The 57671-nt window shown below is 27.6% G+C and carries 39 protein-coding genes (1 of these 39 running past the window's edge); 4 read left to right on the forward strand and 35 right to left on the reverse strand.

All coding sequences use genetic code 11. The annotated features are described in order from the left end of the window. Both AYC61_RS21560 and AYC61_RS07640 read left to right on the forward strand, forming a co-directional pair. On the forward strand, positions 1–292 hold a 292-nt coding region (locus tag AYC61_RS21560), incomplete at its 5' end, for a helix-turn-helix domain-containing protein (RefSeq protein ID WP_162265450.1). Beyond that, positions 210–1139 (forward strand): IS3 family transposase, encoded by a 930-nt coding sequence (locus tag AYC61_RS07640; protein WP_156456386.1) that lies wholly within the window; start codon positions 210–212, stop codon positions 1137–1139. The genes AYC61_RS21560 and AYC61_RS07640, both read left to right, overlap by 83 nt. A gap of 238 nt (positions 1140–1377) precedes the next feature. Here the strand turns inward: AYC61_RS07640 and AYC61_RS07645 are convergent, their stop codons facing one another. The 30 genes from AYC61_RS07645 to AYC61_RS07780 all read right to left on the reverse strand — a co-directional run bounded on the left by AYC61_RS07645 (position 1378) and on the right by AYC61_RS07780 (position 39356). Next, positions 1378–1977 (reverse strand): hypothetical protein, encoded by a 600-nt coding sequence (locus AYC61_RS07645; RefSeq protein WP_066499103.1) that lies wholly within the window; start codon positions 1975–1977, stop codon positions 1378–1380. Positions 1978–2179: 202 nt separating this feature from the next. Continuing rightward, on the reverse strand, positions 2180–3478 hold the full coding sequence (locus AYC61_RS07650) for an efflux RND transporter periplasmic adaptor subunit (RefSeq protein WP_066499104.1): 1299 nt from the start codon (positions 3476–3478) through the stop codon (positions 2180–2182). A gap of 391 nt (positions 3479–3869) precedes the next feature. Further along, complete coding sequence (locus AYC61_RS07655) at positions 3870–5273, reverse strand: type 2 periplasmic-binding domain-containing protein (RefSeq protein ID WP_066499107.1); 1404 nt, start codon at positions 5271–5273, stop codon at positions 3870–3872. A 501-nt stretch (positions 5274–5774) separates the two neighbouring features. Continuing rightward, a complete protein-coding gene (locus tag AYC61_RS07660) occupies positions 5775–6818 on the reverse strand; it encodes an ABC transporter permease (protein WP_066499109.1) in 1044 nt (347 codons plus the stop codon). After that, complete coding sequence (locus AYC61_RS07665; RefSeq protein WP_066499110.1) at positions 6809–8101, reverse strand: efflux RND transporter periplasmic adaptor subunit; 1293 nt, start codon at positions 8099–8101, stop codon at positions 6809–6811. Before AYC61_RS07665 ends, AYC61_RS07660 begins: the two co-directional genes overlap by 10 nt. Then, entirely contained in the window at positions 8101–8916 is an 816-nt protein-coding gene (locus tag AYC61_RS07670) for a carbohydrate ABC transporter permease (RefSeq protein ID WP_066499113.1), read from the reverse strand. Before AYC61_RS07670 ends, AYC61_RS07665 begins: the two co-directional genes overlap by 1 nt. A 1-nt stretch (position 8917) precedes the next feature. Beyond that, a complete protein-coding gene (locus tag AYC61_RS07675) occupies positions 8918–9742 on the reverse strand; it encodes a carbohydrate ABC transporter permease (RefSeq protein WP_066499117.1) in 825 nt (274 codons plus the stop codon). A 445-nt stretch (positions 9743–10187) separates the two neighbouring features. Continuing rightward, complete coding sequence (locus tag AYC61_RS07680) at positions 10188–11585, reverse strand: type 2 periplasmic-binding domain-containing protein (protein WP_066499128.1); 1398 nt, start codon at positions 11583–11585, stop codon at positions 10188–10190. Between the two features lie 160 nt (positions 11586–11745). Further along, positions 11746–13137, reverse strand: coding sequence for an extracellular solute-binding protein (locus AYC61_RS07685; protein ID WP_066499132.1), 1392 nt, complete (start codon positions 13135–13137; stop codon positions 11746–11748). Between the two features lie 334 nt (positions 13138–13471). Beyond that, complete coding sequence (locus AYC61_RS07690; RefSeq protein WP_162265451.1) at positions 13472–14800, reverse strand: ABC transporter substrate-binding protein; 1329 nt, start codon at positions 14798–14800, stop codon at positions 13472–13474. 335 nt (positions 14801–15135) lie between these two features. Then, complete coding sequence (locus tag AYC61_RS07695; protein ID WP_066499148.1) at positions 15136–16545, reverse strand: extracellular solute-binding protein; 1410 nt, start codon at positions 16543–16545, stop codon at positions 15136–15138. A 79-nt stretch (positions 16546–16624) separates the two neighbouring features. After that, positions 16625–18031, reverse strand: coding sequence for an extracellular solute-binding protein (locus AYC61_RS07700; RefSeq protein ID WP_162265452.1), 1407 nt, complete (start codon positions 18029–18031; stop codon positions 16625–16627). 640 nt (positions 18032–18671) lie between these two features. Further along, the gene (locus tag AYC61_RS07705; protein WP_066499160.1) at positions 18672–20003 is read right to left on the reverse strand and encodes an extracellular solute-binding protein; all 1332 of its coding nucleotides are present in this window, start codon (positions 20001–20003) and stop codon (positions 18672–18674) included. Positions 20004–20150: 147 nt separating this feature from the next. Beyond that, complete coding sequence (locus tag AYC61_RS07710) at positions 20151–21512, reverse strand: extracellular solute-binding protein (RefSeq protein ID WP_066499172.1); 1362 nt, start codon at positions 21510–21512, stop codon at positions 20151–20153. Between the two features lie 671 nt (positions 21513–22183). Then, positions 22184–23548 carry a type 2 periplasmic-binding domain-containing protein gene (locus AYC61_RS07715; RefSeq protein ID WP_066499177.1) on the reverse strand — a complete coding sequence of 455 codons (1365 nt, stop codon included), beginning with the start codon at positions 23546–23548 and terminating at the stop codon, positions 22184–22186. A gap of 315 nt (positions 23549–23863) precedes the next feature. Then, complete coding sequence (locus AYC61_RS07720; protein ID WP_066499180.1) at positions 23864–25201, reverse strand: extracellular solute-binding protein; 1338 nt, start codon at positions 25199–25201, stop codon at positions 23864–23866. 417 nt (positions 25202–25618) lie between these two features. Next, positions 25619–26968 (reverse strand): extracellular solute-binding protein, encoded by a 1350-nt coding sequence (locus tag AYC61_RS07725; RefSeq protein WP_066499183.1) that lies wholly within the window; start codon positions 26966–26968, stop codon positions 25619–25621. A 12-nt stretch (positions 26969–26980) separates the two neighbouring features. Beyond that, entirely contained in the window at positions 26981–27211 is a 231-nt protein-coding gene (locus tag AYC61_RS07730; protein ID WP_066499186.1) for a hypothetical protein, read from the reverse strand. Between the two features lie 39 nt (positions 27212–27250). Then, entirely contained in the window at positions 27251–28369 is a 1119-nt protein-coding gene (locus tag AYC61_RS07735; RefSeq protein ID WP_066499189.1) for a P-loop NTPase family protein, read from the reverse strand. 14 nt (positions 28370–28383) lie between these two features. Next, a complete protein-coding gene (locus tag AYC61_RS07740) occupies positions 28384–29859 on the reverse strand; it encodes a radical SAM protein (RefSeq protein WP_066499194.1) in 1476 nt (491 codons plus the stop codon). A 154-nt stretch (positions 29860–30013) separates the two neighbouring features. Next, positions 30014–30160 (reverse strand): hypothetical protein, encoded by a 147-nt coding sequence (locus AYC61_RS21145; RefSeq protein ID WP_156456388.1) that lies wholly within the window; start codon positions 30158–30160, stop codon positions 30014–30016. 91 nt (positions 30161–30251) lie between these two features. Further along, positions 30252–31952, reverse strand: coding sequence for an ABC transporter ATP-binding protein (locus tag AYC61_RS07745; protein ID WP_156456389.1), 1701 nt, complete (start codon positions 31950–31952; stop codon positions 30252–30254). Positions 31953–32817: 865 nt separating this feature from the next. Next, entirely contained in the window at positions 32818–33582 is a 765-nt protein-coding gene (locus AYC61_RS07750) for an aminoglycoside adenylyltransferase domain-containing protein (protein WP_066499199.1), read from the reverse strand. A 136-nt stretch (positions 33583–33718) separates the two neighbouring features. Then, positions 33719–34474, reverse strand: a complete 756-nt coding sequence (locus AYC61_RS07755; protein ID WP_066499210.1) for a SagB/ThcOx family dehydrogenase — start codon at positions 34472–34474, stop codon at positions 33719–33721. Between the two features lie 118 nt (positions 34475–34592). Next, entirely contained in the window at positions 34593–34733 is a 141-nt protein-coding gene (locus AYC61_RS21150; protein ID WP_156456390.1) for a hypothetical protein, read from the reverse strand. Positions 34734–34987: 254 nt separating this feature from the next. After that, entirely contained in the window at positions 34988–35785 is a 798-nt protein-coding gene (locus AYC61_RS07760) for an ABC transporter permease (protein WP_066499212.1), read from the reverse strand. Beyond that, positions 35782–36681, reverse strand: a complete 900-nt coding sequence (locus tag AYC61_RS07765) for an ABC transporter ATP-binding protein (protein ID WP_082759855.1) — start codon at positions 36679–36681, stop codon at positions 35782–35784. Before AYC61_RS07765 ends, AYC61_RS07760 begins: the two co-directional genes overlap by 4 nt. A 44-nt stretch (positions 36682–36725) precedes the next feature. Beyond that, the gene (locus AYC61_RS07770; RefSeq protein ID WP_066499222.1) at positions 36726–37148 is read right to left on the reverse strand and encodes a hypothetical protein; all 423 of its coding nucleotides are present in this window, start codon (positions 37146–37148) and stop codon (positions 36726–36728) included. A gap of 184 nt (positions 37149–37332) precedes the next feature. Beyond that, a complete protein-coding gene (locus AYC61_RS07775; protein WP_066499224.1) occupies positions 37333–38622 on the reverse strand; it encodes a sensor histidine kinase in 1290 nt (429 codons plus the stop codon). After that, positions 38619–39356 (reverse strand): LytR/AlgR family response regulator transcription factor, encoded by a 738-nt coding sequence (locus AYC61_RS07780; protein ID WP_066499225.1) that lies wholly within the window; start codon positions 39354–39356, stop codon positions 38619–38621. The genes AYC61_RS07775 and AYC61_RS07780 overlap by 4 nt, the downstream gene beginning before the upstream one ends. 629 nt (positions 39357–39985) lie before the next feature. On the opposite strand from AYC61_RS07780, the gene AYC61_RS07785 reads away from it, so the two are divergent. After that, positions 39986–40216, forward strand: a complete 231-nt coding sequence (locus tag AYC61_RS07785; protein ID WP_066499229.1) for a hypothetical protein — start codon at positions 39986–39988, stop codon at positions 40214–40216. Positions 40217–40693: 477 nt separating this feature from the next. Here the strand turns inward: AYC61_RS07785 and AYC61_RS07790 are convergent, their stop codons facing one another. After that, complete coding sequence (locus AYC61_RS07790) at positions 40694–41830, reverse strand: hypothetical protein (RefSeq protein WP_066499234.1); 1137 nt, start codon at positions 41828–41830, stop codon at positions 40694–40696. Between the two features lie 996 nt (positions 41831–42826). Here AYC61_RS07790 and AYC61_RS07795 point away from each other — a divergent pair. After that, entirely contained in the window at positions 42827–44059 is a 1233-nt protein-coding gene (locus AYC61_RS07795) for an MFS transporter (RefSeq protein WP_066499241.1), read from the forward strand. 79 nt (positions 44060–44138) lie between these two features. Here the strand turns inward: AYC61_RS07795 and AYC61_RS22340 are convergent, their stop codons facing one another. From AYC61_RS22340 to AYC61_RS07810, 4 genes are all read right to left on the reverse strand, one after another. After that, complete coding sequence (locus AYC61_RS22340) at positions 44139–44390, reverse strand: hypothetical protein (protein ID WP_476691451.1); 252 nt, start codon at positions 44388–44390, stop codon at positions 44139–44141. 15 nt (positions 44391–44405) lie between these two features. After that, positions 44406–46775, reverse strand: coding sequence for an S-layer homology domain-containing protein (locus AYC61_RS07800; protein WP_066499247.1), 2370 nt, complete (start codon positions 46773–46775; stop codon positions 44406–44408). Between the two features lie 454 nt (positions 46776–47229). After that, complete coding sequence (locus AYC61_RS07805; protein WP_066499259.1) at positions 47230–48024, reverse strand: hypothetical protein; 795 nt, start codon at positions 48022–48024, stop codon at positions 47230–47232. 419 nt (positions 48025–48443) lie between these two features. Then, positions 48444–57671, reverse strand: partial view of an S-layer homology domain-containing protein gene (locus AYC61_RS07810; RefSeq protein WP_066499262.1) — the 3' portion only. The gene runs 207 nt beyond the window's last position; only the last 9228 of its 9435 coding nucleotides appear in the window; its start codon lies off the right edge, out of view; its stop codon occupies positions 48444–48446.

Genomic DNA, 57671 nt, shown 5'->3' on the forward strand with positions numbered 1-57671 from the left:
AGGTGCTGCTGATAAATATCATATTAAATACGCTCTTGTTTATCAATGGGTACAAAAATACAAGAAGGATAGTGTTAAAGGGCTAGAGCATAAAAAACGTGGACCAAAAACCAAATCTATAGTTGATGAAAACTCTTTAAGTGAAATAGAGAAACTTAAGTTAGAATTAGAGAAAGAAAGAAAACTTCGAGAGCATGCGGAATTAACAGTTGAAATCCTTAAAAAAAAGAAGAATTGGAAAAGAAACTTCGCTCACGAAAGTAAGACAAGAAGCGGAATATCTTACTGTTGATTTTTATCAAGAAAAAGAATATTCGATAGAAATGCTTTGCAAAGTTTTAAAGATTTCAAGAAGTTCATACTACAAATATAAAAATCGAACTCAACCTGAAAAGGAAAAGCAAGATGAAGTCCTATGTGCTTTAATACTTGAATATCATGCAATGTATGATGGTATACTTGGTTACCGTAGAATGACCATGTTTATAAATCGCTTAAACCAAACTTCTTATTCAGAAGGATACATTCATAGGCTCATGAATTATCTCGGAATAACAGCAAGAATTAGACGAAAAAAAGTTAATCGTAAAAGAGTAAAACCTGATTATGTGAAGGAAAATATCTTAGCGAGAGATTTTAGTTCTGATATGCCTAATCAAAAATGGCTTACCGATGTAACAGAATTTAAAATACCAAATGACACAAGAAAACTGTATCTAAGTCCAATATTAGATTTATTCGATAACAGTATAATAGAGTATGAATTATCATACAGAAATACTAATCAGCTTGTATTTAAAATGTTTGATAGAGCTGTAAAAAATAACCCCGATGCAAAGCCAATATTCCATAGTGACAGAGGTTTTTCGTACACTAATAGTGTCTTTAAAAGCAAAATTGATTTTGCAGAAATGACACAAAATATGTCAATAATTGGTAAATGTATAGATAATGGTCCAATGGAAGGTTTTTTTGGAATACTAAAATCTGAAATGTTCTATGGCAAGCAATTTGAATCTATGGATAAACTAATTCAAGATATTCATAAGTATATAAAATTCTATAACGAGGAAAGATTTCAAAAGCGATTAGGGTGTTTATCTCCAATTGAATATCGGACTCAAGCACAGTGTACATAAATAAAAACGGTGCTTCATACAGAAACACCGAAAAATATTAATATTCATTTTTATTAAATTAATTGTCTACTTGACATAGGTCAGTTCATTTAAAGGAGGCTACTTTTTTATCTTTGATTTGATATTCAAGATGAAATAAATGCAATAAATAAATTAGTTAAAGCAAAGTTTATTTTTTTCACCTACAATCTGGACTAAATAACAAAATATATTTAAATCGGTCAGTTAATAATTTCAATTATTTTGTTACTAACCATATTAATAAAATCAAAAACCAGCTAGATGTCTCAAAGTTAATCATTATAGTATTAATAGGAATTATTTTAAATATATTTGTTTCTTTAATTAAACTTGTATCTAACAGCTTAAACAAATACATGATAGTAAACAAGCTATAAATAATACCTAAAATTGATAGCAATATCTGTCCGTCCAGACAAAAAGCTATTGTTAAAAATATACTCCATACACCTTTAAGGAAACCTGCAAGCAACTCAGCTTGGCTTCCTAATAAACCATTTAACATCCAATCATCATTCTTTCTCCACAATTCTTTATTTTCATTTGACGTTCTAGACGTTCTAGCAGAATACGATAGATGACTAGCTTGTAATACCATTGTTATAACATAAATAATTAAAGAAACTGTTCCAAACAGTGCTCCTATAAACAAAAAGCTGTATGTTTTCAATTCTAAGTAAATCACAAAAGGTATCGGCATCCAACATATAAACATAAAACTCATTAGTAAATGAAGAAAACCACTTTCATTATTTTTCAGTAATTTCTTAAAAGAAGTAACTATAATAATAAATATTATAATCCCTAAAATCCCCATAAAAAAAGTTGCAGTAATCGTGAAAATCCCTTCTTCCTATTAATATTTAAATACATAGGCACTATAGTATTTATACTTTTTCTCGTAACCTATTATAAATCAAATTTCTCTATATTTAAACAGATGTCTTTAATAATTACACTGTCATCAGCAAATTTCACATGAATCATACAACTAATAAAAATAAATATTTTCCTGTATGCTATTTCCACATTTTTACCTTCATTCCACTTCTTATCTTATAAGATATATTTGTAATCACCTTTGGATTAGTAAATCTACTTAAATCATTTTCATCAAGGCTAATACTATTATCTCCTATTTCAGCCATAGTAACCTGAACTCTACTTACAACATATTCTGTACCTAAAACACCTTCTTCTGCTAATACCACATAAACATATCCTGGTGCTCCAAGTTCATATTTGTCAAATGGCACAACAGCAACTTTGGGCACAGTCCACAACCTGGTATAATTTTTTTCAACTATTCCTTTGATTTTTTTATTAATTACTGGATATCCATCCACTGATTCGCTGAAATCGCCTTCTACTTCAACTATATTTTCATTAGCGATTTTATTGACATTTGTTATCTTAACCCTATTATAAACATTCTTCTTCTCAGTTTCGACATTTAGCGTACTAACCCTATTAACGAAATAATAATATTCCTCTGGCACCTGTGCAACAAATTTAACTGAATCATAACCCTTAACTACCCCTACTTCTATAAGTATGACATCTTTATATAACATAATATCAGTTTTGTTTATAGTTAAAACAATACCATCTGCTTCTGAGTAATATATTCCATCATCAGCTACCTGTGAATAAAAACTATTTATATTCTCAATATCATTTATTTCTTTCTTCAATTTTTCAATATTATTCAACGTATCCTTTATGTCTATAGATTTTTCCTCTCTTTTTTCATCCAACAGCAACTTCTCTATCTCAAAATTCGCTTCGGCTTCCTTAAGACTTTGTTTATTATCTTCAAGCTTTGATGCTGTAACTGCTCCAGCATTATAAAGTTCTTCAAGTTTTTTTATCTTTTCTTTCATGTTTTTTATGTTTGTTTCTAATAATGAAATATTTTTTTCATCTATTTCATATGATGTGTCTTGCAGTTTGTTTAGTTTCGATTTTTCTTTTTCAATATCTAATTTTAATTCATCTATATTTTTATTAGCCGATTTCACTCCATAGTTTTTATTTATCTTAAATAATGGATCACCTTTTTTCACCTCATCTCCTGCTTTAACATAATATTCTTCTACTATAACATTCCCAGCTAATCTTACCTTTACAATTTCTTTTGGAACTACTTTCCCTTCTATATTTAAGGTTTTGGGGAAAGTAGATTTTAAAGGAATTGCTGTACATACTTTGGGTAAAAAAAGATCTGTTACTGATTTAGAAAAGACACCTAATATAAATACAAGGGCAAAAAAAACTATTACCGTTTTCTTAGTTATGTTAAATATTTTGCTCTCCATTATTTTAATCCCCCCATAACAAAACTTTCACTTAAATATTTCTTTAACTTTATGAATAGTATTAAAACAGGAATTATATATAAAACTCCTCCCCATTAAATAAGCAGGTGTTCTTTAAAACTAGTAATAAAGACATCACTATTAAACACATCCTTATAGCTTTTAAAAGCTACAAAGGCACTATTAAAAGATATAGTCTTATTAATACTTTTTTCCCTTTTTAACACTTGCTATATATACCTCAATAATGATAAATTGATTGAGTAACGATAAATACCTCTGTTTTTACTTATTATTGTATTTTAAAAAATATCAGTGAAGTTAATAAGAAACTTATAAAATAATTCTATAATCCATTGTTTAATATTCTTCAATATCTAATTTAATTCTTCTATTCATTAAGGTACATATTATATTTATATTTTATTTTCTGTAATTCTCTACTTAACTCTTTATCTGTATAAATTTCATCTGCAAATATAAATTTCGCAAGATCTATATACATCATATCCTTTATTTCAGTGATTCTCTTACTCTTCATGCAACGCTTGTAATTACCAGTTTTTACTTGTTGCAAAATATATTTTCTTAGAGCTGTAGCTTTTTCATTAACATCTTTTCTTACATAATGTTTAATACCCTCTTTCTTTTCTTTTGCAACTTTTTCGTTTATTTCTATTTCTATTTCATCAATTTCACTCTCTATTTCCTTATTGACAGGGTATAAATTATCTTTTCTTGATATAAACATTTCTAACTGAATCTTATCACTAAGCAAACCATTTAAAAACTCCATACCTAACTCTGTGTTTTTCCCGTTTTTATTCACTACAAATCCAAATGTGCGAAGTAGTTCACTATCCCCATATAACGTATTAGGTAAAATAATATCATTTCTCACATTAATAAATTTAGATATGGGTAAAGACTTCAAAGCATTAATTCGAAAATCATTATTTCTAAGATTTTCATATTTATATCTCATATGTAATTTTAATGCTTCATTACTTTCATATGAACCATTTACAAAAATCATATTATAAAAATTTTTATAAGTATATTCTTTATCTAAAATGTATTTACCTGAAAATATATCTTCTCTTACATCATTTATATATTGAATAACTCTTGAATTATTTAGACTAACCTGTTTAAGTGATTCATTTATAATTCCTAAATCATCAACCATAAATTCAAAATAATTAGAATATTCATGCTGGTTGAAATATTCTGGTTCAAATTTTAACCATTTTTCTCTTATTTTTAAGTACTCTTCTTTAGTCCAGTCAAATTTAGGATCTTCTATCCCCATTTTGTCAAATGCGCTTCTATTAAGTTGTATTGGCCAATGAATCATACCCACTGGAACAAAGTAAAATTCACCATCATCTAATAAACTATTATATACATTTTCAAGATTTGGAATCTTCCCTTCAGTATTCAATGCAACTCCCTGGTCAATATACTTTCTGTATGTATTACAATCTGAAATATATATTAAAGTTGGTCCTTCTTCTAAATATAATTTTTCATTCATTTTCCTTTCATAATCAATTTCATTTTTTCCATTAATTACTTCAAAATTTACCTTTATTCCTGTTTCAATTTCAAATCTTTCTGTGTACCCATATATAGTACAATATCTACGTAGTAAGCCAGAAAGATCATAATCTTTAATTAAAATTGTTATCTCTTTCTGTTCATTATTTGTTGCAATATCATTATAATCATTTGAGCAAGCGATAGTTAACAACACTAATATAATGCATAAAATTAAAACCGTAATTTTTTTCATTACCACACCTCTTTATTCTTCAAGAAACATTTTATTAATTGTCCTAAAAATTAATCTAAATCATTAAAATTCTCTAGTTTAATTTTTTACTGTTAGAATAACATCTCAAATAGCTTCTTTAAGGGCACATATAAACTCCGTTAAGTCTAAAATAATATACAAACCACAAAAAGAGTACCAGTTAATGCAGCTTCCAAAAATTTTGTTTAAACTGATAATAAAGTACTCCTTCATATCAATAATTGAGATAAAGAAATTACAGGAAAATTGTATGAAGGAGTATATTCGAACAAGATTTTAATCTACAAATGATGCGTTATTGACTATAAAAAATATGATTAAAGATACGTTACAAGAAACCCACGCAGAAAAAGATAAATAGTTAAGTTATGAAAATAAAATCCGACTAAAAAAGAAACTTGTCACTTGCCCCTTTCTTTTAAGCATTTAGTTCTAAACCTACTCTATATGCTTTATTAAATATTCTTGAATAACCCTTAATTACCCTTTAGTTTTTTCACTTTTAACCTTCATAGCCACAGCTGATATTATAAGAACTAAAATAAAAAGAAAATTCATGAAAATTATATCTATTGCTATATTACTAAATCCATCTTTAAGATGTAAGCAAAATTCACTATATTTTAATTTAAATACATCTATATAACTCATCAAAGAAAATAAGTTACTTGGCACAGCTGATGAAGGAATCCATAGGTATGACATAAGCTTAAATATACTAAATATTAACATAATTATAGCTATAGCTATAGTAATAATAATTACTAAACATACTTTTTTCTCTAATAGATATTCATACCATTCAAGAACTCTACTTACTTCTTTATATTTGTGCCACAAATCTAAAACTTTATTTATTAGTATTTTTATAAGTTTAACTAAATACTTAATCAAAATAATGACAGCTAATATTATTATTAGATTCAAATATCCATAGATTTTTTCTTTATATATAACTTTATCAATAACATTTATACCCATTGAACTAAGTTGATTTTCAACCCTTTCTATGGTAACATAAAATCTTCTTTTTGGAGAAATTATAAAATTCACACTTTTTTTGATCCAATTTTGTGATATTAGTTCTTCACTAAAAGGAATATATATAGCATCACTATTTTTTTCTATTCCCATTATTTTATATTTCTTACCCAAAATACTAAACTCTCTTCCAATCGGAGCTTCTGTATCAAAATATCGATCAGCTATCTTATCCCCAATAACTATTTCAGTTTTTTCAACATCAAAAATATATTCTCCATGTATAATATTGATATCTCTAATCTGATTATCAAGCCCTGTAGTCATTATGAGCGTATGTCCTTTGTAAGGCATTTCATAATTTATTGAATAACCATCTAATTTATGCTTTTCTTTTAAGTTTTGAAAATCATCTCTCGATAAATTTCCACTAAAACACATTTCTACTACCATAGGGTTATATTTGTACTTTAAATATAAATGTCCACTTAACAAAAATGAAATAATTATAATAATAAATATTACTCTCTTTTTTATTTCCATATCTGTACCTTCACTCCATCTCTTATTTTATAAGACAGATTTGTTATAACCCTTGGATTTTCGAACATTGATAATCCTTCTACACTAACACTATTATCTCCTATTCCTGTCATAGTAATCTCAGCTCTTTTTACAATATATTCTGAACCTAAAATACCTTTTTCTTCTACTATTACATATACATATCCTGCTGCTCCAAGTTCATACTCATCATATGGTATAACTGCAACTTTTGGCACAGTACCATCTCTAGTATAGTTTTTTTCAACTATTCCTTTAATTTTTTCATTAATTACTGGAAGTTTATCTGTAACATCATAAAAGTCTCCTTCTACTTCAACCATATTTTGATTAACTACTTTACTTACATTTGTTATTTTAACCTTATTTTGCACATATTTTTTTTCGGATTCGACATTGATTGTACTAACCCTATTAACAAAATAATAATATTTCTCTGGAACCTGTGCAACAAATTTTACTGAATCATAACCCTTTACTAACCCTAGTTCAATAAGCACAGTATCATGAGATAACATAACATCAGTTCTATTTAAAGTTAAAACTATTCCATCTGCTTCTGAGTAATATACTGCATCATCCGCTACCTGTGAATATAAACTATTCATAACTTCAATGTCATTTATCTCTTTGTTCAATTTTTGAATATTATTTAATGTATCCTTTATATTTAGGGAATTTTCCTGTCTTTTTTCGTCTAATAGCAACTTCTCTATCTGGAAATTCACTTCAGCTTCCTCAAAACTTTGTTTCTTATCATCAAGCTTTGATTCTGTGATCGCTCCAGCATTATATAGTTCTTCAAGTTTTTGTATCTCTTCTTTCATGTTTTTTATGTTTTCTTCTAACAATAATATGTTTTTTTCATCTATTTCATATGATGTGTCTTGTAGTTTATTTAGTTTCAATTTTTCCTTTTCAACATCTAATTTTAACTCGTCTATGTTTTTAATAGACGATTTCACGCCATAGTTTTTATTTATCTTAAATAACGGATCACCTTTTTTTACCTTATCTCCTACCTTAACATAATATTCCTCTACTATAACATTCCTAGCTAATCTTACCTTTACAGTTTCTTTAGGAACTACTTTCCCTTCTATGCTTAAAGTTTTTGCAAATGTAGTTTTTATTGGTAGTGCTACACATACTTTAGGTAATAAAAAATTCGCTGCTGATTTTGAAAAGAAACCTAATATAAACACAAGTGTAAAAAATCCTATTACTGTTTTCTTAGTTATCTTAAATGTTTTGCTATCCATTATTTTAATCCTCCCATAACAAAACTTTCACTTAAATATTTCTCAGATTTTATAAATAATATGAAGGCAGGAATTATGTATAAAACTGATCCCCCATAAAATACATTATAATCATTGTAATATATGTTTTCTAAAAATACAGATAACGGTAGCTTAATAGGGCTGTCCAAGAAAATAACAGCTTGCTCTATAAGATTCCAATTATCTATAAAAGTAAGAATAACTAATGCAAAAATAGCTGGTTTCAACATAGGCAACACTACTCTATATAATATCTTAATATATCCTGCTCCATCTATTCTTGCTGCTTCTATAACTTCATTCGGAATATTTCTAATGAATTGTCTTAATAAAAACACCCCAAATGATGTAAATATACCTGGTAATATTATTGCCATATGAGTATCTAATATCTTTATATTGATTAATCTCTGCATCTTATCAAATATTAGATAATTGGGAACTAATGTTACTTGGAAAGGAAGTAATACTGCTATTATATAAAATATAAATATGAAATTATTACCTGGGAAATCCATCTTAGCAAAAGCAAATGCAGCAAGTATTCCTATAATTATCTGACCTGCTATTATTATAAGAGTTAATTTGATCGAATTTAAAAAATATTTGAAATACTGAGCTTTAGATACAATTATAGAATAATATTGTTGTAGATTGAATTCTTCTGGTATGATATTCACTTCATCAGATGCAATCTGTTGTGGTGTCATAAATGAATTTGTAAAAGTAAATACTATAGGATAAATAAATAAGAGTGATACTAATAGTAATAGTATTAATAATAACCTCTTCATGTTAGTTTTCACCTACTTTCCTTGAATGCTTTCTATCTATGATAAATAATATTAAAGCAAATGCAAATATAACCATAGCAAATACATATGCAGCAGATGTAAGTTTCTCATACTGTAAATCTCTAAATTTATTATTCATATAATGCTGAAGCATATATATCTTTGGATTTGGATAACTACCCTGCAACACATATATGTCCTTGAATACTTTAAAAGAATTAATAATTGAAACAATTGAAACAAATACAGTGATAGGTGTACACAATGGAATAATTATATAACGAAGCCTTTGAAAATAATTTGCTCCATCAATCATTGATGCCTCAATGGCTCCTTTATTTATATCTGATAATCCTGCTAAATAAATGATAAGATTGTACCCTGTATTTCTCCATATAAAGATAAGTATAACTACCAGCATTGCATATTCAGAATCTATAAGGTTAAATCCATTTAACCCAAATACTTTTCTAAAAAAACCTGCTACTGTTCCTGAAGGTATTGCCATAGGTAATATAATGAAAAGTTTTATGATTCTTGGAGCTTTCAATTCGTGAATTAAAAGTGCAATAATAAATGAAATCACTATTATTAATGGTATAGATACCCCCATAAATAAGCAGGTGTTTTTTAAAGCTAACATAAAAACATCACTGTTAAATACATCATTATAGTTCTTAAAGGCCACAAAGGTACTATCAAAACCGCTTTTACTTACTGAATATTTTATTCCTCCAAAAAAAGGTATAATATAAAGTATAGCAAATCCAATAAGGCTTGGTAATATGAATAAATATCCTTTGTATTTTTTTAGTTTTGCCCTCATTTCATATCAATCCCTCTCATATGTAAGACATGTGTTTCTTCTAATTGAATCAAAGTATCATTGCCACTCTCAAGGTCAGGCTCTTCAATCTTCAGTTCTTTTAGAGTTTCTTTGTCTAACTTTGTAGTAAAATTTCATGTCAATTGTCACATGCTGTCTTTTTTCATTACTCCTTTCTCTTCTATATTTATCTTTATATATACTCAATAATAGATTGATTGAACCCTAAGTTTTATATAATCTTGTATTCATGACTTTTTCGTTAGTACTATGACATTATTACTTAATTTTAATAAATATGTTACCTTTATATAATTATATTAATAGTTGGTAAATATTTTCCCTTTATTATTACATTTTTTTAATATTAAACAAATATTGCATTATAAAGAAATTCTATAATCCAGTATTTGATAATTTTCCTTGGAAACTTAATTTGCTTCTTTTATTCATTGAGCCATATATTGTAGTTATGTTCTAGCTTCTGTAATTCCCTACTTAACTCATCATCTGTATAAGCTTCATCTGCAAAGATAAATTTGACGAAGTCTTTTTTTATCATTTCTTCTAATTTCATTGTCATTTTGTTATTGCAGCAGCGCTTATATTTCCCAGCTTTAACTTGACTTAAAATATATTTTCTTAATGCTATAGCTTTTTCATTAACGTCTTTTCTTACTAAATGTTTGATGCCCTCTTTTTTTTCTTTTGCAATTTTTTCATTTATTTCTTGTTCTATTTTATCAATTTCATCCTCTATTTCTTTGTTTACTGGATATGAATAATCTGTAGATTTAAACATTTCCAATTGAGTCTTATCGCTAAGTAATCCATTTATAAATTCCATGCCTAATTCAATATTTTCACCATTTCTATTTACTATAAATCCACATATATTAAGCAGTTCATCATTCCCATTTATTATATTAGGTAAAACAACATTATTATTTCCATTGATATGATTAGATACTTCTAATGATTTTAAACCATTCATAAAAACTAAAAGTTTTTTGATAGATTTATTTTCATTTTTCCATTCTAATTTGATTACCTCCTTGCACTGTGGTGAATTATATTTAAAAATCATATTGCAAAAGTCTTTATAAGTATAATATTTGTTTATAATATATTTACCTGAAAATATTTCATCTCTTATGTTGTTTATATAATTAATAACTTTTGAATTATTTAAATCCACTCTTTTTATTGATTCATTTAATATCTCTAAATCATTAATCATAGATGTTATAAGCTCATTATAATCAATTACGCTAAAATACTCTGGTTCTACTTCTAGCCATTTGTCCTTTATATTTAGGTAGTCTTCTTTTGTCCAGTTAAGTTTGGGATCATCAATTTTTAATTTGTCAATCGCTCGTCGATTAAGTACCACTGGATGATGAATCATACCTACTGGTATAAAATAATGTCCATCAGCAAGTAAACTGTCATATATTTTTGTAAGATTTGGTATCTTTCCCTGTGTGTCTACTGCAATCCCACGTTCTATATATTTTCTATATGCACTGTCATCCGAAATAAATATTAAAGTTGGACCTTCGTTTAGATACAATTTTGTATTCATTTTCTTTTCATAATCATCTTCATTATTTCCACTGATTATATCAAATTTAACTTTCACACCTGTTTCTAATTCAAATCTTTCTGTATAACCATATATACTACAATAGAAAAATTCCATATCACCAAACTCATCATCTTTTATTAAAATAGTTATCTCTTTCTGTTCATTATTTGTTGCAATATCATTTGAATTATTTGAGCAACCGATAGTTAACAATCCTAATATAATGTATAAGATTAAAACTGTCTTGTTTTTCATCATACTAACCTCCACTTCAAGAAATAGTTACACATTTATCTAAAAGATCTCAAATAATAGCTAAATATCCAGCATTGCTGTTTAATTTTTAAAACTATTTAAGCAGAAAAACAAAACTTAAGTTTTATTTTTCTGCTTTATAACATCATGCCATCATTTTCTATTCATTCAGCCACATATTATATTCATTCTCTAGTTTCTGTAATTCTCTGCTTAGCTCATCATCTGTATAGGCTTCATCTGCAAATATAAATTTTGCAAAATCTTTATATATCATATTTTTTATTTTTATAGCTGTTTTGTTATTATTACAACGCTTATAATTTCCAGATTTTACTTGACTTATAATATATTTTCTTAAAGCTATAGCTTTTTCATTAACATCTTTTCTCACATAATGTTTAATGCCCTCTTTTTTTTCTTTTGCAGCTTTTTCGTTTATTTCTTTCTCTATTTTATCAATTTCTTCCTCTATATCTTTATTTACCGGATATGATCTATTAGATTTAAACATTTCTAATTGAATTTTATCGCTAAGCAATCCATTTATGAATTCCATGCCTAACTCAACATTTTTGCCGTTTCTATTTACTATAAATCCACATATTTTAAGAAGATTATCATCTCCTCTTATGATATTAGGTAAAAAAACATCACCAGTTATAATCTCTTTAGACACCAACAATGAACTTAAACCATTTGTAAAAACCCATAATTTTTTGATGGATTTATCTGCATTCTTTAATTTTAAACCAATTGCATCTTTATACTGTAATGATTCATGTTCAAAGATCATATTGTAAAAGTCATTATAAGTATAGTATTTGTTTATAATATATTTACCTGAAAATATTTCATCTCTTCTATTGTTTATATAATTAATAACTTTTGAATTGTTTAAATCTACTTTTTTGTTTGATTCATCTAATATATCTAAATCATTAATCATTGATATTATAAGCTCATTATAATCATACTCGCAAAAATATTCTGGTTCTAAATTTAACCATTTGTCCCTTATCCTTAGATAGTCTTTTCTTGTCCAGTTAATTTTTGGTTCATCAATTTTTAATTTATCAATTACTCGTCTATTAAGTACAACTGGATAATGTATCATGCTTACTGGTATAAAATAATGTCCATCAGTAAGTAAACTATCATATATTTTTGAAATATTTGGTATCTTTCCTTGTGTATCTAGAGCAATCCCCCGCTCAATATATTTTTGATATTCACTGTCATCCGAAACAAATATTAAAGTCGGACCTTCGTTTAGGTACAATTTTGTATTAATTTTATTTTCATAATCTTCTTCATTACATCCACTAATTATATCAAATTTAACTTTTACCCCTGTTTCTAATTCAAATCTATCTGTATAACCATATATTTTACGATATTCCATTTCCATTTTTGACAAATCATTATCTTTTATTAAAATAGTTATTTCATTATCATCAGCATTTGTTTTAATATCTTTTGAATTATTTGAACAACCCATAGTTAACAATCCTATTATAATACATAAGAATAAAATTAACTTTTTTTTCATCATACAAACCTCCACTTCAAAAATAGTTTTATTTAAGGCTTTGTAATATGATAAATGATTCTTTTACTTTATACCCTTTCTCATATAGTTAAGCTTTATATACTTCGATTGATTAAGCCCTAGTTATAATGAATTTTATATTTTTGTAATTATTTTCATTAATGTTTAACTTTAATTAATTTGTATTATTTGTATATTTATATTAACAAATGTAAAATTCCTCTATTTCATGTTTTCATTACATTTTTTTAATATTCTGAATAAAGCTAATACTGGATTATAAGAAAATTTTATAATCCAGTATTTTAAAGTGTCTAATATTAATTTATTTAATCTATTCATTTAGCCACATATTATACTTATTCTCCATCTTCTGTAATTCTCTACCTAACTCTTCATCTGTATAGGCTTTATCTGCAAATATAAATTTTGCAAGATCTTTGGATATCATATCTTTTACTTCCTGAATTTTCTTGCTATTAGAATTACGTTTATAGTTACCTGTTTTTATTTGCTGTAAAATATATTTTCTTAGATTTACAGCTTTTTCATTAATGTTTTTTTCTTTCTCTATTTTCTCAATTTCACTTTCTATATCCTTATTTACTGGATATAAATCGAATTTTTTTTGATACATTTCTAATTGTATCTCATCACTGAGCAATCCATTTAAAAACTTCCTTCCTAACTCAATATTTTTTCCATTTCTATTTACAATAAATCCACACGTATAAAGTAATGCATCCTCTCCATCCATGATACGAGGTAAAACAATATCATCATTTATATTAATATATTCAGATGTTTCTATAGATTTTAAACCCCTCTGCACATACCAGTACTTCCTTAAAACATTTTCTTTTTTCAATTCTAAGTCTCTTGATTCTATATGTTCTACTGACTTTTCATTAAACAACATATTAAAATAGTTTTCATAAGTATAATCTTTATTCATGATATATTTACCTGAAAATATTTCTTCTCTTACATAATTAATATATTGAATAACTTTATCATTACAAAGATTCACCTTCTTTTTGGACTCATCAAATATATCTAAATCATCTAACAATGCAAGATATTCTTGATATATCCAATTATGTAAATATTGAGGTTCAATTTTTAGCCATTTTTCTTTAATATTGATATAATCTTCTCTAGTCCAATTAAGTTTAGGAGCATCTATTTCTAATTTGTCAAATGTAGGTCTATTAAGTGCAACTGCCCAATGAATCATACCTACTGGAACAAAACCATACCCCTCATCTAGTAAACTATCATATACTTTTGTAATATTTGGAATCTCACCTTCATTTTTTACTGCAATCTCTTGTTTTATATAATTTTGATATGTACCATATAACGAAATAAATATTAAAGTTGGTCCTTCTTTTAGATATAATTTTGTATTAATTTTTTTATCATAATCATCATCATTATTCCCATTAATCACATCAAAGTTCACTTTAACACCATTTTCTCTTTCAAATCTTTCTATATAAATTTTTATAGTATCACCTATACCCATATGAGAACGCTCATAATCTTTTACTAAAATAGTTATCTCTTTCTGGTCAGAATTTGTTTTAATATCATTTGAACAACCCATAGTTAACAACCCTAATATTATGCATGAGATTAAAACTACCTTTTTTTTCATCATACAAACCTCCACTTCAAGAATAGTTTTATTTAAAACTTTGTAATATGAATAAATGATTATTTTACTTAATACCATTTCCCTTTTATAGTTAAGCTTTATATACTTCGATTGATTAAGCCCTAGTTATAAAGAATCTTCTATTTTTTATATTTATTTTCATTGATGTTTAACTTTAATTAATGTGTATTATTTGTATCTTTATATTAATAAATGGTAAATGCCTCTATTTCTTGTTTTCATTACATTTTTTTAATATTTTGAATAAAGGTAATACTGGATTATAAAAATTTATAATCCAGTATTTTAATGTGTTTCTAGTCTATAATTTATTTATTCTATTCATTCAACCACATATTATATTTATTCTCTAGCTTCTGTAATTCTCTACCTAATTCTTCTTCTGTATAAGGTTCATCTGCAAATATAAATTTTGCAAAGTCTTTGTGTATCATTTTTTTTACTTCATTAATTATCTTACTATTAGAGCAATGCTTATAATTTCCAGTTTTTACTTGACTTAGAATGTATTTTCTTAATGCTATCGCTTTTTTATTAATATCTTTTCTTACATAATGTTTAACACCTTCTTTTTTTTCTTTTACAATTTTATCATTTATTTCTTTCTCTATTCTTTCAATTTCATTCTCTATTTCCTTATTTACTGGATATAAATCTCCCCATTTTGATTTAAACATTTCTAATTGAATCTCATCGCTAAGTAATCCATTTAGAAACTCCATACCCAAATCAATGTTTTTCCCATTTTTATTTACAATAAATCCATATGTACGAAGTAAGTCATTTTTCTCATATATAGTATTAGGTAAAAAAATATCATCCTTCGCATTAATATACTTAGATATTTCTAAGGATTTTAAACCATTGGTCCAACATTTTTTTCTCAGATTTTCATTGTTATATCTACGAAATAAGTTCTTTGATTCTTTACTTTCTTTTGAACCTCCTTCAAAAATCATATTATAATAATTTTTAAAGGTATAATCTTTATTTATAATATATTTACCTGAAAATATCTCTTCTCTTACATCATTTATATATTGAATAACTCTTGAATTATTTAGACTTACTCCCTTGTTTGATTCATCTAAAATCTCTAAATCATCAATCATAAATGTAAAAAGTTCATCATATTCATATTGACTGAAATATTCCGGTTCAATTTTTAACCATTTTTCTTTAATTTTTAAATATTCTTCTCTAGTCCAGTCAAGTTTAGGGTCATCTATTTCTAATTTGTCAAATGCACATCTATTAAGTTGAACTGGATAATGACTCATACCTACTGGAACAAAATAATGTCCATCATCTAATAAACTATCATATATTCTAATAAGATTTGGAATCTTTCCTTCAGTATTTACTGCAATCCCCTGTTCTATATAATTTTTGTATGAGCTATCGCCTGATATATATATTAAAGTTGGTCCTTCTTCTAAATATAATTTTGCATTCATTTTCTTATCATAATCATCAGACTTATTTCCATTAATTACATCAAAATTCACTCTTACCCCAGTTTCTATTTCAAATCTTTCTGTGTACCCACGTATAGCACAACAATCATACTCCATATCTAAAAAATCATAACCTGTTATTAAAATAGTTATCTCTTGCTTTTCATCTTTACTACCAGCTTCTGTTGTAATATCATTTGAATTATTTGAGCAGCTAATAGTTAATAACAACAATATAATACATAAGACTAAAACTCCAATTTTTCTCATTATCACACCTCTTTCTTCTTATAAAAAGCACTTGCTTTATAAAAAGTCATGCAACTTTAAATGCTCTAAACCTGTTAATCTATTCATTCAACCATATATTATAATTGTACTCTAGCTTCTGTAATTCTCTTCCTAACTCTTCATCTGTATAAGCTTCATCTGCAAATATAAATTTAACAAAGTCTTTTTGTATCATTTCTTCTATTTGCATTACTATTTTGTTATTACAACGGCGCTTATAATTTCCAGTTTTTACTTGACTTATAATATATTTTCTTAATACTATAGCTTTTTCATTAACATCTTTTCTCACTAAATGTTTAACGCCTTCTCTTTTTTCTTTTGCAACTTTTTCGTTTATTTGTTTCTCTATTTTATCAATTTCATCCTCTATATCTTTATTTACAGGATATGATTCCCCTGTATTCGATTTAAACATTTCTAATTGTATCTCATCACTAAGTAATCCATTTAAAAACTCCAAACCTAACTCAATATTTTTACCATTTCTATTTACTAAAAATCCACATACATTAAGCACGTTATCATCACCATTTATGACATTAGGTAAATAAATATTATAACTTGCATTGATCCATTTAGATACTTTTAATGATTTTAAACCATTATCAAAAACCCAAAGTTTTTTCATATCTTTATAATTATTTTTATATTTTAAATCGTAGGTCTCCTTACACTGTGGTGAAGTATAATTTAAAATCATATTGTAAAAGTCTTTATAAGTATATTCTTTGTTTATAATATACTTACCTGAAAATATTTCATCTCTTATGTTATTTATATAATCAATAATTTTTGAATTATTTAAATCCACTCTTTTTATTGATTCATTTAGTATCTCTAAATTATTAATCATAGATGTTATAAGCTCATTGTAATCAGTAAAACAAAAATACTCTGGTTGTAATTTTAACCATTTATCTTTTATGCTTAGATAGTCTTCTTTAGTCCAATTAAGTTTAGGTTCATCTATTTTTAATTTGTTAAATTCTCGTCTATGAAGTATAACTGGATAATGAATCATGCCTACTGGTATAAAATAACCTCCATCAGTAAGTAAACTATCATATACTTTTGTAAGATTTGGTATCTTTCCTTGTGTGTCTACAGCAATCCCACGTTCTATATATTTTTTATATGTACTGTCATCCGAAATAAATATTAAAGTTGGACCTTCGTTTAGATACAATTTTGTATTCATTTTCTTTTCATAATCATCTTCATTATTTCCATTAATTACATCAAAGTTCACTTTTATCCCTGTCTCTAATTCAAACCTTTCTGCATAACCGTATATTTTAAAATATTTCCATGTAATATCATATGCAAAATCATCTTTTTCTACTAAAATAGTTATTTCATTATCATCAACATTCGTTTTAATTTCATTTGAATTATTTGAACAACCCATAATTAACAACCCTAATATAATGCATAAGATTAAAACTACCTTTTTTTTCATCATACAAATCTCCGTTTCAATAAATAAAATAATCTTTATCCTTAAAATTTTGTATCCTAATTCTTTCTGTTGGAATAATCTTTCCAGTAATTTTTTTAATTGCATATATGAATTCTATTAAGCCTAAGGAATATATGTCCTTTAAATCAGCTTGTCTGCTTGTAATCGTTTTTGTTTTTAATTTATATATTATTTTATCTTATTAGTTTTTACTTAAAAAAATTATAGATATACTTGTCAGTTTTCTGGAATCTATATTCTATTTTATTATATTATATCATTATATTTTATTTTTTGTAAATTATTATTAATAATTGTATTTTATCCTTTATTTCCTATTCTTTATTTTGTCCTCTGCTTCTATGATAATATGTAATAAAATCCCATTGTATTTATAATCAATTTCATTATCTTCAAAACTGTTAACTCCATAGGAATTTGATATTCCAGTAAATTAGGTTTTTCTCATTCTACTATATTATTTACGAAAGTTCTAATAATCTTAGTCTTTTCAATTTCACTCGTATCATTTTGATAAAGTACCTTAGGATATATATTTACTCCTAATAGCTCTATTTAAAATAATTCAAGCAGAAAAACTTAGGTTTTGTTTTTCTGCTTGATAACATCAATCTATTGTTTCTTATTCATTCAGCCACATATTGTACTTATACTCCAGTTTCTCTAATTCTCTACTTAACTCTTCATCTGTATAAGCTTCATCTGCAAATATAAATTTTGCAAAATCTTTGTATATCATATTTTTTATTTCCTGGATTATCCTACTATTAGTACAATCCTTATAATTTCCATTATTAATTTGTTGTAAAATATATTTTCTTAAAGCTACAGCTTTTTCATTAATATTTTTTTCTTTCTCTATTTTCTCAATTTCATCTTCAATATCCTTATTCACTGGATATAAAGTATCCATATCTGATAGATACATTTCTAATTGGGTTTCATTACTAAGTAATCCATTTACAAATTGCATACCTAAATCGGTATTTTTTCCATTTTTATTTACTATGACTCCAAATTTTTCAATTAACCTTTCTTTTTCAAACATCATACAAGGTACTACTATCTTATCTTTAATATCAATATACTCACCTACATCTAATGATTTTAAACCATTTTTGGCACTACTCTTCCATAATCTTCTGTAATCATTAGTTTTTGATTCATTGTACTCTTTTGAATTTGTATCAAAAATCATATTATAGTAGTTTTCATATTTATAGTTTTTATTCAAAATGTATTTGCCTGAAAATATTTCTTTCCTTACATCTTTTATATACTGAATAACTCTTGAATTATTTAGATTGATTTTTTTGTTTCTTTCATCTAATATCTCTAAATCATAAATCATAGGTAATATAAATTCATAATATTCTTCATCATTAAAATATTCTGGTTTGATTCTAAAGTACTCTTTTTTTATTTTCAAATAATCTTCTCTAGTCAAATCAGGCTTTAAATCGTCTATTCCTAATTTTGCAGTTGCATTTCTATTAAATGCAACTGCCCAATGAAGTATACCTATTGGAGTAAAATAACATCCATCATCCAACAGTTCATTATATATTTTTTTTGCATTTGGTATTTTCCCTTCAGTATTTAATGCAACCCCCTGTTGTATATATTCTTCATATCTACTATAGTCTGATATAAATATTAAAGTTGGTCCTTCTTTTAAATATAACTTTGCATTTGCTTTTTTGGCATAATCATCCTCGTTATTTCCCTTTACTACATCGAATTTCACTTTTATACCAGTTTCTAATTCAAATTTTTGTGCGTACATATATACAGTCGTAAAAATAATTTTTATCTCAGTATACTCAATATCTCTAATTAAGATAGTTATTTCTTTTTGATCATCATCTGTAATATCATTTGAATCATTTGAGCAACCAATAGATAATACCATCAATATAATACATATGATTAGAACAGTTGCAATTTTTTTCATTATCACACCTCTTTAATCCTTCAATATGCAGTTTTACTAATTAATCTATAAATTGAATCTAAATTCAAATTCTTTGTATGTAATATAATTCAAGCAGAAAAACTTAGGTTTTTGTTTTTCTGCTTTATAACATCAATTTATTGTTTCCTATTCATTCAGCCACATATTATACTTATTCTCTAACTTCTGTAATTCACTACCTAACTCTTCATCTGTATAGGCTTCATCTGCAAAGATAAATTTTGCAAAATCTTTGTATATCATATTTTTTATTTCCTGATTTACTCTACTATTAGAACAACGCCTATAATTACCAGTCTTGATTTGTTGTAAAATATATTTTCTTAGATCTACAGCTTTTTCATTAGTGCTTTTATCTTTCTCTATTTTCTCAATTTCATTCACTATTTCCTTATTCACCGGATATAAAGCATCCGCTTCTGTTTTATACATTTCTAATTGAATCTCATCACTAAGTAATCCATTTATAAACTCCATAGCTAACTCAATATTTTTTCCATTTTTATTTACAATAAAACCACATGTATAAAGTAGGTCATCTTTTCCATATATAATATTAGGTAAAACAATATCATCTCTCAAATCAATAAAATCAGCTATTTCTAAGGATTTCAAACCATTAATACCGAACAGATCTTTTCTGAGATTTTCATTGTCATGTCTACGTTTTAAGTCTCTTGATTCTTTATGTTCTTCTGAATCTTTTTCAAAAATCATATTATAATAGTTTTCATAAGTATAATCTTTATTTATAATATATTTACCTGAAAATATTTCTTCTCTTACATCATTTATATATTGAATAACTCTTGTATTATTTAGACTCGCTTCCTTGTTTGATTCATCTAAAATCTCTAAATCATTAATCATAAATATCAAAAGATTCCAATATTCCTGTGCACAAAAATATTCTGGTTCAAGTTTTAACCATTTTTCTTTAATCTTTAAATAATCTTCTCTAGTCCAGTCAAATTTAGGGTCATCTATTTCTAATTTGTCAACTGCACATCTATTAAGTGCAGTTGCCCAATGAAGCATACCTACTGGAACAAAATAATGTCCATCATCCAACAAACTATCATATACTTTTATAAGATTTGGAATCCTTCCTTCAGTATTTACTGCAATCCCCTGTTCTATATAATCTCTGTATGTACTATAGTCTGAAATATATATTAAAGTTGGTCCTTCTTTTAAATATAATTTTGTATTTATTTTCTTATCATAATCATCCTCATTATTTCCATTAATTATGTCAAAGTTTACTTTCATTCCATTTTCTGTTTCGAATTTTTTTGAGTACCTATATATAGTACTATAATTAGCTTTTATATTTGATAAATCATAATCTTTTATTACAATAGTTATCTCTCTCTGCTTTTCATCTTTGCTATCAGCATCTATTGTAATGTCATCTGAATTATTTGAGCAACCGATAGTCAGCAACGCCAATACAATACATAATATTAAACATAAAATTTTTTTCATTATCACACCTCTTCCTTCCTTAATAAACAGCTTCATTAATTATCTTATTAATTGAATATAAATCCATAAAATTCTCTGGTCTAATTTTTTCTGTTAGAATAACCTTTCCAATAGTTTCTTCAACCATACACATAAATTCTATTAAGTCTAAAGGATATCAGTCTTTAATATCAGCTTGTCTAAGTAGTTTTTGTTTTAATTTGTATATATTTTATCTTATTAGTTTTTACTAAAAAAAATTATAGATATACTTGTCAGTTTTCTTGAATCTATATTCTATTTTATTATATTATATCATTATATTTTATTTTTTGTAAATTATTATTATTAATTATATTTTATACCTTATTTTCTATTGTTTTATTCTGACCTCTAGATATAGTGCTTCTATGATAATATGTTATAAAATCCCATTATATTTATAATCAATTTCATCATCTCCAAAACTGTTAATTCCATAGGGACTTGATATAATTAGTAAGTTAGGTTTTTCACTCTCTACAATATTGTTTACAAAAGTTCTGATAGCCTTAATCTTTTCAATTTCTCCAACATCATTTTGATAAAGTACCTTAGGATATATATTTACTCCTAATAGCTCTATTTAAAATAATACAAGCAGAAAAACTTATATTTTATTTTTCTGCTTTATAACATCAAGTTATTGTTTTCTATTCATTCAGCCACATATTATATTTATTTTCTAGCTTCTGTAATTCTCTACCTAACTGTTCATCTGTATAAGCTTGATCTGCAAATATAAATTTTGCAAAATCTTTCTGTATCATAGTTTTTATTTCCTTAATTATCCTACTATCATAAGAACGCTTGTAGTTACCAATTTTAACCTGTTGTAAAATATATTTTCTTAGCTTTATAGCTTTTTCATTAATTTCTTTTTCTTTCTCTATTTTCTCAATGTCATTCTCTATTTCCCTATTTACTGGATAAGCAGTTTCAAATTCTATGCTTTTAAACATCTCTAATTGAATTTCATCACTAAGTAATCCATTTATAAATTCCATACCTAAATCAATATTTTTCCCATTTCTGTTTACAATAAATCCACATGTAGCAAGTAAATCATCATTTTCTTTAATAATATTAGGTAAAGCAACATCGTTTCTCATATTAATAAAATGAGCTATTTCTAAGGATTTTAAACCATTAGTAAGCAAGCTATATTTTTTCAAACTATCATTTTCATTTACATATTTTAATTTACTTGCTTGTTTATATTCTTTTGAATTTCTTTCAATAACCATATTATAAAAGTTTTCACAAGTATAATCGTTATTTATAATATATTTACCTGAAAATATCTCTTCTCTAACATCATTTAAATATTGAATAACTTTTGAATTATTTAGATTCACTTTTTTATTTGCTTCATCAATAATTTCTATATTATTAATCATAAATGTTAAAAGTTCCTCATAATCACTTTCACAAAAATATTCTTTTTCTATCTCTAACCATTTTTCTTTAATCTCTAAATACTCTTCTCTAGTCCAGTCAAATTTAGGGTCATCTATTTCTAATTTATCAATTGCACATCTATTAAGTACAACTGCCCAATGAGTCATACCAACTGGAATAAAATAATGTCCATCATCGCATAAACTATCATATACTTTTAAGAAATTTGGAATCTTCCCTTCAGTGTTTACTGCAATCCTCTGTTCTGTATAATTCCTATATGTACCATATCCTGCAATATATATTAAGGTTGGTCCCTCTTTTAAATATAATTTTGTATTTATTTTCTTATTATAATCATCAGCATTATTTCCTTTAATTACATCTAAATTCACTTTTACCCCATTTTCTATTTCGAATCTTTTAAAATATGCATATATAACACTATTATAGTTTTTCATATCCCAAAGCTCATAATCTTTTATTAAAATAGTTATCTCTTTCTGATTATCATCTTTGCTATCAACTTCTGTTGTAATATCATTTGTATTATTTGAGCAGCTAATAGTTAATAACAACAATATAATGCATAAGACTAAAACTCCAATTTTTCTCATTATCACACCTCTTTAATCTTCAAGAAACATTTTAATTAATTAATCTATAAATTGAATCTAAATTCTTAAAATTTTCTGGGCTAATTTTTTCTATTGGAATAACTTTCTCAGTAGTTTCTTCAACTACACATATACTCTATTAAATCTAGTGGATATATATTCTTTAAAATCAGCTTGTCTGATTGTATCTGTTGTTCTTTAAAACACTTTTTCATAATTACAAATAATTATTTTTTTATCATTTCAGTATCCCATTCCCAATAATTATTGTTTCTTTTGATATACTTCTTTAAAGTCTTCTACATAAACTAATCTTTATTCATTAAGCCACAAATTATATTTATTTTCTACTTTCTGCAATTCTCTGCTCAACTCTTCATCTGTATATAGTTCATCTGAAAAAATAAACTTTACTATTTGTTTATTCCACATACTTTCAATTTCTTTAAATACTTTGCTTCCATCATTCATTGATTTGTATTTACCTTCTTCAATTTGTGATAATAAATATTTCATCAATTCTGTAAGTTTTGCATTAATATTATTTTCTTTTTCTATAGTCTCAATTTCCTTTTCTATTTTTTTGTTTACTGGATAATAAGGAAACCTTTTGTCATTATATATTTGTAATTGAACATCATCACTTAACAAACCGCTTATAAACTCTAATCCAATATCTATATTTTCACCATTTTTATTCACGATAAAACCCCATGAGCTCAAAGAACCATTATATATCACATTTGGTAGAATAACTAATTCATTTAAAAAAATATTGTCTCTTAATGTTATTGTTTTAAGTGGATTTTTCCTGAAATAAACCTTTCTTAGAGATTGATTTGATGTCTTTTCAATTGTATCAACATTTTCTTTATACTCATCAGAATTCATATTAAAAAACATATTATAATAGTTTTCATAATTGTAATTTTCATTTAACATATACTTGCCCGAAAATATTTCATTTCTACTATTTTTTATAAAATCCTTAACTTTATCATTATTTAAGCTAACTGTTTTATTTGATTCATCTAATATTTCTAAATTATAAAATTTGTTTCCTGCAAGTTCCCAAAATTCTTGAGTCGTAAAGTATCTAGGTGTATAATCTAACCATCTTTTCTTTATGTCAAAATAATCTTTAGTACTCCAATCTAAACCTGGTTTAGGTATGCACATTTCATCTAATATTTTTTTATTTAAAACTAATGGTATATAATTCATTCCAATTGATACAAAATATCCTTCTTTTCTTATTCCAGAATATATTTTATTATAATTTTTTATTTTATCAGCTATTTTCAATGCTATACCTTGATCAATATATTCTTTATAACTCTCTCCGTCTGAAATAAATATTAATGTTGGTCCATTTTTTATATAAAGTTTTGCATTTATTTTCTTTTGACATTCATCATCAGTTGCTGCATCTATAATATCAATATTTACATTAATCCCTTTATCTTTTTCAAATTTAGCTTTGTATTCTTTTAAAATAGTACCCATATTATCATAATCAAATTTCTTCATTAATATAATAATTTGTTTTGAATCTTCATCCATTTTTTTATTTTTATATACATTATTTTCATTTGTGCAGCCAAACATAGATACCAGCATAATACAAATTATTATAATCAAAATCTTTTGCATTATTACACTCCTCTTACAAAGTTGTAATTGACATTCTGCTGTTGACAATTCTTGCTTTCATTTGTTCTTTTCGCACATAATGTTATTGTTGGAGCACACGATAATAACTCTAATGTTTCTATATTCCTTTTATTCCACCTTAAATCTCTAACTCCATTTAGAAAAATATATTAGTATCAGGAAGTAGTGCTTCTATTATGATATGTGATAAAATTCCGTTAAATCTATAATCAATTTCAACAATTTTATATTATTACAAATGTTCTAATTAAGTAGCTTAATCTTTTCTATTTTGATGACATTATTTAGATAAAATTCTTTCGATATATATACTCTCTTAATAACTCTATTTAAAATAATTCAAGCAGAAAAACTTAGGTTTTGTTTTTCTGCTTTATAACATCAAGCCATCATTTTCTATTCATTCAGCCACATATTATATTTATACTCTAGTTTCTCTAATTCTCTACTTAACTCTTCGTCTGTATATGCTTTATCTGCAAATATATATTTTGCAAAATCTTTGTATATCATATCTTTTACTTCTTCAATTATTCTGCTATTAGAATTATGTTTATAGTTACCATTTTTAATTTGCTGTAAAATATATTTTCTTAAAGCGATAGCTTTTTCATTGCTGTTTTTTTCTTTCTCTATTGTCTCAATTTCATTCTCTATATCCTTATTTACTGGATATAAAGAATTTTTTTCTGTTAGATACATTTCTAATTGAATCTCATCACTAAGTAATTCATTTATAAACTTCATACCTAAATCAATATTTTTTCCATTTTTATTTATAATAAATCCAAATGTATCAAGTTGATTAGTTTCGAAATTTATTACATTCGGTAAAACAATTATATCTTTTAAATTTAGACATTCAGTCATTTCTAAAGATTTTAAACCATTTTTACCAATCCAAAATTTTCTGAGATTTTCATTATCACAGCTTCGATGTAAATCTCTTGATGCATTATATTCTGCAGAATCTTTTTTAAAAATCACATTATAATAGTTTTCATAAGTATATTCTTTATTTATAATATATTTACCTGAAAATAATATTTCTTCTCTTATATCATTTATATATTGAATAACTTTTGAATTATTCAAACTGACTTTTTTGTTTGATTTATCTAAAATTTTTAAATCTTCAACTAAAAATGAAACTTTTTCTATATATACCCATTTGTTAAAATGTTCCAATTTTCCTTTTAGCCATTTTTCATTAATCTTTATATAATCTTCTCTAGTCCAGTTGAGTTTAGGTTCATCTATCTCTAATTTATCAAATGCACATCTGTTAAGTGCAGCTACCCAATGAATCATACCTATCGGAACAAAATAATTTCCATCGTCTAATAAACTATCATATACTTTTGTAAAATTTGTAATCTTACCTTTAGCATTTAATGCAATCCCCTGATCTATATATTCTTTGTATGTGCTAATATATGAAATATATATTAAAGTTGGTCCCTCTTCTAAATATAATTTTGTGTTCATCTTCTTATAATAATCATCAGCATTATTTCCACTAATTACATCAAAATTTACTTTTATGCCCGTTTCTTTTTCAAATCTTTCTGAGTAGTTATATATAGTTTTAAATATAGTTTTTATATCTAAAAAATCAAAATCTTTAATCAAGATAGTTATCTCATCTTGCTTTATATCTGTTGTATGGTCATTTAAATTACTTGAGCAGCTGATAGTTAATAACACCAATGTAATACATAAACTTAAAGCTATAATTCTTTTCATTATTACACCTCTTTATTCATCAAGAAACGTTTTATTTATAATTCTATAAATTGAATCTAAATCCTTAAAATTCTCTGGTCTGATTTTTTCTATTGGAATAACCTCCCCAGTATTTTCTTCAACTGCACAAATAAACTCTATTAAATCTAAAGGATATATCTCTTTTAAAATCAACCTGTCTAATTGTATTTGTTTTTCTTTAAAACACTTTGTCCTAAGTTTAAACAGTTGTTCTTTCGTCATTTCAAAATTCACTCCTTAGAAAAACTTCAACTTTTCAAATTAAATTATATTAAGTAATTTGTTTTTAACACGAAAAGTATTCTCTATTAAATCAACAATTTCATCATCTGAAACATAATCTTGATCTGCTAGTTTCATGTCAAATAATTCTTCACAATTTCTTTTTAATTCTGCAAATATTTCATCATTAAATATCCCTTTCTTTAATTCTATATTTAGTTTTGTTGATGCAATCTCAGGTATTTTATTTAATCTTTTTGTAAATACAGAAATTGTTGGAGCACACGATAGTAACTCTAATGTTTCGATACTCCTCTTATTCCACCTTAAATCTCTCCCTCCATTAGCGCAAAATATATTTGCATCTGGATGTAGTGCTTCGATAATGATATGCGATAAAATTCCATTATATTTATAATCAATTTCATCATCTCCAAAACTGTTGACTCCATAGGGACTTGATATAATTAATAAATGAGGCTTTTCTCTCTCTACAATATCATTTACGAAAGTTCTGATAGTCTTAATCTTTTTAATTTCACTGATATCATCTCCATAAAGTGCTTTTGGATATATATTTCCTCCTAACAGTTCTATTTGTGTATTAGATCCAATGACTGAAACTTTGTAACCTTTCTTCTTCAAAGCTCTAGCTATAAGTAACTGCATTTCAGTCTTTCCACAATCTTCTTCCATTCCAAAAACTCCAATAACTGGTATACTAATTTGATTTAATAATAATGCATTCCTAACCTCTGGAGCAAAATAATAAAATTTCAAACCCATTTCTTCAAACTTCTTTATATATTGCTCTAAATCTACATTTTGATGATTCTCAAGCAAAATCACATTTTTCTTTGCTTTTAAAATCTTATCTAGATATCTATCTACAATATCTGTATCTCCATAATACTTTCTAAACGAACCAAGTATCACTGTATCAATTTTATCTAATTCTCTATCAAAATCACTTTTCACTATATATCCTGATATACTTCCACCATCTATTGTTCCTGCGTCTTTTCCTATATATCCCCATGATTTAAAAGACACTACTGAATTTATTTTAAACTCTAACGATTCTCTAAACTTAAATACATTCAACATATCTTCACTATATGGAAATAGCATAACCGCTTGTACATCCTTTAATTGCATATCTGCACCCCTTTCTATTTATCAAAAGCATATGGATTTTTCTCTAGTATTGTTAAATAGTATGCTAAATTCTTCTTTATACTTGCTTTTACCTTTTTACAATGTTTCAATTTTTCTTCTCTTGATAGTTCTTCTTTTTTTTCTATTTGTACAGGACAATTATAACACCACAAATGTGCCCAACATTTCAAACATTCTGCTTCTGTAGAAGTGTAAAAATCCTTAATAATCTTTTCTGCTTTCTCTATCTCAATACCTTTTTCAATATCTCCTAACTTTAATGTATCAAAGTTTTCATTACATTTTTCACATATATAAAAACCTCCATCAACAGATACATAAAGTTTGTTTGCACCTGGAATACAACACCCTGCTGGCAAAATTTTGTCTGAATAACATCTAATAACTCTTTGATTATGGAATTTATCTATAAAATCATTAGATTCTAGCGGAATTTTTGATTTTTCTAAGTAGTTATTATTCTGATGAATTTTACTATGAATGTATCTTACATCAACGAAACGTTCTTCTATAATATTATTAGCTATATTTTCTTCTACCTTTTTTTTGCTATATATATTAAGACTATTCCCTTGATATACCCTTGATACTCTTGTATAATTATTACTACCTACAATACAATCCTCTGATAAGAAATCTTCTATTTTTTGAATCTTTCTGTATGGAGATAATGTAACACCAAAGCTTACACTCTCTTCATAGTACTTAGGATACCTCTTTTTTATATCAAGTATATTTTTCTCAATCGTTTTAAAACTACCTTTGTGTGAAACTGCAAATTTTCTGTATTCATCATGATATTCTTGAGGTCCATCTAAGCTGATATAAATCAATACATTATGTTTTGCTAAATAATCTACATATTCTTTATTTAATAAAGTTCCATTTGTTATTACACTAAAAAGAATTCTTTTTCCATGGTATTCATCTAACATATACTCTATACATTGTTTAATAAAATCAAATCTTAATAAAGGCTCTCCTCCATAAAATGACAATGAAAACTTTCCTTTAGCTGAAGATTTGCTTATGCCATAGTCTATTGATTTTTTTGCTACTTCAAATGGCATATTTTTATCACTATGTACTCTATTCTCTGAATATATTCCTGAGTATGCACAGTATTCACATCGTAAGTTACAGTTTTGTGTCACTGACAAGCAAATGCATGAGATATTATTTTCCAAGTCATAATGCAATTCATTCATAATTCCACCCAAATAAATCTTCTTAGAAAATGTAGTAAGCAGTCCTTGTTCTTCTGCTTGTTTTATTATGCTTAGAGCATGTTTAATATCACTTACTGAATATTTATTCTTAAATATATTAATTATATCATCATCATCTTTATCCCAGTAATCTTCAATAATCTCCTTAATCAAAAAATCAATTCTCATTATCTTACCAGTATTACCATCATACAAGTAGTTATTATTTTTTGTATTAAAAAAAACTACATTAGGTTTCATATTCTTCTTCCCCCATTTTTACTATTATGCTTATAAATATCTATTCATAATATATATATATATATCATTCTTTACAGAAACAGATTATTAAATTATTATTAAACATTCTATAGGAAGGTTATTTAGCTCATATTTAAATATCTATAAGTTTCTACTACATATCTCTTTCAGCTGCAGTTTCATCACTATTTTCAGCTGAATTAGCAAATGTACCTTCTGTACTACAAGAACATTTACATCTACAAAGCTCATACATCAAACCTATACCAAAATCCTTTTTTAATTTGCCTAAATCTAACATGATACCATCTCCTCATTTTTAATATTTACTTAACCTTTGTACTCCTACTTAAACTATATACTCCTATAGAATGTTTAATTTCAAAATGAATTTATATTGCTGCACTTGACTTTTTAGTATTTGATTCTTCAAAGTCTTTAGGTGTTGTTACTAACACATTTCCTGAATTGACATACATAATTTTATCAAAGTGCTGCAATAATCTGTATTTGTGAATTATCATTATCACTGTAAGTTCCTTATGGTTACTAAACATGTCTTCTATAAATTCTTCTTCAAATTGCTCTTCAATATTTGAAGTTGATTCATCTAAAAGTAATATCTCACAATCTCTCAATAATGCCCTTGCTATTGCTAATCTTTGAAACTGTCCTCCTGATACATTACTTCCACTTAGTGTAAGCTTAGTATCTAGTCCTTTTTCTAGATTACTTACAAAATCTTGTAGACCAACTTGTCCTAAAATTTTATAAATTTTGTCATCTGTAACTTTTTTATTTCCGAGTAGTATATTTTCTCTAATTGAGTAATTAAACATGAATGGACTCTGAGGAATATAAGAAATCTTATTGATTAACTCAGACAAATCCATTTTAGATATATTATCTCCATCACAACTGATAGTTCCCCTGTTAGGCTTGATAAATTTCATTAACAAACTTAATATGGTTGATTTCCCAGAACCATTTTCCCCTATTAATGCAACCTTCTCCCCTGGCAATATGTCGAAGTTAATATTTTTTAAAATCTCTTTTGAATCATCATATGAAAAGCAAACGTTTTCAAAGGATATCTTAGTTTTTTCATTAAGTTCATCAGTAACATCTATGGTGTAATTATTATTTTCACTAGTCTTGGTTTTTGAATTTTCCTGTTTATATTCTATGATTTCATAAACTCTTTCCATAGAAACTAATGAAGTTTGAAAACTTCCATTAAACCTTGTAAGTCTCTCTACTATTGAAATAGCTCTGTTGAAATATGCTAAAAATGCGAACAATTCTCCAACTGTAAAATTCCCCTTTACTAATATATAAGCACCTGCTAAATAAACACCAGTATACACTATCTCATACAATCTACTAGAAATCATAAAAAGTACTAAAACAATCTTATTTATTCTCATTCTTTCTCTAAAAATATTATTCTGTACGTGTACAAATTCTCTTTCTGCCCATTTAAAGATATTTAAATATTTTACTTCTTTTATTCCCAATATCATCTCTTGAAGACATTTATTACGAATGTCATATTGTTCTCGAATTTTCTTAGATGTCTTTTTCTGCTGTTCTGCTATTTTACCATTAGTGATTACTATTATAGGTATTGCAAAGCATGATATTAGAAACATTATTATATTTAACCTTGCCATTATTATTATTATTCCAAATAACGTAAGCAAACTAGTACATAGCTCAATGATTTGGCTGTCTACAAGAATGCTAATACTCCCTATATCACCATTAATTCTTGATGCAATCTGACCGATATTGTATATTTGAAAAAATGTTAATGGAAATCTCAGTAGTTTCTTAAAAGCGTCTCTTGTAATGTTGTAGGTAAATTTATTTGATATATATGTTGATATATAGTCCTGAATAGATGAAATTAGTTCGTGTAAAAATTTCACTACAAAAATTATTATTAAATAGTAGATAATTTTACTAAAGTTTTTATTCATCAATCCATTATCCAGTAGTTCTTTTTCTGCTAGAGGTATGTATACATTGATTACAGTTGTTATTATCATAAGTATTACTATTGCTACAATATGATTTCTAAACCTTAACATATAGTTAGAAAAATACTTAATAAGAATCTTCTCTCTATATGAAATTTTAAACAAACTATCACGTCCTTATATATAACTGATTCTTTTTTAGTAAATTCTATTTATTTCCATTTTAATGTTATTTTTTTGCATTAAAAGTATAATATTATTTCTTTTGTCAATTTATATTATAACACTTTTTTATTTTTTTTCAAATTATTTTTAATTTTATTATTTTATTTATTATTTTCTATTATTTTCTATTATTTTCTATTATTTTCTATTAATATTTATGGTTTTCTATTAATTTTTATTATTGTTAACCATTGGTGTGTTTAAGGTATGTAAAATAAAGTCATCCATCTCCTAAATTGAATAAAAAATCTGCAATTTAGATATTTTAACTATACAACACATCTAGAACAGATGTACTATTGCTTGTATAAGCATTCTCAATTTCTCATATGAACTCATTAAATCTAATTAATAATATATTATTAAAATCAGATAGTACAATTTTATTTATTTTTTTGACACTTTTTCATCTATCTATCTTCTAGGTGTATATTGCTTATTTTTTATTACTATTTTTGATATATATGCTCATCTTTTTCATTTTTCTCATATATTCTCTCATCTTACTACATTATATATTATTTATTATTTTTTGTAATTTTTTTATTATTAATATTTTATTCCTTTTTTCCTATTATTTTGACATATTTTTATTAATTATTAGTTAGCAACTCAATTAATCTGTAAAATATAGTCGTCTATTTCACTATCAAACAAAAAGTCATGTAATTTTCAGGTTTTTTCAACCTAAAAACTCATGACCTTTATAATTAAATACGTACTATTTATAGTTATTTGATAAATATATTTATCAATAACTATATTCACTCTTTATCTCATTTACCATATAATCAGCAAACCATGCTAAATGCTGTTGATTCCACTTAATTTTATTATCGGAACTTTCGTAACCTATTAAAGCTAGTTTTATTGTATCTATATATGGATATGAAAGATTGTTAATACCCCATTTTCCTCCTTCTGCTTTAGAACATATAGTTCCTTCTTTTAAATAGCATAATACTCTGCAAAGATTTAGAACATAATATATTGGATTATTAATAATACCTTCTGCTGCATTTTCTATATCGCCCATAATAGATTCAACATAATATTTTTTTGGAATAGATTGAAAAACTTCTCGTATTGGCTTTCCAAACAAACAACGTCCTCTTTCTATTGTAATAACTATGTGTGCTGCTAAATCGGGGTCTGTAGAATTTCCACATATGAAATTTTCATCATTTATGTATTTATGTTTATAATAATCTGAATAGTGGAGAATAAAAGGTGTCGGGTAGATGAACTTTTTTACGTCCTTTTCAAGAATAACACTCATTTCAAATCCATTCTTCGGTATACTCTCAGATAGCTTCAATAGTACATCTATAAGTTTTCTTTTGACTTCAAAACAAATATCTTCTTTTATAATAACTAAAAAATCAATGTCACTTGAATTTATATTAAAACAATTCATGGCTAATGATCCATGAAGGTAAATTCCAACAAGCTTCTCCTCTAAAATTTCACAATAGCTAGATACTATTAAATCTAATGCTTGATTAATCCTGTACATTTTGATTTCCTTTCTATATGAGTAAACGTAGTAAAAAAACACCATCATGATTTTATTAATTCGCTTGCAAGATTTACTGTCAAAGTTATTCTCCTCTTTAATTTATGTTTAATAGTCAGATGCAAAGCGCCTTTAACTATTTACACTTTCCTACAGGAGCTAAATAAACAACAAATTCATCTTCTCCATTAAGATTAAGAAGCTCATCCATTTTGTCTTGATTATAGGCTGCAATAGCACATGTTCCAAGTCCAAGAATTTCACAAGCAAGATATAGATTTTGACATACATGTCCAGCATCTAACAGCATAACTTTATGAGCAGATACAGTGTATCTCCATTCCGATCTATATGGAACAGCAGTCCAAAGAAAAGTTACTGCACTTGTTTTAACAAATTTTTGACCTAAAGTATAATCTACTAGTTTCTCTTGTAAATTATCAACTTCATTTAAAAATATTAATTCATGATTAAGTGGTAAATAACGATATAATCCATTCTTTAAACCTTGTACTTTATTTATTGCTAAATAAGTTTCAAAAGGATGTCTAGCTCCAGCAGAAGGAACTCTCCTACGAGTTACAACATTTTTTCCTACTTTCCCTACAACACTTTTTACTCCTTGTGTTGTCCAAAGCAAAAACGATAATTCTTCTAGATTCATATACTCATCACTATATTTACGTCTACTAACACGTTCCTCAAAAACATCATATACATTTACGTTTGTAAATATTTCTTTATTCACATCTGGCAGTGTAATTATTTCTCCATTTTCATCATGAGCCTTTACTATCGGTGGTTGAGGAAGTTCTAATTCTTGATCTGACTCCAAATCATTCACATGAAAATTTGATTTCATCCACTCACGCTGTTGTTTTACTTTATCCATAAATAAATCCTCCTAATAAAATTTATTTTTCAAAGTTTCAAACTCTGTAACAATTGAAAATACTATATTTTTTCAATTGTTTTGTCCTGTTCTGATCTTATATTTAAGTACAAATTCTTCAATTTATTCCATCTTGCTGTAATCCATGTAGAACAGCATTTAAAGTACCTTTCAATATATCTGCTACATCCCATAAAACTGATTTTCGTTTACGTAATGTCAATTTTTCTAGTTCACGCTCCGTAATTAATAGTGTCATTTATAAATAATTATATCAGATATAAAATATTTTTTACCTCTTAAATATAATATATATAATTTACATTATGAGCCTAAGTAAATTTTAACAGAATCTTGTTAAAAATAAAAGTTATAAGCTTTTACGAATTACATATTAAACTTAAAAGATTATTTAATAATTTTTATAAATTTATTTCTACAACTAAAAACTCATTACGAAAGCAATGAGTTTCTACACAGAATTGAAAAATTAATTCTGTTTATCTATTTTTATTATAAATCACTACTTTTAAATTTCTTTACACCTAATATGTTGAAAATGACGCTATATATAACAATCAATAAAATAAGTAAAAAACTCATGCTTAATTTTTCACTATAATTTGCAGCCATTTGACTAGTTGTTGAAAATACATCATCACTGAGATTAACTAGATAATACCAAGGATTAAGATTTCTGAGATATGGAATTTTAAAAGTATTATGCAATACCAATGCTACACCAAATACAATTCCTATTACTGGTGCTGGTTTTAAATAAGCACTTAAAAATAGTGAAAACTGAACTGTTAAAATAAATGATGAAAAATAAAAAGCTAGCAACGCAATAACCAAAGACAATGTGTTATTACCTAAATAATTTCCAGAAGCTATTGCTGGATTTTGACAAACAAAAATATAGTAAATCATAATATTTATAACACAAGCTAATAGAAAGGTTATTGTAGCAAAAGATATTGTAGCTAAACTTTTTGCAATATAAAATTTACTCCTATTTCTATACCTAGTAGTGTACAGCAATATACTACCGTTTTCTATTTCGCTAGCTAAAATTCGTGCACCAATAAACGCAAAAATCATTGGAGTTATGAATAGCATATTTGAATTTAAAATTTGACAACACAACCAATATAATGTGCTCTGATTGCTTACTCCTGTATACCCATCTGATAGAACTGCTGCTCCGAATAACAAACCTATTGCTACTAATGCCAGTAGTGATAGCCAATCTTTTCTCTTAATAAGTTTAATCATTTCTATTTTATAAATTGTAAATATTGATGTGTTCATATTTGCACCTCACTTTTAAAAAAGTCATAGAGAGAATTTTCTCTGGTCTGAATGTCTGCAATTTTGATTTGATTGTTAAAAAGAATATTGAGAACTTCATTAAGTAAGTTCATTTCAACAAATTCAATTTTATCACCATTAATAATTTTAATCTTTCCTTGAAAATCTTTCATCAGAATAGACTGTATTTGTTTTGAAATCATTTCTTGGCAAACTATAGTATATGTGTTTTTGTATAAAAACACATCGTCAAATACCTTTTTCCCATTATTAATCATAACTACTCTATCACATATATCACTAACATCATCTAAATCATGACTAGAAAATAAAACCCCTGTTTTTTTGTCTTTTGCTTTCTCTACAATAACTCGCTTTAACATCTCTTTTCCCAATGGATCTAGTCCAACAAATGGCTCATCCAAAATTAAAAATTGCGGTTCATGAAGTAAGGTTTGAGCTAAACCTAAACGTTGTTTCTGACCAAAAGAAAAACTTTTTACATAGGACTTCTTTTTTTCTTCCAAACCTACCAACTTTAAAGTACTATCCACTCTATTCTTTATTATATTTTTATCTTGAATACCGGATGCCTTCATTAACAACACTAAATTATCGTAAGCATTTAAATAATTAAAAAAACTCGCTTGTATAAGTATGCCGAATTCGTTCAAACGAGAATTTTTACATAAAAGATTCTCTTCTTTGTACAGGATTTTGCCTTTATCAGGAGTAATATTTCCTGCTATACAATTTAGAAGTGTGGTTTTTCCAGCTCCATTCTTTCCAATTAATGCAACAATTTCTCCAGCTTTCACATCAAATGATACATTATTCAATGCTTTATTTTTTTTATAACTCTTAGATAAATTTTTCACCTCAAAAAGTGCCATCATTCTATCTCCTCTTCTTTATTTCTTTAATCAAGTAACTATTTTTCTTATTCCCTAATTATATTTTTCAATTGATTTAAACAAAGCTCAACTTCCTTATAAGCGTCTTTGACAATTTCAATATTCTCCTTAATTTTTCCTTGCACATAAATATTCCCAATCATTCCCAATAGATAATCTGTTATCTTAAGTTTCATAGTCATGAATTCAAAACTTGATTCAGAAATAGACATAGTTTTTAATTGATTTTGAAAAGAAATTATTGCGTTCTCGGTTTCTCTAGCAATAACTTCACTTTTTTTCATCTTACGATGCTTAATAAGAGTAGGTAGTAAATCTTTACTAAAAATATCCATATAGCCCCATTTTTTTATACTTTCTAAATGACTTTGCAAATTTTCCAAATGTTCTAGAGCTTGTTGCCCAGTAAGTATAGCCATTTCTAAATCCTTTGCTTGAATATATTTCATATTAACATCTCCTTTTTTTATCACTATTAACTCTATATTTATTATATAGACTTAAACGAAAGAAAACTCATCTCGTGCTATTTGATAACTTATTCGTGTTATTTGAATAAAAATTAAGAGCACAAGTCATTCTCTTGCGCTCTTTCAAAATATTAAAATCTTTATAATTTAAATTTTCTATCCATTATTTCGGTATGTTATTGTTTAAAGTAATATGAACTTTGAAATGGTTGTTCTCTATTTCAACTGTTACATCTCCATCATAAGATTCTACTATTTCTTCTATAATTTTAAGACCTTTGCCATGAAGAGAACTATCTTTTTTTGATGTTAGATATTGACCCTTTTTGTATTGTAAATTTCTCTTTTCAAAGCAATTAATACAGTCAATAATTAGATAATCATTAACCATGCCTGTATATAATGAAATTTCTCTCTGTTGTTCGCTTATTTGCAAAGATGCTTCTATTGCATTGTCTAGTACGTTTCCATAAATGATACTCAAATCATACAATGGAATTGCTAGCTTATTCTTTAAATCAACATCTATATCAACTTTTATATGATTTTGCATTGCTATTTCATATTTAGAATTTATCAACGCGGACAGTTCGGGCTGATTATGTATGTGTATAATAGAAGTAGCTACCAATGGAACTTGTAATTCTTTCAAATACATTTTTAATCCTTCTATATTGTTTTCATTAGCTAAGTAAGAAATCATGGAAATATGATTTCTCATATCGTGTCTCAACTTTTGTAAATCTTCCATCTTTGTCTCTAATGCTGTAGCATAGTTATATTCTATTTTGTTTTGAGTCATTAAAGTAATTTTCTTAATAAATTCATTAGCTTTTGTGTAAATATCTTGAAACAAATTCATTAAAATCAAAAATAAAGATGTAATAAAGAACAGTAATAATATCAAACTCGTATTATTCATCTCTTTTTGTAACAACGATTGAATCAATAGGTAGTACACAATGATTCCACTGCACATTGCCAATATTATTCTTATTGTTATCGTTTTGTATTGATTAATATCAAAATATAATATTTGTTTATTTTTTTTTATTTTAATAATTACAAAATAAATTAATATTCGCGAAAAAATATAACCTCCGATAAAAATAGGAGCTGCATAAATCTCACTATTGAATCCCTCTACTCCATAGGTTAATAATACTGGAACAAAATTCAAAATACTCGATAATAAAACTATGCCTGTCCATCTAAAAAATTTCGATAGAAAGCTGCCTTCAAACAAAAAAGATATAACAAAAAATATAATAATATATAAAATAACTTGAATTAATGCAGCACCTTCTAATTGATGAAGAAAAGAGTCCATAGAAAAAGATATAAAACCAATCAATACTAGGAAAATCGTCCATCCATATTTTTTTTTATGATAAATAGATAAATATTCACTAAAAATAAATAAATCTAGTCCAACAGGTAGGATTATAGTCATTTCATCATTCCCCTTAATTTTTTCATGAACTTTTTTTTAGCTTCTTCACGTTTTTTTTGACTAATTCGAATTACTGTGTTATCACTCATAATAAAAGAACCATTATTATACTGATATACATTAATAAGGTTAACAATATAACCTTGATGACAGCGATAGAAATCCTGATTTAATTTCTCAATGAGATTATTCATAGTATCATATATAATATACTCATTGGATTTACAATGTATTTTACAAGTGTTTCTCAATTTTTCAATATATAAAATAGTTAATTGGTCAATAGATATTAAGCTTTTATTTATATTCACCAACAATTTATCTCTATCAATGTTATTAAGACTATTTCTATCATCAATATATTTAATTGCATTGGTCAACACTTCTTTAAACTTTTTCTTATTAATTGGCTTTGTTAAATAATGAAAAGGTCTATTATCATAAGCAGCTAAAGAATATTTTTCATAATTGGTGATATATATGATTAAAACGTCTTGATTCAATTGTCGTATGATTTCTCCAATTTCTAAACCTGATTTTTCAGGCATCTCTATGTCTAAAAAAATAATATTAAATAATTTTTTATCGCTTTTTAACTGCTCCATTAATACCAGTGGACTTGTAAATGTCGTTATTTCACATAATAATTTTGAATCCTTAAGAAAATCTTCCACAAGAAATTCTTCTATAATAACTTGATGAGTATTATCATCACATATAGCTATACGGTACATATTTTATCTTACTCCTTTAATTATATAAAAATAGGCAATGAAACGTTTATTTAGTATCCATTATAAATCCATTCGTTTATGTAATTTATACCTCTTATATTTTTAAATAGAAATTTCACCTCCATTATACCATTAATATTTATCTTATAGTATGCTACCATCAAATTTTATAATATTGATTACTTCTTTTACTATCTATCTCATTAAAAATACATTTAACTCATCTTAACTTAATTCTTTCGTTTCTATATAAAGATAGTATTAAATTTGCTTGACAATACACGGTGATAGGGACTTCAGTATAAATTAGGTTGTACAAATAAAAGAAAGTAACATTATATTACTAATTACTTTCTTTATTACATACATCTTTTTTAACCTTTCAAGCATTTCAACAACTCTTTTAATTTGAAATAAAGTCTGATAAAAATTCATTGATTTGCTCTAGTAATTACATATCATTCATATGTTGACATAGAATAGCTGATATTATATTCTTTTATATTAAGGGAGGTAATATTATAATGCCTAGTTTGTCACAGACAACTTTGAAGATATTAGTGTTAATATAAAAAAGCTCTGTATAGGCAAACAAGTTCAAGAAAGATTAATAAAGGAGACGATAAATCATGGACAAAAGAAAATTTAAAATAATAAATATAGTAACTTATGTAGTAATATTTTTAATTCTAATTTTTAATATATGGCTTACTTTTTTTTCAGGTGCAATGGAAAGTCCTGATAGCAGTAATATAAGAATTTTCATTTATTCGGTATATGGAATACTTTTCGTTTTAGTAATAAATTTTATTCTAAGAAAAGTTCTAAAAAACCTAATTAATAAATATAGCAAAGGATAGAGTATATTTCAGTTAATTCATAGGCATATCGAACTGTTATGTCAATAATTTAATAAATTTCTAAACAGAAGGATGCTGTAGAGTATTTAATTCTATGAATAATCTTGAATATTGTATAGCATAATAAGCCATGCATTTTAAGCAATTAGTCTAAAATCACATGACTTTTATTATAATTTTATGTTATAACAATAACAAAAGGGCACATAACCAGATATTTAATCTTAATTATATGTCCTTTGTTTTTGCTTACTAAGTGATCATTCTTAGATTTTATTTTTCTACTCATGATTAATCTTGAAACATTTAAATACACCAAAACTCCCTGAGCTAACTAAATAAAGTCGCTTTACTCCAAACCTCACTCAATCCCTCACTACTATCTTCAACTAACTGTTCCTTATTCATTTAAGATAAATAAATTCGTAATAAAAATAGGATCATGGAGTAGTGTTCATGTCATTCTTTTCCTATTAACTAAAAACTTATGTGACCAACGTAAAAAAGTTTTAAACTAGATGTGCTTTCAACACCATCTGGACCTATTGGATAAATGTAGAAATTTACTCCATTGTAGTAACTTTCTGCAATTTCAGCTTCAATGTCAGTAACATTTTTAACAAATTCAATAGGCCCATAACTAGGGGTTAAAATACCACCACCATCAGGAAGTTGAATATAGACATTGTAACTAGATGCATGTAATACAGGATCCCAATTAACAATATATTTTTCATAAGTAAAGGAATATCTTACATTGCCACTTGCAGGAGCAGTTGAGAGATCTGGTGTGTATGTAACAACAGTACCTGGACCTGTTTTATCAGCAAAGTCAACACCTCTAATTAAGAATTTTAATACTTTTGCATCTCTTGATGAGACATCATGTCTAACATACTTATGTACGGAAACTCTTTCTATAAGCTTCCAATCAACGTCAAAGCCAGTTCCAGTTTCCATATATACGTTATAGTGATGCATGCCATTTATCGCATCCCAAGTAATTGTATAATCTTTATTACTAGAATCATAAGAGACATTAATATTTGTAGGTTGATTTGGCAAACCACAATCACCAACAATTACACAAGTTTCAATATTGGTGTCTAGATTGTTTGCAATTTCGATTTCAGCTCCAAACCCTATTTGTGAAGAAGGTGTAGTACCTGAAACAGTTATAGTTTTAGTAGCTCCTGAAGGAATACTTAATTTACTAGTATTAACTGATATATGGCTTATACCATATTTATTTTTAACCGATATATAAGCAGTTACTGATTTAGTATTAGAATTATAAATAGAAATTTGTTTTGAAAAACTTTTATTACAAGGTAAAATTATGTTAATGTTGCGTGGAGAAATTGTTAATGGAAAATAAACACTTGCTATATCATTATTTTCTGAAAAATTTTCGCTATAAGCACAACTACTTAACTCAATGCCTTTTCGACTGACGCTAACTACATGATTTTCAAGAGTACCATCATCAGTAGACTGTCTTATTTGAAAATCCGAATCAAACTGTGTAGAATTAATATCACTACCAGCCCACCCTATAGTGAAGCTTGATAAAATAAACATTGCAGCAAAACAACAAATAGCTAATTTTTTCATTTTTTTCCCCCTTTTATTATATTTAATAGTTAATTGCATAACTCTATACTATACATAATTTCAATGTTTACGTGCTATCAAATAATTCAGTTTCCCCCATATGTTAGTTGTAAAAACTACCAATAGAGTTACTAGGGAATCATCTCATGTTTCTTTGAAGCGTGACTTCAAGAGTTCGTTTCTTCATCGCTCTTAAGTAGAGAACCAAAATCTACGATTTTGAGTGAATCACTTACTGCTAAGAACGCAGTGAGTAGTGAGCTTCTTATTCATTTCAAAACGAGCTCTTGTCGAAACCGTCAAAGATTATGAGATCGTTCCCCTCACCAAAAACTTATGAGCTAAAACATTAAAAGTTATCCACATTTTTTATATTTTAGTTTTGCAACTATCTATTATATTTAAATTGTTTGTATATATAAATAATATTACTAATGTTTATTATTGTCAATAAATATAATATTTTTGTTTATAGTCAAATATAAGAAGTATTTTTGTTGTCAAATGCTAATATATGTAATTTTACTGACTAAAGTCATGGATGGTATATTTAGTATTGTCATTTCAAGATTTATAATTATTGCCTATTCCTTCTTTTATTCTTTTTTCTATTTCTTTTTGTGATATCATTCTCTTTCCAAAACATTTTAGTTCTCTAGCCATGATTATTCATTTTACAACTTATTTTTATTCTATATTTGATTAAAATAAAAACTCGTGATAACATGTAAAAAGAAAGTCAGTTAATAACAGATATAAATGAGCTTATAGAGCTTAAAAAACTAACTTCAAGCCAGAAACAATAGATGATTATGTAAGAATCAGAATGTCAAAGAAACAAACAAGGACTTTAAAAATAATGGCTAAAGCAAGAAAAATGATAGTAACAGAACTTATATGACATTACTTCAATACGTGAAAGAGACGAATATTGTATAAACAAGGTTTTAGAAAAAAATTTAAAAAGATAATAACACAAAAGAGGAGATATGATGGATGTTTAAAGGACCTGAAAAAATAAGTAAAACTCAACTAATTTATTTTATTATTATTGCCTTAAGTGCACTTGGTTTAGGATTTAGCCACAATGTTATATCTAATTATTTCAAAGATGCTTATCAAATTACAGCTTATCAACGCGGACTTATTGAATTTCCAAGGGAACTTCCTGGGGTGCTTGTTATATTTATTATTGCTGCATTATCATTATTTTCAGATTTTCGTATTGCCATTGTAGCACAATTATTAAGCATAATAGGTATAGGAGTGTTAGGATTTTTTACTCCTCCATTTACAATTATGCTTATTTTCATTTTTATTAATTCTTCGGGAATGCATTTGTTTATGCCGGTAAAAGACAGCATAGGTATGTCACTAATTAAGGATGAGAACATTGGCAAAAGAATGGGACAATATAAGGGCGTATCAATTACATTTACTATGTTAGCTGGAATATTAGTTTTTATTGGTTTTAGGGTTGGATTTTTTAGCTTTACAAGCAAAGTTAAATGGATATTTATTATATCCGCATCTATATTTGCAATTGTACTCATTCTACTTTTTGTTATAGAAAAACTAATTGGACAACCCATAAAAAGTAAGAAGTTCAATTTTGTTTTCAGAAAAGAATATAAGTATTATTATACTTTAGTAGTCATGTGGGGTGTACAGAAGCAAATAATGATTGTATACGGACCTTGGGTACTTATTGATATATTAAATAAAAAGACTGACACCTTAGCAGTTTTAGGTATAATAGGTTCTTTTATAGGAATATTTTTTATGCCTGCTGTTGGGAGATGGATTGATAGATTTGGTATTAAAAAACTACTCTATGCAGATGCTTTATCTTTTATATTTGTATATTTTGTATATGGACTATTGAGTGCAGGATTTAGTTCAGGAGCATTAGCTACCATAGGCATTCCTGTATTTCTAGCTTATATCTTGTTCATATTTGATAGAATGTCTACTCAGATGGGTATGATAAGAACTATCTATTTACGTTCTATAGCTGTGAAAACCTCTGATATCACACCTACATTATCCTTAGGTCTTAGTTTAGATCATGCAGTTTCAATTATATGTGCTTACTTAGGAGGAATTGTTTGGAGCTTATGGGGTCCACAATATATATTCTTTTTGGCAGCATCTCTTTCTTTGGTTAACTTATATGTTGCTAGTAAAGTAAAAGAAGATAAAATAACTAAGTTAAGAAGTAATACATAGCTTATAATATAAATATTGCAAAGCCTTTCATTTTAAAAATCCCCCTTCTTATTCAAACGCTAATATTTACCGTCTAAATTTACCCCTTAGCATCAAGTCTTAAAGTATAAAACCTCCTTATCCACTCAGGTTGCTTCATTACTTCATCTTTAATCTTTACAAGTATCTTCCTTCCGGTTCTCCTATCCTGCATAGCAAACAATCTCACCCTAGCATTAGAAGAACCGATGCACTTATTTTGATCACCAAAAACCGTCCCTTTCGATTCGCGAACGAAAAGACAGACTGTTTTAACGCAGTCTGCCGTCCCCTTGTTTAAATCTCTAACCATAAAACTTTGCGAATTTTAATTGTGAATATTTAAATAATTCCACAGTCCATTCAACGTTACGATTGTTTGTTCATGAGTATATGGCAGTTTTGGCGAAAAATCCAACTTTGTTTCACAAGTGCCTTTCATTACTCCAGCGTTGTATATGGCATTCACCGAATCTAACGCCCAAGGGCTTAATGCCTGTGCGTCGCTCCACATAACTGGCTTAGTGTCAAAATTTACTTCTAAAGTTTTCAATATATTCACAAGCATAGTCGCCGCCTGTTCTCTCGTAATAGAAGCATCTGGACTAAACAGTTTTTTAACCACGTCTGTACCAGATGTAATACCCAAAGCTGCCGCCGCGCGTATTGCCTCATCATCAGTATCCTTAAACGTAAATAAGTTGAGGTCTCTTTCTTTTAAAACATCCATAATTGTTTTATTGTAATACTTTTCAATAAAATTTACAGCGGCACGACAAAAATCTACGCGACTAGTTTCACCACGATAATTTACATTTATTTCAGGTATTATTAAGCCTTTATTCGCTGCCTCTGCATATGCATCATATGCCCACGAAGACGGCATATCACCATCATAATTATGCGCTTTTTTTGGAAATTCTCGTGTTGTTTGCACAATTGAGTATCTATTTGTATTTTCATCGTATGCAATCATACGATCAATATTATGTGCAGTTAACCAGTCAATCTTTTCACCAGATAAAATTTCAAATATCACATTAGCTCTGTTAGGCTTTGAAATAATATCACATTCGTGTGCATATGAGTGCAACTTAGGTTGATAGTAATAAAAATTATAACTTGAAAATATTTCAACTGATTCATCTTCAAAAGAATCAACATCAGGTAAAAATGTTTTTGTAACATAATTATCAATTAAATTTGAAATTTCATTGTAACAAAAAGAGAAAACCTTATTCATTTCATCTTTGCTTCCATATTTCTTTATTAGAGTTAGTGGTATACTAAACCCTTGCGCACTATTTATAGTATAGCATGGAACATCATTTGTAATACAGACATGGGATGCTAAAGCTCCACCTAAAGAGTGTCCTGTAATTACGGGGGCATCCTCATTATGCTTGGCATAAAAGTCTAGAGCATGATCAAACTGCACATTAAGTTGACCGTTCCCCATTAACAAATCAGCCTTGATACTTTGCCACATAGATATTTCCGTCCCCCGATATGCTATAATACCCTGATCATTACAATTTTTAAGATAAACCACTGAAAATGTAGAACCATTGTCATAACGCACAAAATCTTCAACAACATATCCACCTATCACGGCATTTATAAAATCGCGCATTGTGACATGACCATATCCCTTAAATCTAGGTAAATCTTTGTCTATGTCTTTCCATGAAAGGTTTTCTTGCAGGTTCAATGTTTCTGATACAGTTTTTCCCTTTTCCAATTTCTTAGAGTAAGCAAACATACTTGCTGCAAAACACTCAAGTTCAAAAGGTTTAGATTCGGCTTTTTCCCAAACAGCATATAGTATAACAACAGGTTTATCTAAAGCTGTTTCTCTAATATACCAATTAGAATTATCCATATGTAGCGCGTTGTGACTGTTTAACCATATAGGCGTTGTATTTTTATTTATTGAATATCCCCTAAAATTATATTTTTCTTGTTTATTATTTGGGTATTCAGGAGTTATATTTGTTTTACCAAAAGTAGAAAAAACTTTTTTAGGTAAACAATCACTATAATTAGCTGGATATTCTGCCCAAACCTTATTGAATCCATCCTCAAGCTCAAAACAGAAATTCATGTCAAAATTAAGATCTACAACAGAAAACACGTACTTTTTATCAAATTCACATATAAAGCCTTGGGAATCTGATGGTCTTAAAGAATTTAGTCCACGTTTGTTTAATTCAGCTACATTTTGATCCCACGGGCTTTTCCATGAATTCGGCTCATTTGTTGATGAATCCCATATATTATCGCTTATTGGAGTAAAGTAAAATTTATCACCTTCCACGCCTTCTTCAGGTTCATGCATTATTCCAATAGTATTACCTGAAGAATTCCAAACCCACGCTCTAGTATTACCACCCGAGAATGCACAAGCCCCTGTCCATCCAAGAGTGGAAAGATTGGTGACTGCAACCTGTTCGTCGTACGTATCAAGTGTAACAAGATATCCTCCCATATCTTCACATAAAGTTTTAGCCTGATACCAAGTGAAGTTTCCTTTAAAAGCCAAATAGGTATGTCCATTATAATACATGCTGTCTTCAGGAACTAGCCCATCAATGAGATGTCCTTCATTATGCTTTTGCACATTCTCAGCGTTTACCTGTAATGTTACAAAATTCATAACAAAAAAAACTAAAAGCAAACCTCTTATAATCTTTTTCATGTAATTTTTTCCTTTCTTTTTAATATTACTATGTTTTACAATATTATAACATATACATAAACATTATTCATTAATTCATAAACAACCATAATGAATAATTTCCCTAACATATTACCTGAAAAAAATTATTATTCTTTCATCTTTACCTCTAATAATCTTTGATGTTTCAACTCAACCCTTAACCTATCTAGCTCCACATTACTTTCCATATCTATCAATATAATGAAATCATAATGAAAATAGGAGCATAGAGCATATCAACTTGTTTCCCGTATTATGTAGGAAAGAACTAATGTGATAAACCTCAGGGTTTTGAGGACAGAGTCCCCAATTAATGCTCGTTTAATATTTCTGAAATTTTTTTTTAGCTGATTTATTACTAAATCCCAATCGGGATACTTTCTAGTCCAACTTAAAAAACCATAAAATATTATGGTCTTTTTATTAAAATATGTTATTTTCTAATCAACACTGTATCAAGCTGCATTGGGTAACTTTCCATAATTGAATTGTAGTAAACTATTAATGTATCCCCTACTTTAACATCAGCTAAATTGAACTCAACTGATTCATAGCTAAGATTGATTTGGTAGACACCATTGCTTGTATCTTTTAAAAGAGCGTTTAGATTCCCTTCTTTATCTCTAGTTAATTCTGTAATAGTTAAGTCTAATTTACTATCTTCTTGCAATACGAAAACAGCACTATTTCTGTCACCAAAATCTATTGTATAAACTGTAACTCTTTCACCTTTATTTAAAAATAAGTTTTCATCAAAGTTTGCAAATTCAATCTCTTTACCTTCTGATTTTACAGTAAATTTATCTTTTTTAAACGATACTACTTCACCATTTATCTGCTTGATAGGATCTCCCATGCTAGTATGCGAAATTGTATGGTTATCTTTCTTGAATTCTTTTAAATAATTTTTATTTTCGCCTTTAATAAGTTGTACTTCCTGATGCAAATAGAAGTTCTTATTCTCACCATTGTATTCATACACTTGAACTACATCCCCACCAATAATGTGAATAAATTCACCGTCAAATTTCATTATCTTACCAATTACAATTACTTCACCAACTTTAATCTCTTCAGTTGAGGTTACGATATACTCCTCTTTTGTTAACGATTTATCTGTGTCACCAGCTTGAGTTACAGCACAAGTTTCATTTGTTTGACTTAATGTACATCCTGTTATTGCTAAAAAAAAGGATGCAATAACACCCATAATAATTAATTGCTTCATTTTTAACCTCCATTCATTATATAAAATTATCCAATATATTAGGTTAGACAATATTTTTATTAAAAAGTTCCCATTTTTAACCGATTGAAGCAGTTAAAATCATACAACTAAATAGTAAAAAATTATAATCTTTTCCTTTCAAAAGTTTCATAGTAATACCTTGAATTTCTAGATTTTTTAGGACCATCCATTTGATTATAGCTGTTTTAAAGTTGGTTTATTATGAAAAGCTATACTTTTTTATTTGAATATTCTAATCCTTATTATTGATAATATGTTATTTACATGCAAATAAGCTTAATAGGCTAAAGTCTATAATAAAAACTGAAATCTAGCCAAATGGTTAGATTTCAGTTGAATATTTTACCTTATATTGTTTTTTGTTCATTTTATAATATTTCTTATCTATATTTTAACTTTTATCTAATAGCACTCATTATTTGATTATAAGCCCAATGCTCATTTGTTAAGTCTTTAAATGGGTTTACTATACCACCAACATTTATTTCTCTGTTGATAAGTTTATTGACTATGGTAACTGTCTCTGCTCTCGTTATAAAATCATTTGGTTTAAATTCATTATTATATCCATTTACTAAACCTAACTTATAACATATTTCAATTTCTGCTTTTGCCCAGCTTTTATCAATATCCTTTAAAGTAACTTCTCTATAGGATTGTACTTTATCTACATCAAGAATATTTATAACAATTTTTACAAATTCTGCTCTAGTAATATTGTTATTAGGTTTGAATGTTCCGTCTGAATATCCATTTATATAGCCTAGACTACTAAGCTGCATGATTGAATCCTTTGCCCACATATCAATATCAGTAAAACTCTTACTATCACTAGCTTTTATATCTGCTAAAATATTATTTAATAATGTTGCTGTTTGCCCTCTAGTGATATAATCATTTGGACCAAAGTTACCGTTAGGGTAACCATTTACATATGCTAAAGTGTCTATATCTTCTTCATATATACTGCTATCAAAAATCAAATCCTCTGATAAAATATAGTCTGAGCAGTGGTCTATAGTAAATTTGACCTCTCCTTTACTATTTGTTTTTAACAATCCGTAATTTTCTAGCTTGTTTGTATTATTGTTATAGTAGTATAAGAACAACTCTTTATTTTTATAGCTATTTCCAATATCTACAGCAACTTCTCCCTGAGTTGGTAATTCTCCATGATACGCGAAATATAAATTAACTATATCACTATCCCCTGTCAATTTCTTAATATGACTTTCATTAGGAGAATCAAGCGATAAACCAAAGTTTATCTCTTTTGTATTAACATCCTTGAATTCACTCTTGCCATCAAAGAATATAGAATAAAAATCACCATTTAATAATAGTGTTCTACCTGATTCTTCTTTCAGTTGATCAAAATACTTCATAGATATTTTACTGTTATTCTTTATATTCATCTGCAAAGTGTCACTAGCTTTAAAGTAATCCTTATCTTTTGAACTAGAATTACTATCTGGATAAGGTATAGTAATATTAACAGTATAGGTTTTTACTACTTGACCATCTTCTGATGTTACCTCAATAGATATCACATTTAATCCATAACCTATAGAAATATCAGCTTTACTTCCTTCTAACTCAGTGCCATTAACCTTAATAGTTGACTTAGGATTAGCTACTGCAAGCTCTATTGTTGTATTCTTTGGCTTGTCTATTGTTATATCGTAAGTATACACATCCCTTTCAAAATAAAGGGGAACACCAGTTATTGTGAGTATCCCAAGATCAGCATTATCCTTATCTAAAACTGCATCAGAGTATAATACTTCACTTAACTCTGCCACACTATTAAATACAAACCTTTGGGTAGCTTTCTCTTCGTAACCTAATTTAATCAAGCCACTATTTTCTTTACTAACATCATAGCTTTGCTTTTGCTCTATTACTTCACCTGCTTTGTTCTTTATAGAAACAATCAAGTTACCATCTGTAGTTTCTGCAAGTGAATTATTTTTTACTGTAACATCTACTATTGTTTTGCCTTCATCTATGCTTTGCTTTGTTAGAATCGTAACCTTCTGATTATTTTGTTTTTCAATCAAACTTTCAAAGGTTACACTTTTTTTATTATTAGCTTCTTTTATTTCTGGAAGTTTGACATATTCATCATCATCAGTTTCTTCTTCTATTTTTGCATAACTATAAATAGTGATTCCGCCACTTGGTATCTCCATTCCATCTTCTAATAAATCAGCTATTATAAATCTAACTCCTGAAGAGTATGTTCCTTTATTAATTTTTTCGATATCATCAGAGCTTGTTATGGTAACTGAATTAAGTGGTTCTCCTTCAAGGTTTGCATTATCATAAAATTTAACCAAAATTCTATGTTTGTTATCATCTAACTTTATACCTGAATCGTTATACAAGGAAAATGCAATATCTCTTAATCCTTCGCTTTCTCCCACTATATCAATTCTTGATATTCCTACATCTGGGAAGACCATATATAGTTTACCGTCTTCTGATACACTCTCAGATTTATATTTAGCAGTTACTTTATAATCTACATTTAATATATTCTCTGGTACTGTATAATAAACTGTAAATGTCTTGCTGCTTCCTGATACTAGAGGATATTCAAGATTGAAATTCTTTGTAGCTCCATCAAGCTCAATATCAACTGTATTTATCTCATCAATACCACTATTATACACTTCAATTTGAACTGGTATTTCCATACCCGATCTTACACTTTCCAAATCATAATAAACACTATTGATTCTAATACAATTGTTAAAAACTCCTGTAGCAGTTAATAATTCTGATACACCTTCTTTAACATAGATGCTTCCACTCTCTGCTGAATAACGTTTCTCTTTACCACTATTATAATCTGTAGCTAAAATAACAGTCTTGATATTACCTTCATCTGTTGTCCTAGCATCAAAATGATCTATTAGAGTATAGTCATCCATTACAGCCAATTGATTTGGTGATGTTGCAAAAAAGCTTTTATCTTTAGCTAGTATTTTTACACCGTATAATCCATCTTTATCCGCTAGAGCTTCATTATCGCCATCACTTGTATCACTCTTCATAGGTTCAACCCAAACTATTGAAATATCATCAATAGGTTCTCCCTTAGAAAATTTGAATTTGCTACTTATATTTACATTTGAACTACTTACAACTTCTTTTATACTATCTATAAATCCATTGTAAATCGCACCTTCATTATTGAACGCACTTAGCCTGATATCGCTAGCACCATTTACGCTATACCATCCGATAACAAATCTTTCTATACCGTCATCAAATCTATGAGTAGTAATTTGTGGATTTTCGTCAACATAGTCATCATTGGTTGCCCTAACACTTTGTACAAGCTCACCATCTACGTCTATTACAGAATATAGCACTTCTAGATTATTGTTGTTTTGCTTTGCATTAGGATCTCCTGCACCGACTGTTTTTTCAACAGTATATACAACACTGCTTGTTCCATCATCAAGCATTTCAGCCTCAATACCCATTATATTTCCTAATGTACCATTATATAATACCTTAGCATCTCTACTCCATGTTTTTGAAGCTTTATCATAGATTTTATACACTATTTTGTCATTTCCACCAAACTCAATTGCCTTTTGTGCATCTTCTGCATAAGCACTACGCCATGCTACAAGTACCTTGTCACCATTAGTAGAAACAACAGGTGCTAAGTCCACATTCTTATTATCTGAAAGAGCCACAGGAGTTGACCATTTACCATTAGAGTATATACTTGCCATAATTTCAGTACTATTTGTCATTAAAGCTATATCCTCATTTGTGAGCTCAGTTCCTGCATCTTTGTTGATACTCTCAGTTTGAGTTACCCATGTTGCAACTGCAAAATTATCATCTCCAGCTACATTTAAATATGAATCTCCATATCCTAAGTTTTCTTCATAAAGCTCTGACCCTTCTTCATAAGAATTTCCAGAACGTTTACTGAAACACACTTTTGTCTTTTCTACATCACTACTGTCCATATCCGATAAATAAACCAATAGTTCTCCATCATCAGTAAACTTAGGATTTGAATAAGGGTATGAATTTGTCTCAAGACTATCTACCTCATTTGTTTCATCAATAGACATAATCCCTATCTTATCTAGACTAGCAACAAGTAATGCTTTCCCCTTAGCTATACTATTTTTAGCAGGACCTTTCCATTCACGGTCATAATGTTCTAGGTAGTCTCTATCTTCAAGTGTAACAGTTTGGTATGCAACTTCCATATCCATTCCACGATTATTAAATGTATTAGAAGCTATTACACTAATTGGGTCATTTTGAATAGTACCATTCTTATGTTTTTTCCAATAGTCATCAATTTTATCCCAGCTAAAATATTCCTTAGCAGCTGTATATCCAGCACTTGCAAGTATTTTAGTATAGTCAATAAAACCTAATTTTGCTTTAAACTCAATACCTACTCTACCTTCTGCTCTCAATTCACTACCAAATAATTTTTTATCCTTATCAAGATAATCTCTGTTTAGCCACCTTAAAGTATAGCTGAGGTCTTGGTCGCCAAATACTCCTACTTTAAGTGCAACTATAGAATAATCAACACCAATACCGCCAAAAGCCTTTACATAAAGATCAAATCTAAGTTCTTTTAAGTAATCATTCACAAACTTTTCATCATATAGTCTTTCAATTTTTGTACCAGAATGCGATGCCATAGAATATGAAAAAGATACAGATCCATTTGCATCAAACTCTGCGGTTACAGGTACATATCCTAACATAGAATTAATGAGGATTTGGCTGTTAATACCAGCTGCTGCATGGATGTTAGTACTTGTAGTAAACATCTCCCATTTCATATCATCAAAGTTATATCTTATCTTACCAGTAACATATCCTCCACCTTCAAATGATGGACTTAAACTTGTCATTTTCTTAGTTTTACCTTCACCTTTGAAGCCTTCTTTATAATCACCAGCTAGTAAATCTCTTGTGTCAATTGCACTATCTACACCAAGGCTAAATTCTCCAGCATCCTCACTAGGTCCTGTTAAATACGTACCTGTCTTCTCTCTATCATCTATACCTCCCACATCTCCATATCCAATATTAACCTTAATTATTGTGTCAAATACTGCAGGATCAGAGGTAGGTTTAAGCATCATTTGAATCACAGACGTATCTAAACCTTCTACGCTGCCTACTCCTTCTAATACTTTACTGATTATTCTATCAGAAGTATTAAAGTCATCTTTACCTGACTTCATAATCTCACTTAACATTTTATTCGGGAATCCAGTAACTTCTCCATCCTCTGTTATATCAATATTAATAAGATTTACGATGTTAAAATGGTAAGGTAATTTGGCAATCTGTTTGTTATCTTTATTTACTTTTATAAATATACTTCTTGATAGTCTATCTCCCATCCAAAGAGTATCTTTATTTAATCTAAGCCTATGGACTAAAATAGGGTAACTAGAAAACGGATAATCCACCATGCTATAACTCTGCCCAGTTGGCACATCCTTAAACTGGTCAACTATTTCAGATGTATAGCTGTCTCCTATTTTTCCATCTAAACAAAGTATAGTAGAAACAAGCTCAATATTAGGAAAGTTTTTATTAGGTCCAATCTTAGATGCATCCTTATTAATCTTTAATTCTGATCCATCTTCAAAACATACATTATTCTTATATAAATATGAAGAAGCCCCATCACCTGCTTCTATACTTGTTAAAATGACTTTATTCTCTCCATTTTGAACATATTTGTTATTGTTAACATTACCATCTACTTTAATAACTTCTGGATAATACTCACCATTTGGAAACTGAAGTTCAAAAACAAACTCTATATCATCCGTTCCATTTAACTCTTCTTTATTATTACTTACCCAAAACTGTGTACTATCAAGATTAACTTCAAAAACTCCATCTCTAACACTAACAGTTTGGTCAACTTTACCATCATGATCATTAATCAATGCACTTTCACAATACTGTCTGTTTTTGTATACGCCACCTCTTAAAGTAACATTTCCATCATAGACACTACCATCTTTTGTAGTTAAAGCTATTGAAGGCTTTGTTACAGGTCTGAGCTCAGCAATATTTAGTGGATAAAGCTTATTTTTGGTTGCATCCTGTTCCTTAGTTTTTAGGTTATTATTATAAACAGTTCCTAAATACACATTTCCATTGTACGATGATTTAAAATAAATATCACTGTTTATTCCGTTTTCTTCATATATTGCAATAGCTCCTTTGCTATTTGTAGTAACTGTCTTTTTCTCACTTCCAACGTAGTATGTCAGCTCTGTCTCTGTTTTTGGAAAAGCTTGAAAAAGATAAAGTTTATCTTTAAGGGTAGTTACTTTTACATCAAGGCTGTCTGACATTTTAGACAAACCATGAGTAGCCGTAATCCTTGTATCACCGTTTTTTAATCCAGATAAAATAAATTCTGTACTTGGAGAGTAACCAGTATATCCCAAAGAATCTATATTAAAATATGTGCCTAAGTTATTGTAATTAACTGTAGCAGACTTTCCTGATGTATCCCATGATATCATATCTCCAAGCTCTGCCCATACATACTCATCTCCATTTATACTAATATTTTTATCTAAAGAAATTTCTCTTTTCAGCTTAAGTATTTCCTCACTGGACAAGGCTGCAATTTTAGCGTTATTATCAAGAACAATTGACTCAGAAACAGCTTCACCATTCACAATTATTTTTATGGCATCTTCATTATATACATATAGTACATAAGAATCATATGACCAAGTAGGCTCTAGTGCATTTTTAGCCATTACAGTTACTGTATAGATATCCTTTAGATTATTATCACCAACATCATCAATAGTTAAATTATAGCTACCTGTCATTTCTGTACTTTCTATAATTGGTTCATCTTCATTTTTGATAATCTTAAATAAAAATTCACTTTCTGTATTAACATTATCAAAATTATCAACAGAGTAGTTAATATCTACACTATCTACTTTATCAGTAATAAACAGGTTCTCTAAAGGCTCTAGAGTAACTACAGCAGGAGAAGCTTTAACTTCAATATATCCCTTTGCTGTTATTATCTCTGAACTCAATTCTGAGCTTACTTCTACTATATAGCTAACTTTTCCTATTACCGATATATCTGCTATAACCTCTGCTGGAATATTGTAAGAAGCAACTTGATTACTTTCAGATGATAAAACTATGTCATTAAAAACAAGCTCTCCTTTTGTTACTGTATCATCTATGTCATAAACTGCCTTGTATATATTGATGTCAAAGTTAGTTTCTGTTGTTTCACTTGCATCAATTTTCTTTTGAACAATATTACTACTCCACCTTAACTGTCCTGAATCTCCTTTTGTTACGGTAATAGTATTAGCTCCCTCTGGTATGATTAAAAAAGGTGTAAGTCCTGCTTTAACGGACATTGTTTCTGTTTTGATTTGTACTTGTTCCCCTACTCCTCCATTTAATGCGATAAGAGTAAAATATACTTGTCCATTTTTTCCTGTAAATACTATTTCACCATCACTATTAATAGTAGCTATGTTTTCGTCACTACTTTCCCACATAAAATCATCATTTGACTGCCATGTAGCTTTATCATTTGTTACTTCAATTCCTAAATCTAAAACTCCTATTTCATCTATATATAAATCTTTACTTAAATCCTCTGGCCATTTTTGATAATCTATTGAAAAATCTCCATCTTCTAAGAATACAGTTGGCACAATTGTATAGCTTGTATCCACGTCATACAAAAGATTTTTGTTCTCACTAGACCCAATCTCTTTGTCTAAATAAAAAGCTATGATATATTTTACATCATTGTCGGTAAAATTGTATGGTATGGCAAATTCTCCTACTAGCTTAGTAGGATTAGCTATATCATCTATCTTAAAAACAACATCATAAGGTCCGTGGTCTTCTCCAACTACCTTTGCACTAAGACTAGAAATGATACCTGCATTATTATTTTCCTGTGCCTCTGAAATTATCCAGCTGGAAACGGCTTCATTATCAGTATCAATAGGGATTTCTATTGTTGCTTCATTCCCATCAATATCTATGTTATAATTTTTAAAAGCATCTCTTTTGTTTACTGCTGTAATATCGTCAATATCAATCTGCACCTCTTGGTTATATGTGTTCATTGTATTATTGCCCAAGTCCCTAACACCTGATATTCTTGTAATATTTATCTCTGATATAGGCTGAGTCACTGGATAGAGAAAACTTAATTTCTCACTATAGGAATTAGTAGACTCCTGAGTGTTAAGTGTTACTCCATTTGCTATAATCTGTAGATTATCTGGTTTAACTGGCTCGGAGAAGGTAACTGCGATAGGTATACTGTCACCAATTGCATAATTACCACTTGTATATTCTACCTTAGTAACTGTTGGTTTTTTGTAGTCAACTAGGCAAAGCATTTCATAAGGATTATTACTGCCATAGTTTATAGAATTTAGTGATATTACCGGAACTGGATCTACTAAATGTTTCAACGCTAAACCAGTTAAATAAATATTACCATCATCCCTCATCACATCATCAATACTAATATATCCCGTACTATTTATTTTCTCTTCTGCAATACTACCTATAACATTAGTTTCACCATTATTTCCCTGATAGTAAAGATAAGGAATAGTACCTTTATAGGATATAGCATTGCCCTTCCAAAAATCTACAAACTCCACACCTACTGCACTATAGGGTGTAAGATGAGTTATTATCCCTTTATCCTTTAAAAACGTAATTTCTTCATTTGGTATTAGATTCCTTTTGATATATATACCGTTGTAATACGCCGGCGATTCAACTTGAGTAATTCTATGATACCAATTGCCACCTTCTTTATTAATTGTTTGAACTACACTACCTTCATCCTCTGCATAATAAGAACCAAAATCCCACACATTACCCGATGAAACCCTACCATAAATAGCAGGATAGTCAACTTCGCCAGCAATGCCAATACTAATAATACTACTTTCCTTTTCGTTATCAAAAAGAGCATTTGTTATATCATAACAATTTATATAGAAATTTATCTTATTGTACCAATCCTTTTTACTAGAATTATTAATAGGAATATTGATAGTAGTTTCTGTACTACCAGCTGGAATTGTTGCTGTATCAGTTGTTTCTGTGTAATAATCTTTCGTAGCGCTGCCTTCTAGCGTACGATAACTAAAAGTCACATCCTCTGTCTGCTTCTTATTTAACTTTGCAGTAACTGTCACTTTTGAACTAGTTATTTGTGCAAACAAACTAACTCTAACATCTCTATGTACACCAGATAAATCTCTAACAACAGTTCCATCTCCTATATTAAATGTAAGCCCCTCTGACATCAACTGATTCATAAGTGACTGTAATGCCATCTCATGTGCTTCTGTTAATGTAATATTGGGATCTAAATACTCGCTACGTATACGTGTCAATTCCTCCTCTATAGCAAGCATCTTTTTTAAATCACCAAGAGAAATAGAAATATCATCTACGCTGACTATTTTAGTTAAATCTGCTTCTGACGCATTTAACATTTCTCTTATCTGTGTAAGATTCATTTCATTACCATCAACTATAATTGTACTAGTAACAAGCTCCCCTTCTCC

The organism is Abyssisolibacter fermentans (assembly GCF_001559865.1).
Lineage (GTDB): Bacteria > Bacillota > Clostridia > Tissierellales > MCWD3 > Abyssisolibacter > Abyssisolibacter fermentans.

Excerpts from the sequence above, each read along its gene's own strand:
- AYC61_RS07750 (WP_066499199.1), bottom strand. The coding sequence starts at position 33,582 with ATGTACAGGATTAATCAAGCATTAGATTTAATAGTATCTAGCTATTGT.
- AYC61_RS07740 (WP_066499194.1), bottom strand. The coding sequence starts at position 29,859 with ATGAAACCTAATGTAGTTTTTTTTAATACAAAAAATAATAACTACTTG.
- AYC61_RS07775 (WP_066499224.1), bottom strand. The coding sequence starts at position 38,622 with ATGACTATAATCCTACCTGTTGGACTAGATTTATTTATTTTTAGTGAA.
- AYC61_RS07735 (WP_066499189.1), bottom strand. The coding sequence starts at position 28,369 with ATGCAATTAAAGGATGTACAAGCGGTTATGCTATTTCCATATAGTGAA.
- AYC61_RS07680 (WP_066499128.1), bottom strand. The coding sequence starts at position 11,585 with ATGAAAAACAAGACAGTTTTAATCTTATACATTATATTAGGATTGTTA.
- AYC61_RS07645 (WP_066499103.1), bottom strand. The coding sequence starts at position 1,977 with ATGGGGATTTTAGGGATTATAATATTTATTATTATAGTTACTTCTTTT.
- AYC61_RS07720 (WP_066499180.1), bottom strand. The coding sequence starts at position 25,201 with ATGCAAAAGATTTTGATTATAATAATTTGTATTATGCTGGTATCTATG.
- AYC61_RS07745 (WP_156456389.1), bottom strand. The coding sequence starts at position 31,952 with ATGTTAAGGTTTAGAAATCATATTGTAGCAATAGTAATACTTATGATA.
- AYC61_RS07685 (WP_066499132.1), bottom strand. The coding sequence starts at position 13,137 with ATGAAAAAAAAGTTAATTTTATTCTTATGTATTATAATAGGATTGTTA.
- AYC61_RS07670 (WP_066499113.1), bottom strand. The coding sequence starts at position 8,916 with ATGAAGAGGTTATTATTAATACTATTACTATTAGTATCACTCTTATTT.
- AYC61_RS07690 (WP_162265451.1), bottom strand. The coding sequence starts at position 14,800 with ATGATGAAAAAAAAGGTAGTTTTAATCTCATGCATAATATTAGGGTTG.
- AYC61_RS07760 (WP_066499212.1), bottom strand. The coding sequence starts at position 35,785 with ATGAACACATCAATATTTACAATTTATAAAATAGAAATGATTAAACTT.
- AYC61_RS07675 (WP_066499117.1), bottom strand. The coding sequence starts at position 9,742 with ATGAGGGCAAAACTAAAAAAATACAAAGGATATTTATTCATATTACCA.
- AYC61_RS07705 (WP_066499160.1), bottom strand. The coding sequence starts at position 20,003 with ATGAAAAAAATTGCAACTGTTCTAATCATATGTATTATATTGATGGTA.
- AYC61_RS21145 (WP_156456388.1), bottom strand. The coding sequence starts at position 30,160 with ATGTTAGATTTAGGCAAATTAAAAAAGGATTTTGGTATAGGTTTGATG.
- AYC61_RS07770 (WP_066499222.1), bottom strand. The coding sequence starts at position 37,148 with ATGAAATATATTCAAGCAAAGGATTTAGAAATGGCTATACTTACTGGG.
- AYC61_RS07755 (WP_066499210.1), bottom strand. The coding sequence starts at position 34,474 with ATGGATAAAGTAAAACAACAGCGTGAGTGGATGAAATCAAATTTTCAT.
- AYC61_RS21150 (WP_156456390.1), bottom strand. The coding sequence starts at position 34,733 with ATGACACTATTAATTACGGAGCGTGAACTAGAAAAATTGACATTACGT.
- AYC61_RS07725 (WP_066499183.1), bottom strand. The coding sequence starts at position 26,968 with ATGAAAAGAATTATAGCTTTAAGTTTATGTATTACATTGGTGTTATTA.
- AYC61_RS07665 (WP_066499110.1), bottom strand. The coding sequence starts at position 8,101 with ATGGATAGCAAAACATTTAAGATAACTAAGAAAACAGTAATAGGATTT.
- AYC61_RS07795 (WP_066499241.1), top strand. The coding sequence starts at position 42,827 with ATGTTTAAAGGACCTGAAAAAATAAGTAAAACTCAACTAATTTATTTT.
- AYC61_RS07650 (WP_066499104.1), bottom strand. The coding sequence starts at position 3,478 with ATGGAGAGCAAAATATTTAACATAACTAAGAAAACGGTAATAGTTTTT.
- AYC61_RS07785 (WP_066499229.1), top strand. The coding sequence starts at position 39,986 with ATGGACAAAAGAAAATTTAAAATAATAAATATAGTAACTTATGTAGTA.
- AYC61_RS07790 (WP_066499234.1), bottom strand. The coding sequence starts at position 41,830 with ATGAAAAAATTAGCTATTTGTTGTTTTGCTGCAATGTTTATTTTATCA.
- AYC61_RS07655 (WP_066499107.1), bottom strand. The coding sequence starts at position 5,273 with ATGAAAAAAATTACGGTTTTAATTTTATGCATTATATTAGTGTTGTTA.
- AYC61_RS22340 (WP_476691451.1), bottom strand. The coding sequence starts at position 44,390 with ATGGTTAGAGATTTAAACAAGGGGACGGCAGACTGCGTTAAAACAGTC.
- AYC61_RS07730 (WP_066499186.1), bottom strand. The coding sequence starts at position 27,211 with ATGACGAAAGAACAACTGTTTAAACTTAGGACAAAGTGTTTTAAAGAA.
- AYC61_RS07695 (WP_066499148.1), bottom strand. The coding sequence starts at position 16,545 with ATGAGAAAAATTGGAGTTTTAGTCTTATGTATTATATTGTTGTTATTA.
- AYC61_RS07805 (WP_066499259.1), bottom strand. The coding sequence starts at position 48,024 with ATGAAGCAATTAATTATTATGGGTGTTATTGCATCCTTTTTTTTAGCA.
- AYC61_RS07765 (WP_082759855.1), bottom strand. The coding sequence starts at position 36,681 with ATGATGGCACTTTTTGAGGTGAAAAATTTATCTAAGAGTTATAAAAAA.
- AYC61_RS07780 (WP_066499225.1), bottom strand. The coding sequence starts at position 39,356 with ATGTACCGTATAGCTATATGTGATGATAATACTCATCAAGTTATTATA.
- AYC61_RS07660 (WP_066499109.1), bottom strand. The coding sequence starts at position 6,818 with ATGGAAATAAAAAAGAGAGTAATATTTATTATTATAATTATTTCATTT.
- AYC61_RS07715 (WP_066499177.1), bottom strand. The coding sequence starts at position 23,548 with ATGAGAAAAATTGGAGTTTTAGTCTTATGCATTATATTGTTGTTATTA.
- AYC61_RS07800 (WP_066499247.1), bottom strand. The coding sequence starts at position 46,775 with ATGAAAAAGATTATAAGAGGTTTGCTTTTAGTTTTTTTTGTTATGAAT.
- AYC61_RS07700 (WP_162265452.1), bottom strand. The coding sequence starts at position 18,031 with ATGATGAAAAAAAAGGTAGTTTTAATCTTATGCATTATATTAGGGTTG.
- AYC61_RS07710 (WP_066499172.1), bottom strand. The coding sequence starts at position 21,512 with ATGAAAAAAATTTTATGTTTAATATTATGTATTGTATTGGCGTTGCTG.